Consider the following 57,671-nt stretch of genomic DNA (forward strand, 5'->3'; position numbering starts at 1 on the left):
CCGGGGACCGGCCATGAGCGCGCGTCGGGTCACCACCGCCATGTCCGGGCCGGGCACGACGGTGAGCAGTCCCAGGACGCCGATCGCGGTCACGACATGGGTCAGCACGCTGCCGGCCTCCCCCCGGCCGAACCAGACGCGCCGGAGTGCGGGTTGGCAGCCGTGCCCTCCGTGCTTAGCAGCACGACGACCGAGGACGGCCCCAACCCCAGCGCCGTACGGCGTTCCTCGGCCCCCACGCCGGTGAGCGCCGCGCGCAGACCGGCGAGCGACGCGGCCCCGCAGGGGCCCGCGGAGACACCGGCAGCGGCCAGATCACCGGCCGCCCGGGCGCTGTCGCCGTCCGAGACCGCGACCGCGGCGTCCAGCCCGTCGCGCAGACGGGGCCAGGCGATGCTGGACGGGGTACCGCAGTTCAGCCCGGCCATGGTGGTCTCCCCCGTCGGGACGCTGACGGGCGCGCCGAGGGTGAGGCTTTCCAGGACGCACGGCGCGGTCTCCGGCTCCACCGACAGCAGCGCCGGGGCACGTCCGGAGGGGCGGCTTCGGTAGTGGGTGACCACGGCCTGTGCCAGGGACCCCACGCCCACCGGTATGGAGACGAGATCGGGGCCTTCGGCGACCCCTTCGGCCGACAACTGCTCGTCGATCTCGGCGCAGAGGGTGGAGTAACCCTCGACGATCCAGCGCGGGATCTGCTCGTAACCCGGCCAGGCGGTGTCCTGGACCAGGACCGCGTCCGGCGCGCCGGCCGCCTCGGCCGCCAGGCGCACGGCCTCGTCGTAGGGTCCCGGGACCTCGGTGACCTTCGCCTGTTCTGCGACGATGGCCGCCACGGCCTGCGGATGCACGCCCTGCGGAACGAAGACGTGGGCCTCCTGGCCGAGGCGGCGGGCCATGCGGGCCACCGCTCGTCCGTGGTTGCCGTCGGTGGCGGTGACGAGGGTGACCGGGGCCGGTTCTTCGCCGTTCACCGTCCGCTCGGCAAGGGTGCGGTGGACCGCCCAGGACGCACCCAGGGCCTTGAACGCGGGCAGTCCCAGACGGCACGACTCGTCCTTGACGAAGACCCGGCCGACTCCCCACGCGTGCGCCAGCGACGGGAGTTCGGTCAGTGGGGTGGGCGCGTAGTCGGGCAGCGAGAAGTGGAAGGCCCGCACCTCGGCCGGCGCGGGTTCACACCGCCAGGCACGGGCATCGGAGCGCGCGAACCACGGCAGGGAACGGGAGGAGCAAGGATTGTCAGGCACAGGATCAGGGTGCGGTGCGCCCCTACGATCGGTCCAGCGAATGTTTTCGACCTATACTCATCAAAAAAACCAACTGATCGACCAATCGACTGATCCATCAATCGACCGATCGACCTTCGGTCCGGGAAGGCGAGGGAAGGCGGGCGCCCCATGTTCGATCTGCACCGACTGCGCCTGCTCCGGGAACTCAAGCACCGCGGCACCCTGGCGGCCGTCGCCGCCGCCCTCTCCTACGCCCCCTCCTCCGTCTCCCAGCAGCTCTCCCAATTGGAGACCGAGGTCGGCGTCCCGCTGCTGGAACCGGTCGGGCGGCGGGTACGGCTGACCGAGCAGGCCGAGATCCTCGTCGCCCACACCGAAGCGGTCCTCGAACGTCTGGAGCGCGCGGAGGCGGACATCGCCGCCTCGCTGTCCGACCTGACCGGCACCCTGCGCATCGCCTCGTTCCAGACGGCCGCCCTGGCCCTCGTCCCGACCGCGCTCGGCCTGCTGCGTGACCAGCACCCGCACCTGCGCGTCCACGTCACCCACATGGAGCCGGAGAAGGCCCTACCCGCCCTGCAGGCCCGCGACTTCGACCTCGTCCTGGCCGAGGAATACCCCGGCAACCCCAACCCTCGGCCCGCCGAACTGGAGCAGGAAGACCTGCTCGACGACCCCCTGCACCTGGCCCTTCCGAAGCCGGCCGACACAGCGGAAGCCGACGGCCCGACGGCGGCGCTGCGTTCACTCGCCGACCGCCCCTGGGTGATGGAACCCGAGGGCACCGCCGCCCGGCACTGGGCCGTGACCCTGTGCCGCGACGCCGGCTTCGAACCGGACGTACGGTTCGAGACCACCGACCTGCTGCTCCACCTCCGCCTCGTGGAGCAGAATCACGCCGCGGCCTTCCTGCCCGGCCTCGTCTGGACCGGACAGAGCCCGACCGTCACCCTGCGGCCCCTCCCCCGGGGCCGGCGCACGCGCCGCATCTTCACCGTCGTACGCCGCGGACGCGGCCGGCACCCTGCCGTGCGGGCGTGCCGGGAGGCCCTCCTCCGAGCGGTCAGCCTGCGCTCCGACCACGCGTGACGGAACGCACTGACTGGACCACCTCTGTCATGCCGCGCATTCTCCCCGGCACCAAGCCAAGCGCCGCCGTCGGACGTCTACGTGGGCCGGCGCTGGGTGCGGGACGAAGCACAGTCGGCTGCATCAGCCGCTCCGTGAACTCTCGGGCGTCCTCCAGGTCCTGTTCCTCAGCACTGATGTCCAGGCCGTGGTCCTCCATCGCTCTTCCCACTGTTCGGTGAGGCGCGCGACCTCGCACCCCATACCGGGACAGGCCTTGTCCCACTCGGCCAAGAACGCGGCATACGCTTCGTGCCGCTGTCCGCGGAGCCACTGCATGGGGCAGGCACTGGACGTGCTCAGGGCCGCGTTCGTGGATCATCTCGCTCCGATCGCTCAGCCGCGGCCGGCGGTGCGTTGGCCCGAGGCGGTGCGCAGGATGGAGGAGGCGCGGGAGAGGATGATCAGCGTGATGAGGGCAGAGGTGCGCTCTGCCCCGACCGTTCGCTGACCCGACCGTTCGCTGACCCCGCCCTCCGTCCGTCCTAGGCGGACTCGCGGAGCCGGAGTTCCGCGCGGGTCACGAGGTCGTCGGGGCCGAGTGGGCTGTCGCCTGTCAGCAGACGGGCCGCTTGTTCGACGGCGAGCGCTCCGAGCCGGCGGGTGTCGAGAGCCACGCTGGACAGTGGGGGCTCGACCAGCGTGCCGAGGGTCACCCCGTCGAAGCCGATCACGGCCAGGTCGCGCGGAACCTGGCGCCCCGTCCGGCGCGCGGCGCGGAGCGCCCCGATGGCGATGACGTCGTTAAAGGCGAAGACAGCGGTGACGTCCGGGTGCTGGCTGAGCAGGTTCTCCAGCGCCCTCTCGCCGCCCTCCACGCTCTGGTCCGCGCGGCACACGGGTCCGTCGCCGATTCCGCAGGCGGTCAGCGCGTCGGCGAACCAGGCGTGCCGGACGCTCGGTTCTGCCCGAGCGGCGTGGTCGAGCATGCCGATACGCCGGTGCCCTGCCTGGACGAGGTGTGAGATGGCCGCCCGCACTCCGTCCCTTCCGTCGATCCGGATGGAGCTGAAGCGTTCGGCGTCCTCGCCCCGGTCGATGAGTACGACCGGCAGCCCCCGGGTCCACTGCTCGATCTCGCTCTCGGGCCGACTGAAGTAGCCGACGACCGCGTCCACTTGGGAGGCGATCACCTGGAGCGTGCCGAGCTCCTCCTGTGCGCTGTCCGCGGTGTCGTAGACCAGGACGTGCCATCCGCGGGCACGCGCCGCCTCCAGTGCCGCCGCGGCGACCTCGGTGAAGAACGGGTTGAGCAGGTCGGGGATCACGAGACCGACGCTGATCGTGTCCTGGCGCACCAGCCCCCTGGCGAACCGGCTCGGCCGGTATCCCAGCGTCCGCGCGGCTTCGAGCACGCGCTGCTTGGTGGACTCGTCGATCTCCCCCTTGTCGTTCAGCGCGCGTGACACGGTCTGCCGGGACACCCCGGCAGACCGGGCGACATCGTGGATCGTCACCCTGCGGGACTCGGTGCCGGACGGCACTGTCACTCACCTCATCATCGTGATCCGAGAGTCTTGACACTCAACCGCACCCGAGCGCACACTTCCGAACGTTTTACAGCGCCCGTGAACGTTCCCGTGAACGCTCACGGACGGAAAATAACAGGAGCTTGCCCATTCCCGCCACGGTGCTCGGCGAACGAACCGACACCGTCGCGTTCGTCCATGTCACCCGCGGCATCCCGCTGAGTGAGTCAACGTCGACCCGGCCCGCGCCAGTCGCTGGTCGTTCTCGGGAACGGAAAACATGAGCAGCACATTCATGCGCACCCGCCTCGCCACCGTCGCCGCGGCAGCCGGTGTCGCCGTACTCGCCGGATGCTCCTCGCCCGCTCCGTCGGGCGAGGAAACGGCAGCATCCTGCACGCCCTCCAAGGGCAAGGTCACCCTCCAGTACTGGAACACCGTTCCGGGCATGGACAAGGTCGTGGACCTGTGGAACCAGCGGCATCCGGACGTCCAGGTCGAGACGAAGAACATCTCCAACGACCAGTACGGCGCCATAGGAAACGCGCTGAAGGCGGGGAAGGCACCGGACCTGGCGCAGGTCGGCTACGACGAACTCCCCAATCTGCGCACCCAGAACGCCTTCGTGGACGCCTCGGCCTGCAAGGCGGCCACGGCGGCCAAGTCGAAGTTCGTTCCGTGGACCTGGTCCCAGACCAGCTTCGGCGGCACCGGTGTGTTCGCCATCCCGCAGGACACCGGCCCGATGGCCCTCTTCGTGCGCCGCGACCTCTTCGAGAAGTACCACGTCGCCGTCCCCACGACCTGGGACGAGTACGCGTCGGCGGCGCAGAAGCTGCACAAGGCGGACCCCGACCTCACCATCACGTTCTTCGATCCGAACAACGCCGAGTGGTTCAACGGGCTCCTCTGGCAGAACGACGCGAAGATGTACGGCTACTCCGACGACAAGTGGCAGGTCACCGTCGACTCCGACCGGAGCAGGCAGGTCGCGGCGTACTGGCAGAAGCTGATCTCCGGCAAGCTCGTGCGCACCGACCTCGCCAACGGTTCGACGCAGATGTACGCCGCGTACCAGAAGGACCGGATCGCCAGCTACGTCGGTGCCGCCTGGGGCTACAGCATGTTCCGCGACAACCTGCCCAAGCAGGCCGGCAAGTGGTCGGTCGTCCCGATGCCGACCTGGGGCACGAACGGCTCGTCCGGCGACTGGGGCGGGTCGACCGTCGCGTTCATGAAGGGCAGCAAGCACCTGTACGAGTCGGTGGAGTTCAACACCTGGCTGAACACCGATCCGGACGCGCTCGCGTTGGAGAACAAGCTGGGCGGCCTCTACCCGGCTGCCGGCGCCGGACTCCAGCTCCCCGCGCTGAAGAAGGGCGTTCCGTACTACGGGAACGAGAAGATCTTCGACGTCTTCGCCGACTCGTCCAAGAAGATCGACACCAGTTTCGCCTGGGGCCCCACACAGAAGACGGTGAACCTGGCGTTGCAGGACGCGATGGCCAAGGCGGCGGCCGGCGACGGCACGCTCACCGACGCGCTCGCGACCGCCCAGGAGGCCGCGCTGAAGTCGATGAAGGACCAGGCGATCCCGGTCACGGCGGGCAAGTGACCGCAGCATGACCGACACCGCGACCCGCACGACATCCGTGGTGGCGCCGCCCCGCGTCCGCCGCCGTCTCCACGGCGGCGGACCCCCGGCGGGCACCGTCGCCGCGTTCCTGACCCCCTTCTTCCTGCCGTTCCTGCTGTTCTACCTGGTGCCCGTCGGCTACGCGCTGTGGCAGAGCTTCCGGGTGGTGCGCCGCACCGGCGGGCAGTACGGGACCTCGTACACGGCCTTCGGTGGTTTCGAGCAGTACGCGCAGGTGCTGCGGAACACCGAGTTCTGGTCCAGCGTCGGCCGCATCGGGCTGTTCGGCGTCGTGCAGGTGCCGGTCATGCTGTTCGTCGCCCTGATCATCGCGCTGCTGCTGGACACTCCGCTGCTGAAGCTCAAGGCGTTCTTCCGCATCACCGCGTTCATGCCGTACGCCGTGCCCGGCGTCATCGCCGCGATCATGTGGTCGTACCTGTACTCGCCACAACTCAGCCCCGTCGTGGACCTGTTGAACGGCATCGGTCTCCAACCCGACTTCCTCGGCCCCGGAGCCGTACTGTGGTCGACCGCCAACGTCTCCACCTGGCTGTGGACCGGCTACAACATGCTGATCATGTTCTCGGCGCTGCAGTCGATCCCGCAGGAGCTCTACGAGGCCGCGAAGATCGACGGCGCGAGCAACTGGACGATCGCGTGGCGGGTCAAGGTCCCGATCATCGCTCCGTCGATCGTTCTGACCTCGGTGTTCTCGATCATCGGCACGCTGCAGCTGTACGCCGAGCCGGCCGTGCTGCGGCAGATCTCCTCGAACATCTCCAGCACGTTCACTCCCAACATGCTCGCGTACACGGTGGCCTCGGGGAACAACTACCAGCAGGCCGCGGCCATTTCCGTGGTCATCGCCGTCATCACCTTCGTGTTGAGCTTCGGGTTCATGCGACTGACCGCGAAGAGGGCCGGACTGTGAGCAACCCCTCCGTGATCCGTGAGAGCCGTGTCAGCCGTACGGCCGCCATGGCCCTGATGTTCCTCCTGGCCGTCTACTTCCTGCTGCCCGTCTACTTCCTCGTCGTCGCGGCGACGAAGCCGCAGGGTGACCTCGCCTCCACCAACGGGCTGGTGTTCTCGCACCTCAACCTGTTCGAGAACCTCCGTGTCCTGTTCACCCGCAGCGACGGCGTCTTCGGCCGCTGGGCTCTCAACACCGTCGTCTACGCGGTGCTGGGCGCGGCCGTGGGCACCCTGATCTCCGCGCTGTGCGGCTACGCCCTGGCCAAGTTCCGGTTCCGCGGCCGGGAGGTGCTGTTCTCCGTCGTCCTCGGCGGCGTCCTGGTACCCACCACCGCGCTCGCCCTGCCGCTGTTCCTGCTGTTCTCGGCGACCGGGCTCGTCAACACCTATCTCGCGGTCTTCCTGCCCAGCATCGTCAGCCCGTTCGGCGTGTACCTCGCGCGCGTCTTCGCGAACGCTTCCGTCCCGCAGGAGCTGATCGAGTCGGCGCGGCTGGACGGCGCGGGTGAGTTCCGCACGTTCTTCTCCGTGGCGTTCCGGCTGATGACGCCGGCCCTGGTGACCATCTTCCTGTTCCAGTTCGTGGCCATCTGGAACAACTTCTTCCTGCCGATGGTGATGCTGCAGAAGGAGTCCCTGTTCCCGATCACGCTCGGCCTGTACGAGTGGAACGGCCAGACCGCCCGCGCCCCGCTGCTGCAGCAGTCCGTGATCACCGGCTCGCTGGTGTCGATCGTGCCCGTGATCGTCGTGTTCGCCCTCCTCCAGCGGTTCTGGCGCACAGGGCTCGCCGCCGGGTCCCTCAAGTGACAACCGCCCGCAACGCACAGAAGGTGTCTGTCTCCATGCCCAAAGCCGCCGTGTTCGTGCCCCACTTCCACTGGGACCGCGAGTGGTACGAGCCCTTCCAGGTGTTCCGGCACCGGCTCGTCACCGCCCTCGACACCGTGCTGGAGACGGCAGAGGCGGACCCGGACTTCCGGTTCACCGTCGACGGCCAGATGGCCGCGATCGAGGACTACCTGGAGATGCGCCCGGAGAACCGTGATCGTCTCGCGGCCCTGGTCGCCGAGGGCCGGCTCGCCGTGGGGCCGTGGCTGATCCTGCTCGACGAGTTCCTCTGCTCCGGCGAGACCATCGTCCGCAACCTGCAGCTCGGGTGGGAGGTCGCGGAGGGCCTGGGGGGCGCGATGCCCATCGGCTACCTGCCGGACATGTTCGGCCACATCGCGCAGATGCCGCAGCTCCTGGCTCGTGCCGGCATCGAGCACGCGGCACTGTGGCGCGGGGTCCCCGGAACCGTCGACGGGCACGCGTTCCGCTGGCGCGCTCCCGACGGCTCCGAAGTGCGCACCGAGTTCCTCTTCGACGGCTACGACAACGGCCTCGACCTGCTGCTGGTGCCGGACCGGATCGGCGGCGCGCTCGGGGAGTACGCGGAGACGACGGCCCCGCGGTGGGGCGACGACCCGGTGCTGGCGATGGCCGGCACGGACCACGCCGCGCCCGACCCGCGGCTCGCGTCCTGGCTGCGGCGCGCGTCCGGCCCGGACCGCGCCATCACCATCGCCACACTCGACGAGTACGTCCGCGCACACGTCCGCGACGAGGTGACCACGGTCGTCACCGGTGAACTGCGCAGTCATGTGCGCGGCAACATCCTGCCGGGCGTGCTGTCCGTCCGGCTCGGGCTCAAGCAGCGGATGGCCGTGGCGGAGCGCACCGTCGACCATGCCGAGCGGATGAACGCGCTGTGGTCGGGGCGGGACGACTCACCGTTCCTCTCGCTCGCCTGGCACAAGATCGTCGAGTCGACCGCGCACGACTCGGTGGTCGGCTCCGGTACGGACGAGACCTGCGCCCAGGTCGAAGCACGGCTCGCCGAAGCGGCGCAGATCGCGCGCGCCGTGCGGGACTCGGCCCTCGCCGAGCCCGCCGCCCTGGTGCCGAGCGACGGCCACCTGGTCGCCAATCCGCTGCCGTTCCCCCGCGAGGCGTTGGTCGAGGTGGAGGTCGCGGCCCCGCCCGAGGGAGCCACCCTGGTCTCCACCACCGCGGACGGCCGCGAACACCCCGTGCAACTGATCTCCGAGGCGCCGACCGTGCTCAGCGACGAGCGCGTGGACGCCTCGCAACTCGAACGCGTGCTGCGCCGGATCCATCGCCGGGAACTCTTCGGCCGGCTGATCGACCGCTACGAACTCACCCCGGGCTCGCTCGTCTTCCACCTCGCCGAGGTGCCGGCCAGTGGACCGTTCGATCTGCTCGTCCTGCGCCGCGACGTCGCCGCCGCCGCTGCCGCGCATCCGGGTGAGTGGCGCGTGCTGACACTGGAGGAGGCCCGCGCCACCGCGCTGGTGCCCGTGCACGTCCCCGCCTGCGGGCTGACGAGCTTCCGGGTCACGCCGAGCGACCGGTCCGCCGCCCCGGCGACGACACCCGCTCCGGCGACGGCGACGGCCGGCACACTGTCGAACGGGCTGGTCGAGGCCGAAGTCACCGAAGACGGCACCCTCAAGGTGACCGGCGCCGACGGGACCGTGCTGAACGGGGTCGGCCGGCTCGTCGACGGCGGTGACCGCGGCGACAGCTACAACTACGCTCCTCCGGCCCGGGACGTGCTCGTGTCGGAGCCGACGGAGATCGGCGTCGAGCTCCTCGAAAGCGGTCCGCTGCGTGCCAGACTGCGTGTCATCCGCGTCTACGAGTGGCCCACGGCGCTCTCCTCCGACCGTGATCTGCGCGGCGGCCGGACCGTGCCGACGCCGGTCGAGACGCTGGTGGAAGTACGCGCCGGTGAGCCGTTCGTCCGTGTCTCCACCTCGTTCCTGAACCAGTCCGCCGACCACCGGCTGCGCTTCCACGTGCCGTTGCCCGAGCCCGTGGACAAGTCGGCCTCCGCCGGGCAGTTCGCCGTCACCGAGCGCGGGCTCAGTGCCGAAGGCGGCTGGGGCGAGTACCCGATCCCGACCTTCCCCGCGAGTGCCTTCGTGTCGGCCGGCGCCGCCCACGTCCTGCTCGCCCACTCCAGTGAGTACGAACTCGTCGACGGCGGCTCCGAACTCGCCCTCACCCTGCTGCGTGCCGTCGGCTCGATCAGCGTCAACATCCATCCTCTCCGTGACGAGCCCGCGGCGAGCGAGATCCCCGCACCAGGTGCGCAGGACCTGGGCATGCGCATCGAGAACCGGTTCGCGGTGCTGCCCTCGGCGGCCGGCTGGGCGGGTTCGGGCGCGGTCGATCGCGCCGAGGAGTTCCGCAACGACGTCCTCGTCACCCGCGGGACCGCCCCCGCCGGGGGTCACCTGCCCCCGGACGCGACCGGTCTACGGGTCGACGGCACGAACGTCCTCGTCTCGACCGTTCGCCGGGTCACCGACGCCGGCGGCGGAGCCGGTACCGAGATCCGCCTCACGGCGATGAGCGACACCGGGTCACACGTCCGCGTCACCGGCCCGTTCACGGAAGCCACCACGGTCGACCTGCTGGGCAGGCCGCTGTCCGGGACGCCGGTGCGGGACGGGCTCGGACTCGACCTCGACCCGTGGGAGATCCGCACCGTCAGGGTGCGCTGACCGGCGGTCGACGCACGCGCTCGACCGCCTCCTCGCCCACTCGCACACTCGTACCCGAGAGAGAGTTGTGACCTCTTGTCCTCCAGACTTGCCGCCCATGTCTCGGACCTCGCACCCGGACGTGGGGCACTGCGTCCCGCCCGGTCGTGGCTGCACTCCGACGCCCCGTCCCGCTCGCTGAACGGGCCCTGGCGGTTCCGTCTGTCGCCCACGGCGTCGGAGGCCGAGGACTTCGCGGCCGAGGACTTCGACGACCACGGCTGGGACAGCATCCCGGTCCCCTCCCACTGGGTGCTCCAGGGCGACGGGGCCTACGGCCGGCCCCTCTACACGAACATCCGGTTCCCCTTCCCCCTCGACCCGCCCCACGTACCGGACGAGAACCCCACCGGCGACTACCGGCGGCACTTCGACCTACCCGCCGACTGGTCGGACGCCGAACGCGTCCTGCTGCGGTTCGACGGGGTCGAGTCGCTCTTCAGGGTGTGGGTGAACGGCGTGGAGATCGGCAGCGCCAGCGGCAGCCGGCTCGCCCACGAGTTCGACGTCACCTCGGCGGTGCGCCCGGGCGACAACGTCGTCGCCGTGCGGGTGCACCAGTGGTCGGCGGCCAGTTACCTGGAGGACCAGGACCAGTGGTGGCTGCCGGGCATCTTCCGGGACGTCACCGTGATCGCGCGGCCGGCCGGAGGCATCGAGGACGTGTGGTTGCGCACCGGGTACGACGACGGGTGCGGACGCGTCGACCCCGAGGTCACGGCCGAGGCGGCGGCCTTCCCGGTCACCTTGCGCATCCCCGAACTCGGCGTCGAGCAGGTCTGGGCGACGCCAGCCGACGTGGCCCCCCTCGACGTCGCGGGAGTGGAGCCCTGGTCGGCGGAACAGCCCCGCCTCTACGACGTCACCGTGTCGACGGCCGCCGAGAGCATCGCCCTGCGCGTGGGGTTCCGCACGGTCGCCATCAGCGGTGACCGGTTCCTGGTCAACGGCCGCCGTGTCGTGTTCCACGGGATGAACCGCCACGAGGCGCATCCCGAGCGCGGGCGCGTCTTCGACGAGGAGCACGCGCGCGAGGACCTGGCCCGGATGAAGCGGTTCAACGTGAACGCCATCCGCACCAGTCACTACCCGCCGCATCCGCGGCTGCTCGACCTCGCCGACGAGCTCGGATTCTGGGTCGTTCTCGAATGCGACCTGGAGACGCACGGCTTCGAGGACGCCGACTGGGCCGGCAATCCCGGCGACGACCCGGCGTGGCGCGAGGCGCTCCTCGACCGCATCCAGCGCACCGTCGAACGGGACAAGAACCATCCCAGCATCGTGATCTGGTCGCTCGGCAACGAAGCGGGGACGGGAAGCAACCTCGCCGCCATGTCGGCGTGGGTCCACGCCCGCGACACCGGACGCCCCGTGCACTACGAAGGTGACCACACCGGCGAGTACACCGACGTCTACTCGCGCATGTACGCATCGGTGCCGGAGATCGAGCGGATCGGCGCCGACGGGGCCCGCTCGCCGCTGGCGCACTGCGCTCCGGCGCAGAGCGCGCGCCAGCGCGCCAAGCCGTTCCTGCTGTGCGAGTACGCGCACGCGATGGGCAACGGGCCGGGCGGACTCGATCAGTACGAGGCGCTGGTGCACGCGTACCCGCGCGTGCACGGCGGTTTCGTCTGGGAGTGGCGTGACCACGGCATTCTGACCAGCGCCCCGGACGGGACGCCGTACTACGCCTACGGCGGCGACTTCGGAGAGGTGGTGCACGACGGCAACTTCGTGATGGACGGCATGCTGCTGAGCGACGACGTGCCGACGCCCGGCCTCCATGAGTTCAAGGCGGTCGTCCAGCCGATCCGCTTCGACTTCGGCGGCGACGGCGACGGCGTCACGATCACGAACCTGCGGCACTCCGCCGACACCTCCGATCTCCGCTTCCGCTGGCGGGTCGAACACGACGGGCTGCCCGTGCAGGGCGGTGACCTGCGGGTTCCCGTCGTCAGGGCGGGCGATTCGGAGTGGGTGCCGCTGCCACCGATCCGGGTGTCGCCGGACGCCGAGACCTGGCTCACGGTCGAAGCGGTGCTGGCGGCCGGAACGGCCTGGGCGCCCGAGGGGCACGTGATCGCTACGGCCCAGCGGGACGCATCGGCACCTCGTGCCGTTCCGGCCGCCCGGCCCCGGACCGACTGGCAGCCGGGAGACGGCACGCTGACGCTGGGCATCGCCGAGTTCGTCGGCGGATCCCTCGTACGGCTCGCCGGCCGCGCCGTGACGGGCCCGCGGCTGGAACTGTTCCGGGCTCCGACCGACAACGACGAAAGCGCGTCCGAGCAGGTCGAGGACAGCGACGCCATCGCGGGGGTGTCCAACGCCGACCTGTGGCGCCGCGACGGTCTCGACCGGCTGGTGACGCGACGCGTGTGCGTGGAGCAGGCCGCGCGGTCCCTGCGCACGGTCGACAAGGTCGCCGCGGCGGGCTCCGCCTCGTCGGTGACGGTGGAGTCCGTGTGGTCCCTCGGGGACGACGGGCTGGAACTGCTCGTGGAGATCGAGCCGTCGAGGGGCTGGCGGACGGTGTGGCCACGGATCGGGATCCGGTTCGATCTTCCCGACGGCACGGCTCCGGTCGACGGCGCCGAGTGGTTCGGTCTCGGCCCCCACGAGTCGTACCCGGACAGTCTGCGCGCGGCGCGCACAGGTCGCTTCGCCGCCGGCGTCCGCGACCTCTCGGTCGACTACGCGCGCCCCCAGGAGACCGGGCACCGCTCGGGACTGCGCCGGCTGACGCTGCTGAGCGGCGGCACCGAGGTGCTGCACGTCGAGGCGGTCCCGGACCGGTTCGGCCGTCGTCCGGGCTTCACCCTCAGCCGCCACACCCCCCGGCAGACCGCCCGAGCCAGGCACCCGTTCGAGCTTCCCGGGTCGACGACGAGCCATCTGATCATCGATGCGGCCCAGCACGGACTCGGCTCGCGGTCCTGTGGACCGGATGTGCGGCCCGAGTTCGCGCTTCGCCCTGAGGCCCGCACGATCAGGCTGCGCATCGCGGCGAGCGGCTGAACGGCGTCACCCCTGCGGCTCGGGCAGGCCGAGCAGGAGCAGCGTCACGTCGTCGTCGTGCGTGGCCGTGTCCGGGATGAGGGTGCCGACCAGATGGGCCGCGGTCGCGTCCAGGGTCCCCGGGTCCGCGGGCGCGCTCTTCAACGCGCCGTCGAGGGTGTGGGCGAGGACATCGATCTGCACCTCGATGTCGGTGCCGGGCCTCTCGACCAGCCCGTCGGTGTAGAGCGCGACGGTGCTGCCCGGGGGCAGCGGCTGGGTCGTCTCCTCGAACGGCACCGCGGTGCCTGACAGCTCGTTCACGCCCAGCGGCACACCGACCGGTGCCGGCAGCAGGTGGGCGGGCCCGTCGGGAGGCCGGGCGATGACCGGCATGTGTCCGGCCGAGCACAGGGTGACCTCGTGGGCTTCCTGGTCGATCACCAGGTAGACGCAGGTGACGAGCTGGTCCGCCAGGTCGCTGACGAACGCGTCCAGGCCGGTCATGAGCCGGCTGGGCGTTGTGCCCGTGCGGGCCAGCGCGTGCGAGGCGGCGCGCAGCTGGCCCATGACGGCCGCCGCCTCCAGGCCCCGGCCCATCACGTCGCCGATCACGATGCCGGTGCGGTGCGCGTCCAGGGGGATGATGTCGAACCAGTCGCCGCCCACCCCGGGGTCCTGGACGGACGCCAGGTAGCGATGGGCGCTGGCCAGGTACGGCAGCCGGGGCGGCTCGCCCATGAGACTGTGTTGCAGGGTGTAGGCGATGCGCCGCTGCTGCTCGTAGCGTCCGGCGCGTTCCGCCTCGGTCTGCCGGCGCTCGGTGATGTCCCGTACGGCCATGAACATCACGGCCTCCTCCTCGGCCTGGAGGGTGCTGACGCTGACCTCGACGGGGAACTCGTCCCCGTCGCGGTGCAACCCGTACAGGTCCCGGTCCAGGACGATCGGCTGCGGATCGCGCCGTCGCAGGTAGGCGTCCAGCAGCGCGCTGTGTCGCCGGCGCCGCGCGTCGGGCACGAGGTCGGCGACCTTGGTGCCGACGAGGTCGTCCGGCCTGTGGCCGAAGAGCCGCTTCACCTGTGCGTTGGCCATCACGATGGTGCCGTCGCCGTCGGTGATCAGGGTGGCGTCGGGTGCGGATTCCAGCAGCGCGCGGAAGCGCTGGTGGGACCGCTGGACCTCACGCTGGGCCGCGACGCGTTCGGTGACGTCGATGACCACACCGCAGACGGCGTAGGGCCTGTCGGCCGGATCGGTGAGCGGGAACATCGTGGTGAGGACGTCCCGGGGGCCTATCGGCAGGAGCAGCCGCTCTTCCCGCTGTACGGCGGTGCCGCGCGCCGGCGTGTCGAAGTCGTAGGAGCCGACATGACGGACCAGGTCGATCGGCAGCACGTCTTCGGCGCGCCGGCCCACGACCTGTTCGTACGGCAGGCAGGTGTTCTCCTCGAACCTCGAGTTCACCGCCAGGAAACGGCCGTCCAGGTCCGTGATGAACACGGCGGCGGGCGTGTGGTCCATGAACGCCTGGAGCAGTTCGTTCTGCCGCACCTGCCATTCCGCCCGGGCGTGTGCGAGCTCGACTCGGCGGCCCACGGGCAAGGTGACGAAGACGACCACGGTGAAGACGGTCACGTGCCCCCACACCAGCAGCGCCGTGCCCAGCCGCTCCCCGTACAGCCCCGCGTCCTGACCGGCCAGGACGGCCCAGCCCAGCAGCAGCGGAACGACCAGGTTGGTGGCGACGAGTCGGCGCCCCAGAGGGCTCATCATGCCCGCGTTCATCAGCAGTCCCGCAGGGCCTTCGTCCGGCCGGGCCAGGAACGCGGCGATGCCCAGCAGCACCAGGGCCAGCGCGGTGGGCAGGGCCATGTAGGCGCCGAAGCTTTCCATCTCGGGCGCGTCGTAGGCCAACCCGTACAGGCGCAGCAGGCCCAGGCCGAGGACGGAGAGGCCCGTGATCTGGCTCGCCCAGGCGGGCACTCGGCGGATGCTCAGGCCCAGGGATGCCGCGCCTCCGATCGTCAGCGCCGCGGCGACGCTCGGCGCCATCCGTCCGGGAGCCCCGGTCACCAGTCGCACGCTGTGGCCTCTGAAGAGAAGCTGATCGATGCCGAGGCCGGTCCCGGTGACGTATTCCAGCAGGGTGAGCCCGCCGATCAGGGCGGCCAGGCCCGCGGCCGCGCGAGCCACGGCGGTCGTCCGCCGGGTCATGGGCCCACGGGCCGCCAGGAAGAGCGAGAGGCCCACCGCGAGGAGGGCCACGGCGGTGTTCGGCTTCATGACCGGGGAGCCACCGGGCAGGGCGGTCTTCAGCACATCGATGCCGAAGATCCAGCCGGACAGGCCGACCGCACCGAGCAGGGCGCACAGCAGGGACGCGCCCTGGGCCACCGCGCGGGCGACGGCAAGGACGGACTCGTGGAACGGCAGGCCTTCGACCTGCTGCCTTCGGCTGGCCAAATCATCACCTTTATGGACAGATGACTTAAGTGGCACGAAGCTACTTCAAATTTCACCAATGCGTACAGTCTTGTCATGGAGGGGCCGGGGTGCTATGAGCGAGGCGGGGCGCGCCCACGGTGTCTCGGCTGAACCCCGTCGACGTCCGCGGCGGCTCCGTGAGCGCCGGGGCGGGGGCCAGACACAAGGGCCGCGCGCACGCTGCGCGTTACGGCGACTCGATGACGTACGACGGCCACCCGGCCCGCGCCGCGGCCGAAGGTCCGGAGACTCACCGCCGCTCACCCAGGGCCCGTCGGCACCCTCGGGCTCCAGCCGGCACGGGGCGCCGTCGCCCGCCACGTGGGACACGACCGCCAGGACCTCTCGGGCGCTTGACTCCCGCCTCCGTGTGCCGCACATTTGAGTCCGCATAGCGGAAACCAATTCTCGCATTATGGCAAGAAAGCGCCAAGAATACGGTAAGGACGGTGGGTCCATGATCCACTTCCGCGTAGTCGGACCCCACTGGCGGAGCCCGTCGTGCACGGGTGGTGAGCGTCCGAGCGCCTCAGTCGCATCGCCGGGGAATCCCAGGCGCCCATGAGGTGCGCATTCTCACAGGACCCTCCATGAAGATTCCTTCCCACGGTGTCTCGGCACCGGGTGCGGAGGGCCGCGAGGGCCGTCTGCCGCGGGGACTCCGACACCGATGGGGAAGTCGCCTGCGGCTCGGTCTCACAGGTACCGGCAGATCCCTCGTCGACGGCGCCCGAGCGCAGGTGGCCCTTCCCCTCCTGCTCATCGCGGCGATCACTCTCGCGGCGTCCTTCGCCCCCCTGGCCGTTCACCTCTCGCCACTCCTCGTGGCCGCCCCCACCTTCACCGCGGCAGTCGCGAAGACCCGGTACACAGTCGCCATGGCCCTCGCCGCCAGTGCGGCGGTGGTTCTCGTCGACTGGCACGACGGGCTGGCGCGTTCGCCTCTGCTGCCCGTTCACATCGGCGCCCTGCTGGCCGTCTCCGCCTCGGTGATCGTCGCCCGCGCCCTGCACGATCGTGACCTCAGAGAACTCACGCAGGTGCGGGCCGTGTCCGAAGCGGCCCAGCGGGTCCTTTTGCGGCCCCTCCCCCGCAGACTGGGCTCCTTGCGCATCGCGTCGACGTACCGCGCGGCCACCGCGCACGCCCTGGTGGGCGGGGACCTGTACGCCGCAGCCCGCACCGGCCGCGCTACCCGCATCCTCATAGGCGACGTCCGCGGCAAGGGCCTGCCGGCCCTGGAGGACGCCTCCGCCCTGCTCGGCGCGTTCCGCGAGGCGACCCACCAACACGACACGCTCCCGGAGTTGGCGGCCGCTCTGGAGCGCAGCGTCCGCAGACACCTGGACGAGATGGCCGAGTGGGCGCCCGATGTCGCCGAGCGCTTCATCACGGCTCTGCTGGTCGAACTTCCCGACGCGGAGGAGACCGTCAGGATCGTCAGTTGCGGACACCCCCCGCCTCTGGTGAACCGACGAGGCCCCGTGACCTCCCTGTGTGTGACTCGACCCGCTCCGCCGCTCGGCCTGGCCGGAAGCACGGCGGAGGAATTTCCCCTCGCCACCTTCGCGTTCTCCCCAGGAGACACTTTGTTGCTCTACACCGACGGGCTCATCGAGGCCCGCGACGCGACCGGGAGTTTCTATCCCGTTCTCGAACGCGCCGCCGCCTGGGCGTGGCAGTGTCCGCACGGCCTCCTGCAGGAGATCAGCAAGGACCTGAAGAGTTATGCGGGCCGGCACCTGGACGACGACCTCGCCATGGTGGCCGTGCACTTCCCCGCCCGCTCCTGCCGCGTCACGGCGACCCTCGCAGGACCCGCACCGGAGGCGACCGCATGACCAGCGGCATGACCAGCGACGACGACCCCCCGCCCACTGTGTCCCCCCTGCACATGGCCGACCCTGAAGGGACCAAGACAAGGATGGCCACTGTACGACGCCTGCTGTGGCAGCCGGGCTCGCTGCTCGCCGTCTATCTGTGCGCGGTCTGCGCGGTTCAACTGGGCGCGTCCGCGGGGGGGCTGGTCCGCTGGTCCGCCTACTCGGTGCTGGCACCCCTGGTGGCCGCCGCGTTGCTTCCCGTCCGGGGGACCCTCACGTTCGGGCTGGCGACCCTGGTGGCCAGTGTGGCCGTCTACGGCTTCGCGATCCAGGGGGTCTCGGAAGGCGGCCGAACCGTCGTGATCGCCGCGGCCGTGCTGTCCCTCGTTCTCAGCCTCGTCGTCTGCCAGGCGCGCCTGCGTCCCCAGCGCCGGGCTACGGCCCCCGCGGAGCGGCCTGTGGAGCCCGCCGACGGCGCGCCCCGTGCCACGCCCCCGTCCTCGTCGACCGATCTGCCGCTGGATCTCCTGCCGCAGCCCGCGGCGGTGGAACTCGCCGGTCGCTGCACGGCTGCCGACGGCACAGCAGGCGCCCAGGCCTACTGGCTCGACGCCATACCGCTGCCGGGCGCCCGTGTCGCGCTCGTCGCCGGCTCCGTCGAGGACGGGGCCGCCACGCCCGCGATCGCCGCGGAACTGCGCGCCGCGGTACGCACGCTGGCACACATCGACCTGCAACCGGAGGAACTCCTCACCCGCCTGGAGCATGTGCTCACCCGGCTGCGTCCCGCCGAGGACGCGGACGGGAACCACGCGGGCACGTCCGAGGTCACCGTGAGTTGCCTGTACGCGGTCTACGACCCCGTCTCCGGCTGCTGCACCCTCGCCGGAGCCGGGTGTCCCGCGCCGACCGTCGTCAGCCCCGACGGCGTGGTCTCCACGGTCGAGCTTCCGATCAGCCCGCCGCTCGGACACGCACGGCCGCCCGTGGAGGCCACGGAGGTGATCCTCCGCGAAGGCAGTGTGCTGCTGCTGCGCGGACACACCCCTGGGACACCCGGGCCGGCGGCCGAGACCGACGGAACCGCCCTGCCCCTGGCGGATCTCGGGCCCCGGCCCAGCGTGAACGCCGTCTGCCAGGCCGCCCTCGACACACTGCTGTCCGACGGGCGTCACGCCCACGCCGGCGTGCTCGCCGCCCGCACCCACAGGCTCGGCAGCGACCATGTCGCTTCCTGGGAGCTCACGGCCGGCCTCGCCGCCGCCTCCGAAGCCCGTAAGCACGTCGCGGGGACGCTGGCCGCATGGGGGCTCGAGGAGGCCGTCGACACCACGGAACTCATCGTCAGCGAACTCGTCACCAATGCCGTCCGCCACGCCGGTCCTCCCGTGCGGTTGCGCCTGATCCGCCAAGGCACGGGACTGATCTGCGAAGTCTCCGACAACAGCTGCACCTCCCCGCATCTGCGGTGGGCCCGCACCTTCGACGAGGGCGGACGAGGACTCTTCATCGTCGCCCAGCTCACCCGGGGCTGGGGCACCCGCCACCACGCCGGCGGCAAGACCGTATGGGCGGAACAACACCTTGAAACGCCGGGGACGCCGGACGAAGCCCGTGCCGGCGGTCACGGCACCCCGGCGCACGCCCCCTCATGAGGTGGCCGTCCGGTTCTGCCCGGCCGTCCCCCAGCGGGTCGCCTCCCGCGCCGGAACCCGCCTGGCCGCCTGGCCACCGGACGACCCGACCCCGTCGGCACAGTGCCTCTCGCGGCACCCGCACGCGGAGCTCCGGAATGGAACCTCTCCAGGAACTGCTCACTCTGATCCTCGAACACGTGGGGGACGGTGGCCGCACGGCAACGGTCGCGGAGGGCGTGACCGTCGCGGTCGTGGGCGAGACGACGCCCCCGGTCGTCGCCGCGCGGGCCGCTCCCACCCTGGCGATCGTGGCCCAGGGCACCATCCGCACGGTCAGCAGCGGGGAATCGCACGAATACGGCGCCGGCAAGTACCTGGTGGCCCCGCTCAACCTGACGTCGACCAGCCAGGTCATCCGGGCGGATCCCGACGAGCCCCTCGCCGTCTTCATCATGGACCTCAGCCCGCAGGCCATCGCCTCGCTCCTGCTGGAGACGACCGACACGGCCACGGCTCCGGTCCGCCGGAAGCTCTTGATCAGTGACGCGACGCCGAAGCTGCTCGATCCGGTCGTGCGACTGCTGCGAGCCGCTCGCTGCCCGGAGGACCTGCGGGTCCTCGGCCCGTCGTATCAGCGGGAGATCCTGTGGCGGTTGCTCACCGGGGACCAGGGCGCGCTCACACGGCGGATCGGCCAGGCCGACAGCGTGCTCCCGCACATCGCCCGGGCCATCGGCTGGATCCGCGAGCACTACGACGAGCGGCTCAGCGTCGCCGATCTCGCCCGGTTGTGCGGCATGAGCACGTCCTCCTTCCACCGGCACTTCCGGACGGCGACGTCCCTGACGCCGCTTCAGTTTCAGAAGACCCTGCGCCTGCAGACCGCCCGCACCCTTCTGTGGGCCCGTTCGGGGAGCGTCACGGATATCGCTCACCGCGTGGGGTACGAAAGCCCGTCGCAATTCAATCGGGAGTACCGGAAATTGTTCGGCACCTCTCCGGGGCGCGATTCGCGCGACAACGGCCGTACGCCGAGCGGGCCGGAGAACGGAGAGATTTCCGGGACACATCCATAAAGTTGACAGTATCGTGCACGCGGGCAGCAGGATCGATCTCTCTGATTCATGGGACGGTCTGGTGGAATGGGGCCCCGAAGGGGGAAGTTGGTCCTGGACACCGGAGAACCCGACAGCAGCACGTCACGCTCCTGTACTGGTCTCGGCGGATCTCCTTTCCTCCGTCCCGACACCCAGGAGATGTTCTTGGCGTGCCGGTGAGATCTCCCCATCGATCCGAGGAATGGCAGTGCCTCCGACCGTCAACGAACCCATGGCCGATGTACGAGACATGTATATGGCCCATGCCGCATTGCGCCGTGAGTTCCGGCTGCTTCCGCAGCTGATCCGGGACGTCGTCCCGGGCGATACCGCGCGTGCGGCCGTCGTAGGCGCACACGCGGATCTCGTGTGCCGCGTTCTGCACACGCATCACGAGGGTGAGGATGTACTGCTCTGGCCGAAGCTCCTGGATCGGGGCGGTGAAGAGGCCCTGTCCATCGTGCCCGTGATGGAGACGCAGCATCAGTCCATCGACCGTGCCCTTGACAGGGCGACCGGACTCCTGCGCGACTGGCGCACCACCGAGCGGGGCGGCGAGGAACTGGCCGACGCCTTCGAGGTTCTGCTGTCCGCGCTCGTGGCGCACATGGCCACGGAGGAGAAGGTCGTGCTTCCCCTCGCCGAGCGGCATGTCACCGCCGCGGAGTGGAGAGAGCTGGGCGAGCACGGCATGAGCGCCATCGCGAAGAGGGATCTTCCACTGACCTTCGGCATGGCCATGTACGAGGGCGACCCCGAGGTCATCAAGGCGGTTCTCTCCCATGCGCCGCTGCCCGTCCGCCTGCTCGTACCCGTCCTCGGGCGTCGCCGCTACGCCGCCCACGCGAGGCACGTTCATGGCACGTCCAGGCCGGCACGCCTCGGCACCCTCGTCTGAGCCTGCCCCGGACGACTTCGGACGCGCGCGTCCGTCGCCCGGGACGGACGTTTCAGGTGGGGCCCGCACCCGTCGGACGGGTGCGGGCCGTCGCACGGTGGCCGCAGCCGACGCGCTCGGACCACGGTCCGCGCCACAGGGCGGCGGCGAGGTGGCTCGCACGCCGCCGGCCGTTCGCGCCCTCCTTCGGTGCCTCGCCCCGGAGGCTGCCGTATCCGTCGATCGCCCCGACGGTCCTGGCCCGGCTCAGGTCGCGGCCACGGGGCGCGCCGACACGGCTCGCCGTAGCCGGGGTGTGCCTGACGGCCGCCATCGCCCGCCTGGCCGGCGCACGTGGTCAACGGTCACGTCAGCCGAATCCGATTGCCCGTTCACCGGGTACTGCCCATCCTGCTGGGATGCGCTTCTCCATCAACATCCCGAACTTCGGCGACTTCGCCGACCCCCGCAACGTCGCGACCGTGGCGGCCGCCGCCGAACAAGCCGGCTGGGACGGGCTGTTCGTCTGGGACCACGTCCTGCACCGACAGCACCAGGGGCGTCCCTTCGGAGATCCCTGGATGCTGCTGACCGCGGCCGCGCTGGCGACCTCCCGCATCCGACTGGGCACCCTGCTGACGCCGGTCCCCCGTTACCGCCCGCAACAACTGGCCCGCCAGGTGGCCACCTTGGACCATCTCAGCGGTGGCCGGGTGACCTTCGCCGCCGGGCTGGGCGGTCCGATCGAGGACGAGTACCGCAGCTTCGGCGACTTCGCCGAGCCGCGCGTCCTCGCCGAACGCCTGGACGAGGGACTGGAATTGCTGAGTCGTTTCTGGTCCGGCGAGCCGGTGAACCACCACGGCCGGCACTACGAGGTCCGGGACGTGACGCTGCTGCCCGCCGGCGTGCAGCGGCCCCGACCGCCGGTGTGGATCGGCGGGTTCTGACCGCGTCGTGCGCCCATGCGGCGAGCGGCGCGATGGGACGGCGCTGTGCCCCTCTTCGAGACGGCACGGCACGGGCATGTGCCCGACGCGGCGGAGGTACGGGAACTGGTCGCCCACGTACGCGAGCACCGCGCGTCCGGGGCCGGGGGCCCCTTCGAGTTCGTGCTGGGCGGCGCCACGCCCCCGGACCCGGCGAAGGCCAAGGACCTGATCGGGCCACTGCACGACGCCGGCGCCACCTGGTGGGACGAGCGGCAGATCCAGACCGGCCCCGACCTGGACCGCCTGCCGCCGGTGCTGCGCCGCATCGAGGCGGGGCCGCCGGTGATCTGATCGGCCCTTCGCCCCCCGGCAGACCCGCACGGAGCGGGGGACCGCACGAGGTCAGGAAGCGCTCGGGCGGTCCGGGTCCTCGCCGTCGGCCTCGAACACCTTCGTCCATGTGGCCCCGCACCGGCAGCGGGAGTGCTCGATCAGTTCTCCTTGTTCCGACACGCTCATTCCCTGACTGAGCCGCACGTGCACATGATCGCCCATGAGGAACTGCTTTCCTTCACGTCCGTAATCGCATCATCCTGGTGGTTTGTCGCTCGGGATGGCAATGCCGCAGCTCACACACTCGCCGGTGTCCGGGAAACGCGCACCGACCCTTGAGGTCAGCCCGCCCGCGGGGCGTCGAACCCCTCGCGTACGGCGCGCGCCTGCCGGGCAAGGGCGAGCAGCCGGCCGTCGGTGGACCAGAGGGCGCTGTTCTCGATGGCCCAGCCGCTGCCGGCGTGCTCGGTGCGGATGCGGACCAGGGCCCACTCCGAGGCGGGACGGGCGTCCACGGCGTCGGTGAAGTGCACGGTCAGTTCGGCGGTCGGCACCGGCCGCGGCACGGTCCACAGGGCGAAGAGCGCCGGCGGAAGGGCATCGGCGAGGACCACCAGAGTCCGGGCGTCCAGCGGCCTGCGGTCGGCGAAGCGTATCCACGCCAGGAGCTCTGCGCGCTCTCCGCCACCGAGGGGGCGGGCGTCGGTGGCCGGCCGGATCTCCAGGTGGGAGGCGAAGAGCGCCAGGTCGGGCGGGAGGGCGAGCGGCGGACAGTCCTCGGGGTCCGGTACGGCGGGTGCGGGCAGGTCGGTGTAGGCGGGGCCGCTGCCGCCCCGCCCGAACACCGCGGAACCTGTCAGGACGGGGTCGCCGCCCTGCAGCGCGGTGACCGCGGACATCGATGTGCGGCGGCCCTCGCGCAGCACCCGGGCCTCGAAGCGCAGCGACCGCTGGTCCACCGGGGCCAGGAAGTGCGCGCCCACGGTGCGGACGGGAACCGGGTGCCCGGTCCGTCCGGCGAGGCGGTCGTGCATGGCGGCGAGCGCCAGGGCGGCCACGTATCCGCCGTGGGCGCCGGCCCAGGACGTCCAGGAACCGTCGATGCGCACGCTGCCGTCGGTCTGGGGCCACGCTTGCGGGGCAGGGCCCGCGGCGGCTCCGGTTTCCGAGGGGGTGCTGAGGTGGTGTGGAGCTGAATCGGGCATGCCGACCCCTTGGGTAGGTGAGTAAGTTTGGTTTTTGGACCCACCGTAGAGAAGCGCACCGCGAAAAGGTTACCGAGCCGGTGGAAAGCGGGGGCGACCGGCGGGCGCGTTTCCGGCATTGCGGGAAAAGCGGCGCCGCACCCAGGGCGGTTCGCGGCGGGACGCGGGAGGCGGGGCGGCCCGTTCCGGCTTTCACCTGCGCGGGGAGCCGGCTGTTCAGGTCGCCATGAGGCGTCTATAGCCCGGCGGGGTGCTCCGCGGCGCGCAGCCGCTCCGCCACCTGCGTCGCCGCTCCCCGCACCGCGACGACGAGGGCCGACTCGTGCCGGGTGAACCGGCGCATCGGGGCACTGACACTGAGGGAGGCGACCACCTCCGCGCGGGGGCCGTAAATGCCCGCGGCCACACACCCGACGTCCGGGATGGATTCGCCGTAGTCGAAGGAGATACCGGTATTCCGGATTTCCTCCAATTGCCGCATCAGGTCATCGACGTCGACCAGAGCGCGCGTGGTGGGGGTGCGCAGCGGCTGCGCGCGCAGGAGCCGCTCGGCCTGCGCCGGCGGTCGTGCGGCGAGCAGGAGCCGGCCCGAGGGGAAGGCGTGGGCCTCGTAGCGGGTGCCCACCCGCGGTCCGAGCACCGACAGGGGGTCGTCGCCCACGACCTTGTCGATGAACAGCACGCAGCCGCGCAGGAACACGCCCACGCAGACGGTCTCGCCGAGCCGGCGGGACGCGGCCTCCATGACGGGGTGCGCGGCACTGATCAGGGCCGACGACGAACGCTGCACCTCCCCCAGTTCGAAGGCGCGCCAGCCGAGTTCGTACCGACCCCGGCAGCGGACCTGCAGCAGCCCGGCCTCCGTGAGACCGGTGAGCAGGGAATGCGCGGTGGACCTGGGCATGCCCAGCGAGGCAGCGACATCGCTGACTCCCCACTCCGGAGCGGCCTGTGTGAACAGGTCCAGCACCCGGCCGGCCTTCGCGAGAGTCGACATCACCCCGCTCCTTCGGTCCGCTCCCCAGCGCCCGGGACCGGTGCTCCGGGGCACGGGTCCGTGCCGTGACCGCCGCTGTCGCCCCTCGCCGGTGTCGCCGCTGCCGCCGCTGAAAGGGAGTCCGCCTAATCCCGTATGTTCGCATATGAGGTGGTTCTTTGCTCAGGCGGTACGGAAATGCCGATCGAGCCGTGCATCGGGAGGCCGTGTGGCCGACAGTGCAGGCACCACCTCACGAAAGGACGGCGTGATGATTTCGCCCTCACTCGTGGCGCCGGACCTGTTCACGGAACTGAACGGCACACGCTTCGCCCATCGCCGCTTCGGCCGCCCGGACGGCGTTCCCCTGGTCCTGCTGAGCCGGTTCCGCGGCACGATGGACGACTGGGACCCGCTGTTCGTCGACGCCCTCGCGGAGGAACGGCCCGTCATCCTGTTCGACAACGCCGGAATCGGCAGGTCCGGAGGCCGCACACCCGGCACGATCACCGAGATGGCGGACACGGCGGCCGCGTTCATCGCCGCGGTCGCCGACCCGCCGGTCGACCTCCTGGGCTTCTCGCTGGGCGGGTACGTCGCCCAGCGGCTCACTCTGGCGCGCCCCGAACTGGTCAGGCGGTTGGTCCTGGCCGGGACGGGACCGGGCGCCGGCGAGGGCATCCAGCCCTCCCAGCCCCAGGTGGCGCCCTTGAGGTCGGCGGCGGAGATGGACCCGGCGGCACTGCGGGCGCTGTTCTTCACTCGGTCCGCGGCAGGTGCGCGCGCCGCCGAGGACGTGTGGGACCGTACGCACCAGCGGCCTCAGCGTGAGCCGGAGGTCCCGGCCGAGTCCTATGAACGGCAGATCGACGCCATCGCGCACTGGTCGTCGGCCGACGGCGACGGCGCGTACGACTCGCTGGGACGCCTGACCCTTCCGGTGCTGGTCGCCAACGGCAACGACGACGTCATGATCCCCACCGTCAACTCGTTCGTCATGTCCCAGTTGCTCCCCGACGCCGAGCTGGTGGTCCACCCGGACTCCGGGCACGGTTTCCTCTTCCAGTACGCGGAGCTCTTCGCCGCGCGCGTCAACGAGTTCCTCGACCGTCCGCGGGCTGCGGACACCCCGTGAGGTGAAGGCGGGGGCGTGCCCCTGGCGACGCCGTCGGCGGCTCGCGGTGCACGGCACCCCGCATGACCGAGCGCTCCGGCCCGGACCCGCAGGGCGGCCGGGTCGGCGAGACGCCGGGCGACGAAACGCCTCACCCGCGCGAGAGCGGGCGGTCCGGGTGGCGAGGGCCGCGTCCCCGGTCTCGTCGTGGGGTGCTTCCGCGATCCCCACGTGCGTGATGCCGCCGTAGTCCTGACGCACGCTCCGGGTGAGCGCGGCGACGGGCCGCCGGATCGGCGCCGGGGCGTCAGGCGCCTCGACGCGCCTGCGGACCTCCTCCGCGACCGGGCGGAGGACCACGCGTCGACGCGTGTGCGCGGCAGTCCCTGAGCCCGGGGTGCCACTACGGCGATGTCGTCCACCCACGTCGCGAAGCGACCCTGCCATGCCCGCGTACGCCACGCCCCTGCCCGGCCCTGCCCTGGCGGGCTTGCTCGACCCGGTCGCCTCCCCCCGGCTTCATGGCTCCCCCTTTCCATCGAGATGCAGGAGACAACCATGCGAAACCCCACTCCCGTGCGCGCCGCCGCCAGGGAACTGCTGGCTCAACTGGCCCCGGAGCAGGTTCTCACCGACGGCCCCGGCTACGAGCAGGGCACCCGGCTGTGGAACGGAGCCGTACGGCACCGGCCCGCGCTGATCGTGCGTCCCAGGACCCCGGCCCAGGTGCAGGCGGCGGTTCTCGCCGCGCGCGGCAACGGGCTGCCCCTGTCGGTACGCGGCGGCGGACACGACTGGGCCGGGCGCTCGCTCTCCCCCGACGGCCTGGTCGTCGACCTGTCCTCGATGCGGCAGGTCGTCGTCGACCCCCGTGCGCGCACCGCCACCGTGCGGGGCGGCGCCACCGCCGGGGACGTGGTCACGGCCGCCGACCCGCACGGACTGTGCCCCGCCACCGACACGGTCGCCGGCGTCGGCATGACCGGGCTGACGCTCGCCGGGGGCTACGGCCCCCTCAACGGGCGCGCCGGGCTGGCCCTGGACAACCTCCTGGCGGCCGACGTCGTTCTCGCCGACGGGCGCCTCGTCACCGTCGATCCCGACCGCGAACCGGAGCTGTACTGGGCCCTGCGCGGCGGAGGAGGCAACTTCGGCGCGGTCACCTCCCTGCGGATCCGGCTGCACCCGGTGCCCCACCTCGTGGCCGGGCTGATCACCTATCCGCTGTCCCGAGCGCCACGCGTCTGGGAGCGCCTGGACGCCTTCCTCGCCGCCGCACCGGACGAGCTCACCGTCCAGAGCGGACTCGTCTCCGGCCCCGACGGCGGCCCCGCCCTCTTCCTCGCACCGGTCTGGAGCGGCGACCCGGACCGCGCCGAGGCGGCCGTCAGCCCGCTCCAGCGGCTCGGACCGCCCCTGTCGGCACAGATATCACCGATGCCCCTGGCGCAGATGCTGCGCCTGAACGAGCAGTGGGCTCCCGCCGGACGCCACTACGCCATCGCCACACGGACCCTCACCCGTCTCACCTCCGGCGCCACCGCCGAACTGGCCGAGGCCGCGGCCACCAGGACGTCACCCCTGACCGGGATCGCCGTCCACCACTTCCACGGGGCGGCCACCCGCGTGCCGCTGGCATCGACCGCCTTCGGACTGCGGCGTGACCACTTCGTCGTGGAGATCGTGGCGGTCTGGCAGCCCGGCGACGAGCGGGCCTCCCGCCACCGTGCCTGGGCGGACGCCACCTCCGGCGCCCTCGCACGCCACGCACTCCCCGGGGGCTATGCCAACCTCCTCGGCCCCGACGCCCACGACCAGACCGCCCACGCCTACGGCCCCCACACCGGGCGGCTCCTGGCGGCCAAGAAGCGCTACGACCCCGACCGCGTCTTCGCCGCCACGCCTTTGCCCACCGCCAGGCACGGCGCGTCCGCCCACCGCGGCACCGGATCGGCCCGTGGCCCGGAACCGGGCTGAGGCGGGCTCAGGGGCCCGGCGGCAATTCCCTTACCGCGACCGCCGGGCACTCCGGCCCCGAACGGTGCCCACGGGCCCCCACTCACGAACCTCACGAACCTCACGAACCAACCGGAAGGAACCGGGCATGACCGCACGGATACCGGCCGGCCTGGACGGCATCCTGCGCACCGCGTCCACGGCAGGCAGAGCGACCCTGGAATCCCTGGTGAGCCGCCCCCGGGTGGGGCTGGCGGTGTGGGACACCGACCTGCGCTGCGTCTGGGTCAACGGCACACTGGGACGCCAGGACGGCATACCCGCCCCGCGACGGCAGGGGCGACGGCCCTCCCGGGCGCTGCGCGGCGACGCCGACGCGCTGGAAACGGTGATGGAGCGGGTCCTGGCCGACGGCGCTCCGGTGATCGGCCGGGAGTACCGCGTACCGGCTGCGGCCGGGCGACCGGAGCGCGTCCTCTCGGTGTCCTTCTTCCGGCTCGACGACGCCGACGGCCGGCCGCTGGGCGTGTGCTCCCTGGTCCAGGACCCGGCCGGCCGACGGTGGACGGGGCGGTGCCTGGCCCTGCTCAGCGATGCCGCCACCAGGATCGGCACCACGCTGGACGTCATGCGGACGGGGCAGGAACTGGCGGACTTCGCCGTGCCGTTCCTGGCGGACTACGTGACGGTCGAGCTGACGGAGGCTGTGCGGCTCGGCGCGGAACCCCTGGACCGGCTCGGTCCGACGGGCGGGCGGGTACCCGTCTTCCGGCGCGCCGGACTGGCCTCCGTCCGCCCCGGGGCGCCCGAGTCGCTCTGGAACCGGGGCGAGGCCGTCTACGTGGCCGCGGCGTCACCGTTCACCCAGGTCCTGTCCTCCGGCTGCTCCCTGCTCGAACCCGACCTGGCCGGGTCCACGCGGGCACGGCTGGACCTGGACCCGGCGCGGGCCGAGAAGATCCGCGCCTACGGGATGCACTCCCTCATGGTCGTGCCGATGCACGCCCGCGGGATCCTGCTGGGGGTCGCGGTCTTCGTCCGCGGTGGCAACCCCGCACCGTTCGACGAAGAGGACCTGCTCCTGGCCGAGGAACTCGTCCGCCGGGCAGCGCTCAGCCTCGACAACGCCAGGCGGTACACACGTGAACGCGCCGCCGCCCTGGCGCTCCAGCGCACCCTGCTTCCCCACCGTGTGACGGGCGGGGCCGCCCTCGACGTGGTCACCCGGTACCTGCCCGCGGACGCCGAAGATGGCGTCGGCGGCGACTGGTTCGACGTCATCCCGCTGCCCGGCGCCCGGGTGGCCCTCGTCGTGGGAGACGTGGTCGGACACGGCCTCGACGCCGCGGCCACCATGGGCCGCCTGCGGATGGCGGTACGGACCCTGGCCGAAGTCGACCTGCCCCCCGACGAACTGCTCAACCACCTCAACGAGGTGGTCGGCCGCCTGGCACAGGAGGACCCCGCCGAGGAGCAGTCCGCGTCCTCGGTGGGCGCCACCTGCCTCTACGCCGTGTACGACCCGGTCACCCGCGCCTGCGCCATGGCCCGCGCCGGTCATCCACCGCCGGCGATCCTCCAGCCCGACGGCAAGGTGGTCCTCCCCGACGTCCCGGCCGGCACGCCGCTGGGTCTGGCCACGCTGCCGTACGAGAGCACGGAGCTGGAGCTGCCCGAGGGGAGCGTGATCGCCCTGTTCAGCGACGGCCTCATCGAGGACCGCCGGCACGACATCGACGAAGGCATCGACCGCCTCAGCGCCCATCTCGCCCGGCCCGGCGCCACCCTGGAGGAACTGTCCCGCGTCCTGATCGACACCCTGCCGGCCACGAGGCCCTCCGACGACGTCACGCTCCTCCTCGCCCGCACCCGCTCACTCCGCTCCCACGACACCGCCTCGTGGGAACTGCCCGCCGACGCGTCCGCCGCCGGAACAGCGCGTTCCCTGGCAGTCCGGCAGCTGGCCCGGTGGGGGCTGGAGAAGCTGACGGAGACCACCGAACTCCTCGTCAGCGAACTGGTCACCAACGCCGTCCTCCACGCCGGAGGTCCCATCCGCCTGAACATGATCCGCCATCAGGCACTGGTCTGCGAGGTCACCGACGGCAGCACCGGCGCACCACGCCTGCGCCACGCCCACCCCTACGACGAGAACGGCCGCGGCCTGTTCCTCGTAGCGCGACTGGCCGGCCGGTGGGGCAGCCGCCACACGCCCGACGGCAAGCTCGTCTGGGCCGAACAGGCCGTCCCCGCGGCGTCCGGCATCGGGCACCTACCGCACCCGACAGGTGAGTGACATGAAAGCGAACACAGCCCCCTCCCTCCACGCGCTGCTGGCCACTGCCGGGACTACTGGCTCGGCTGGGGCGCACAGGACCGGCAGGACGACGGTCTGACCTACTACCGCAGCGGACTGCCCCACCCCTCGCTCAACGCGGTGCTGCGCCTGCGCGCCGCCGACCGGATCGACCAGTGCGTCGAGCGCGCCGCCCACGCCCTGGCCGGAGTGCCGTGGCTGTGGTGGGTCGGCCCGGACACTGACCCCGAGGTCCGTGACAGGCTCGTCGCCCGCGGCGCGACCCGGGTCGGCTCGATGCCGATCATGGTCGTCGGCACCGACCGGCTCCCCGACATCGGCGGCCCCCCGGGCCTGGAGATCGAAACCGTCGACACCATGGACGCCCTGACCGAGTGGGTGCGCGTGTACAGCGCCTCCTTCGGCTTCGCCGCCCACCTGCTGGACGGCATCGTGCGGTGCGAGGCCACCAGGCCCGACGCCTCGGCTCTCGTCCGCTTCACCGGGCGCCTCCACGGACAGCCCGTGGGCACCGCCCTCATGTTCGCCGCGCACGATGTCGCGGGCGTCTACGTGGTCACCACCGCCGAAGCCCACCGCCGCCGAGGCATCGGAGCAGCCCTCACCTGCGCGGCCCTGCGAGCCGGCCGTGAACGCGGTCTGCGGACCGGCACGCTCCAGGCCAGCGGCCTGGGCGTCGGAGTCTACCGGCGCATGGGGTTCCGGACGGTCGACGCATACGAACTGTTCCAGCTCCCGTCGCCGTGACCCCGCCGGGGCTTCGGCCGGCTCGTCGACGGGGCCGAGGCGCGCGTCGCAGTTCTCCGGCTAGGCCGCCACGGAACTCGCGCAAGGGGTCCCACACCGTACCGGTCTGCTCGCGTCGTACCGGAAGCGTCGTATGACACATGCTCCCGCGTTCTCGTGCGGGAGTGAACCGTGACGTCCTCACCGACGGGCGGCTGGAGCACCCCCGGCTGAGCGCGTGGTGAGGTCCTCCTCCGTGATGGCGCGGACCACCCGGCACGGGGTTCCGACCGCGACGGTCATCGGGGGGATGTCCCGGCTCACGACGCTGCCGGCGCCGATGACCGAGCCGTATCCGATGCGGACACCCGGCAGGACCACCGCGTTGCTGCCGATCCAGACCTTGTCCTCGATCACGATCGGTTCCGAGAACCGGCCGAAGTCGGCGCGTCGCGACGGGTGCACCGGGTGTCCCGTCGTGGTCAGGGTGACGCTTGGAGCGATCATGACACCGTCGCCTATGCGGATGTCCACGTCGTCGACGAACGTGAGGTTCACGTTCCCGAAGAAGTCGTCGCCCAGGTGGACGTTGCTGCCGAACCCGGCGTGGAACGGCGGCAGCAACACCGTGCGTTCACCCACCGAGCCGAAGATCGCGACGAGCAGCGAACGGCGCTTCTCCGTTTGACCCGGTGGTGTGTGGTTGTACTCGAAGATCTCCTCGGCGCGGCGCCGAGGGGCCTGGAAGGCCGCCTCCGACTCGGTGTAGACCAGCCCCTTGGCGATCCGGGCCAGCACTTCTTCCTCGTGAGCCTGCGTCACCGCGGAACGCTCCCCTCGTCCAGCCCTCGGGCACGGGCCCGACGCCGCCATGGTCGACCGTGCGCATCCAGAGCCTACGGCGCGATGCCGACACCCGGAACACGGCTCCAGGCCCTCTCCTGCCGTGCCGTCATGGCCGGCCAGTGGAGGCCGCCCGGTCGGGCGGCGACGCGAGAGGCGTAGGAGGAGGGGTGGAACCCCGCGTCGTAGAAGCATCCGGTGGCATAGACCCGGTCGAATGCCGCGCATGTGGCCGCGATCTCCCGGGGAGTCGGTTTCTCTCCCGTGCGCACCCAGGTGTCCAGGGCGGCGAGGGAGTTGGCGTACTCCGAGTCGCTCAGCTGGCTGTGCTCGTGTTCCTCGGTGAACGTCTGCACCAGGTACCTGTCCCGGTGGGCGCCCCGGAGTGTGGCGCGGTAGGCCGCCTCGTGCTCGACGAACGCGGTGGGATCGTCGATCGCGTGCAGGGTGAGCACGGGAAGGGCGACCTTGCCGGTGAGATCGCTGTCGTAGGACAGGTCGCGCGCGGCGGCCGGGTCGGCGGCGAAGCGTTCCACCCCGGCGTTCAGGGCCTCGTCGTCGTGCGAACCCGAGTACCACACGCCCTGGTTGCCGAACGGGTTCCGGTCGCCGAGGCGGTTGTGGACGATGTCCCGGAAGGTGAAGACGGCGAAGCGAAGGTGGGATTCGAGTGTGCGTTCCGGGATCTTGGTGACGGCGAGGATGTCGTCCAGATTTCGCTGCTGCTGAGGTGTGCGCTCCTGTGGGGCGGAGGCGTAGCCCGTGCACTCCTGGAGGCGGGCGCGCAGCCCCGTCGTCGTCAGGGTCGAACCCGGGCGCAGGCCCTGCCACAGCGGGTACGAGGGCTCGGACGGGCGGGGCAGGTTCTTGCAGTAGTACTGGTAGACCACCCGTAGGTCGACGCGGTAGTCGTAGCCGCGGGAGCCTCCGGCGAGAACGCCGTCCGTGAGCAGGGCCCCGTCGTACGGCCCGTGGGGGCCGCCGTACACCTCCACCGCTTTGGCGGCCACGTCGCCGCCCCACGACTGGCCGTGCAGATACGTCCGCCGGGGCTCGCCGAACGCCGACACGAACAGTCGGCGGACGTTCTCGGTGTCGGCGGCGGCCATGCGGGTGCCGTAACCGCCGCGCCGGTAGGACGAGCCGGCCCAGGCGTAGCCCTGGTCGACCATGACCGACCAGCGGTCGAGGTCCGCGACACTGCGTTCGGGGTCGGAACCCTCGCCCAGATCGGGGCCGCCGTGTGCGTGCACGACGAGTGACCCGTTCCATTTCTTCGGCACGGCCATGGCGTAGTACGCGCCGTTCGCGTCCTGGCCGGTGTAGCACGTGGCCCTGCCCGCCAGGCCGGCCGGGCAGTCCGCGGGCGTCGGTTGTGCGGTGTTCGCCCGCGCGGACGGGACGTTCACGAGGGCCCCGAGCGTCACGGCGGCGAGCCCGGCCACCAGCGCGAGGCGCGGGCGCCGACGGCGGCGGGTCCGTCCGATGAGAAGAGCGGGTGTCCTTGGTCTGTCCACGGTGCGGCTCCCACGTCGTTCGGCAAGTCCGCCGGATGTTATGGATCAGCGTGATGCGGGGCCATGGTCACGAGTGTTGCGTTCATAGTGTTCGCGCCCCCGGGGGTGGGTTCGCCGGGACCGAAGGAGTCCTCGCCCGAATAGTGGGACGAGCGGCGCCCCTCAGCGTCGATCTGCCGTGATCCCGTACGTTTCCGCAGGTCAGCGCACCGCCGACAGGCCCTCCGAACCTGTGTGAGGCGGACCACATCCCCAGGTCTTCCGTCGCGAACCACTGGAAGCGTAGGTTCCGGTTTACCCCGCGACGGCGCCTTCACAGGTGCTGGTCCGCCACTCCCGGGGCGGCGGACCAGCGGGGGCCAAATCTGCGCACAGCCGAGACCGCGTGTCACGCCGTCCCGGGCCTGACCAGCGTGTTGTCGCTGGTCAGGCCCGCGAGGTAGTCCGCGATGTTGGTCACCGTGGTCTCAGCGATCTGGCCTACGGCGTCCCTGGTGAAGTACGCCTGGTGCGAGGTGACCAGCACGTTGCTGAAGGTCATCAGCCTCGCGAGCCGTTCGTCGGTCATCACTTCCAGCGACTTGTCCAGGAAGAACACGCCGGCCTCCTCCTCGTACACATCGAGCCCCACGCCGCTCAGCCGCCCCGCGCGCAGTGCCTCCAGGAGGGCATCGGTGTCCACGAGGCCGCCCCGGCTGGAGTTGATCAGGATGGCGTCGTCCTTCATCAGCGCCAGCGCCTTGGTGTCGACGAGGTGGTGCGTGTCGGGCAGCAGCGGTACGTGCAGGCTGACCAGGTCCGCCTCGGCGAACAGCCGCTCCCGTGGGACGTACTCCACGCGCAGGGCGAGGCAGTCGGGACTCTCGGCGATGTCCCAGGCGAGCAGCCGCATGCCGAAGCCGTGGGCGATCCGTGCGAAGGCGGTGCCGATCTTCCCGGTGCCCACCACCCCGGCCGTGCGGCCACGCAGGTCCCGGCCCATCAGCCCGTCGAGCCGGAAGTCGAACTCCCGGGTGCGCTGCACGGCGCGGACGATCCGGCGGTTGACAGCGAGCGCGAGGGTCCAGGCGAACTCGGCCACCGAGTACGGCGAGTAGTACGAGACGCGGGCCACCGACAGGCCGTTCTCCTCGGCGGCGCGGAGGTCGATGTTGTTGTGGCCGGTGGACCGCTGGGCGATCATCCGGGTGCCGCCACCGGCCAGGGCACGCAGCACCTCGGCGTCCAGGGTGTCGTTGACGCTGCTGATCACCACCTCGTGGCCGAGTGCGGTCGGCACGGTGTCCCGGTCCAGGAAGAGACCCAGACAGCGCAGCTCGTGACGGCCCGCGAACGCCTTGTCGAACGTCTCCCGCAGCAGGGGCTCCTCGTCGGAGAGGACGCCGTACGCGACGATCTCCACCTGGTCTTCTCCCGTCGCCTCGGGTGATCTCGTGTCCACCGTGGGCCGTGACGGCCACGGGGGACGAGGCCGCCGGGGCCGTACAGCCGGGCCACCGGCCTCAGGGTGACCGCGGTGGCCGGGGGCAGCCGGCGGTGTTCAGCCCGGGTCGCCGGGAGTGAACGTGACGGGAAGTCCGGCCGGGCCACGGAGGCCGCCGGGGCGCCAGGTCAGCTCCGTCGGCGGCACGGCCAGGGCCAGGTCCGGCAGACGGCGCAGAACCGTTCCGATGGCGATCTGGCCCTCCAGGCGGGCCAGCGGCGCGCCCAGGCAGTAGTGGATGCCGTGCCCGAAGGCCAGGTGGCCGTTGTCCCGTCGGGTGATGTCCAGCCGGTCGGGCTCGGGGAACCGTGCCGGGTCACGGTCGGCGATCGCGGACGCGATGAGCACGGTCGCGCCGCGCGGGACCCTCACGCCGGCGATCTCGACGTCTTCGCGTGCGAATCGGGCGATGCCCGGGCTGACCGGGCCGTCGAAGCGCAGGAACTCCTCGATCGCGTCCGGCAGCAGTTCCGGGTTTTCCCGCAGGAGGGTGAGCTGGTCGGGGTGGGTGAGCAGCGCGGCGATGCCGCCGGCGATCAGGTTGACCGTCGTGATGTACCCGGCCACCAGCAGCAGGAAGGTCATGGCGATCAGCTCGTCGTGACTCAGCCGCTGCTCCTGGTCGTGGGCGTTGATCAGCGCGCTGAGAAGGTCGTCCCCCGGCCGGGCACGCTTGGCTTCGAGGTGCTTCGTCACGTAGGCGCGCATCTGCTGCCACGCCTCGTCGACGACGACCGGGTCGGGCATCTTCTCCCCTCGTACGAGCATGGCGTCGGTCCACCGCTGGAAGTCGTACCGGTCGTCCACCGGCACGCCCAGCAGCTCGCTGATGACGGTGACCGGCAGGGGCAGCGCGAAGTCCGCCACGAGTTCGGCCCGGCCGGCCGGGAGGACCGCGTCGAGGAGCCGGTCGGTGATCTCCTGGATACGGGGCCGCAGCTCGGCGATCCGGCGCGCCGTGAACGCCTTCGACACCAGGCGGCGCAGCCGGGTGTGGTCGGGCGGGTCGGAGCGCAGCATGGTGCTCAACATCGATTCCCGCTCGAACTCGGGGAGCTGTTCGACGAGGCGGGGATCGGAGGCGTCACGGACATCGCTGCTCAGCCTGGGGTCGGACAGGGCGGCGAGTCCGTCCTCGTAGCGGGTGACCAGCCAGGCGTCCAGGCCGCCGGCGATGATCGCGCAGCGGACGGGGCCCTCCTCGCGGAGTCGTCGGTACAGGGGGTAGGGATCCGCCACGAAGGCCGGGTCGCCGTAGGGGAGAAGGACTGGCTGCTGGCTCATCGTGCCTCCCGGAACAGGCAGCGACCATATGTTCGTGTTTGTCGCTGTCTAGGGTGTATACCCAGATTCCTCGGCCGGGCGGCATGGCCTGCCTCTCGCGGCGGGCCCCACCGCCTCCCCGTGGCCGTGGCGGTCCCGGCGCTGCTGCTGTGCGGAGCCGGCGTGGCGCAGTGGGTGACGCTGGTCGGGGTGGTGGTCGTACTGGCCGTCGTCGCGGTCGCGACGTCTGGTCGGCGGGGTGTGGCATCGGGCCGGGGCGGCCATGCTGGTGGCGGTGGCCGGTTTCGCGCTGACGCTGTTCGCCGGACCCGCGGTGTACGAGGGGTACATGCGGACCGTGGGCGATCCGGTGGACGCGGTCGTCGTGGACGTCGCCGGCCTGCACCGCGAGCACGGCGCCGGCATGGTGTGCACGCTCCGCGAACTGGGCGGCGAGCGGCGCACCTTCGAGGTCTCCCAGATGCAGAACTGCTTCGGGCAGGCCGGGAAGGGCGACCGGATCACGGTGCGGGAGGACCCGCTGGGGCTGCTCGATCCCTGGCTTCCGTACGGGCCCGAGGACCGGGACACCACCGGGATCACCGTCGCCACGACGATCGGGCCGACGCTGCTGGTCGGTGCTTCCGTCTTCCACGGGGGACAGCGGCGGCGCGCCGGTCAGCGGGCGGCTCCGCCTGGCGCGTACCCCGTGCCCGGCGGAGTTCGCTCCCGCACCTGGCCGGCTGCCTCCCACTCCGGGTCCGGCAGGGCGAGGAGCCGTTCGATGCGGTCCTGGGCCGGCAGCGGGCCGTGGTCCCCTGTCACCCGCAGCGCCGACACCGCCGTGATGTGTCCCAGTCTGAGCGCCCGCGTCGTCGTGAGGCCCCTCAGGAGACCCGCGAGGAAACCCGCGGCGAAGGCGTCGCCGGCGCCCACGGGTTCGACCACGGCCGTCCGTAGCGCCGGCACGGTGTACACGCCGTGGTCGGTGAGGGCGGTGGCGGCGTGGGCGCCGTCCTTGACCACGAGGATGCGGGGATGCGGGAGCAGGTGCCGTACGTCGGTCACCGTCAGGTCCTCGCCCCACAGGCCCTGCGCCTCGTCGAGGCCGACGAAGACGATGTCCGCCCGGTCGGCCAGTCGGCGCAGCACGGGGGCCGCGGTGCCGTCGGGCCACAGGGCGGGTCGGTGGTTGACGTCGAAGCTGAGCGCGTGGGAGCGCGCGTCCACGGGAGTGGCCAGTGCCTTGGTGACCAGTTCCCGGCAGGAGGGCGACAGGGCGGGGGTGATGCCGGTGAAGTGCAGCAGGGCCGCCGAGCGGACGGGCTCCTCGTCCAGCAGTTCCGGACCGAGTGTGGAAGCCGCCGAACCCGCTCGGTAGTAGTGCACGCGCGTGCCGGTGGCGGTGCCCGGGCTCTTCACCAGCAGACCCGTGGGGTGCCGGGCGTCGGTGCGCACGTGCGAGACGTCGACTCCGGCGGCGGACACCGTGGCGCGCACGCGTCTGCCCAGCGGATCGTCCCCCAGGGCCGAGAGCCAGGCGACCGGGATGCCGTGGTCGGCCAGGTACATGGCCACGTTCGACTCCGCGCCCGCCACCGACAGCCTCAACTGCCCGGCTTGCTCCAGTGGTTCGGGCGGATCGGGCACCAAGGCCGCCATCGTCTCGCCGACGCACACCACGCGCCCGGCGGCGGGGCGCCACGGCTGACCCGTCAGGTCTCGCGCCTTGGCCCCGGTCACGCGGGTCCCCTCCCCGACGCTTCGCCCCGGACCACCGCCGGCGCCGTCGGGACGACGGAGGCAGTCGGTCGATAGGGCGCGGCCGGGCTGCCCGGCACCTCGACCCGGACGCTGAACACGGCGCCGTCGTACGGCCCGGGCGGGTTCAGGCCCAGCCGCGCGGTGGTGATGTGCAGGACGTCGCCCTCGAGGCACACGCCGGCCGGCCGGCTCGCGGGCAGCCGCAGGATGCGGTCCGGCGTGCCGTCGGGAAGGTGACGGCGTACCGTTCCGCTGCCCCAGACGGCGATCCACACGGCGCCCTCCGCGTCGACCGCCATGCCGTCGGGGCTGCCGTCGTCCACGGTGACGAAGACCTCGGGTGTGCCGAGCCGGCCGGTCGGGGGGTCGACGGGATAGCGGCGGACGACGCCTCGGGCGCTGTCGGCGAGGTACATCGAGCGCCCGTCCGGGGTGAACACGGGGCCGTTGGGCACGGTGATGCCCTCCAGGACGCGTTCCACCGTGCCGTCGTGGCCGACGCGGTAGAGCGCGCCGGCGTCCTCGTCGGCGTCGTAGCTCATGCTGCCCGCCCAGAAGCGGCCCGAGGGGTCGGCCACGGCGTCGTTCATGCGCATGCGCGGTGCGCCGCCGTCCTCCGGGCGGCCCAGCCAGCTCATGGCGCCGTCGGGGTGGAGCAGGCAGATGCCGGTTCCCGCGGCCGCGATCCAGGTGCCCGGGTGATCTGCGACGGGGGCGACGGCCCCCAGCGGAACAGGGAGGTGCGCGACGGTCCGCAGCGGGGCCGTGGGATCGGCGGGGGCCGTGAGGAGGCGACCGGCGAGGAGGTCCACCAGGACGATCCCGGTGCCGGTCCAGCGGATGCCCTCGCCGAGTTCGAGGCGGTCCGGGCGGGTGGGGCGGGGCTCCGCGGTCACGGCGCCACCTCTCGTGCGACGGTGCGGAAGGCGCGGGCCCGGGTCCTCAGCGCGTCGACGCTGCCGCCGTCGGCGGCGTCGCCGACGAGCGGGGAACCGACGCCGACCGCCGTCGCCCCCGCGGCGAGGCAGGCGCGGGCGACGGCCTCGTCGACCCCGCCCACGGGGACGAACGCGGCGTCGGGGAACGGGCCGCGCAGGGCCTTCAGGTACGCGGCTCCCCCGGCCTGGGCGATCGGGAAGATCTTCAGCGCCGCCGCGCCCATGCTCCGGGCGGCGATCACGTCGGTCGGGGTGAACACACCGGCGAGCACCGGCAGGCCCAGGTCGTGTGCGGCGGGTACGGCTTCGCCCAGGCCGGGCGTGACCACGAACGCCGCTCCCGCGCGGTGGGCGGCACGCGCGTCGGCGGCGGTCAGGACAGTGCCCGCGCCCAAGGGGCGGTCGGGGCCGAGGAGTTCCCGGGCCCGCGCGATGACGGTGAGGGCGTCCGTGCCGGTGAGCGACACCTCGATGAGGTCGATGCCCTCCTCGGAAAGTGTCAGTACGGTGCGCAGCGCGGCCTCGGCGTCGCGTCCGCGGACGATGGCCAGCAGACGGTGGGCCGCGAGTGCGGCGGGCAGATCCACGAACGGGTCTCCTTGCTGGGGGATCAGGGGCAGCGGCAGGCGGTGGAGAGCGTCAGTCGCCAGTGCACCTCTCCCGTGGCGGGAACCTCGGCGGCGTCCCCGGGGCCGGCGTCGGCGAGGTCGAAGACGCGGCCGAGCATCGGCTCCACGCCCGTGCTGCGGTAGGGGTTCGCCTCGGGGAAGCCACCGAGGTTGCGCCACAGAGCGATCGACACGGGTTGCCCGGCTCCGGAGTGCCGGCCCTCCGGTCGAGCGACCGCCTGCTCATCGGCCACCGGGTGTCCGGCCACGCTGTCCGCGGTCACCCGCACGCTCAGGGACAGCCGGCCGTGGCCGTCGTGCACGCAGCACAGGTGTGTGTCCACTACGGCTCCCACCGCGGTGCCGTCGTCGGGGCCGAGCCGGTCGAGGGCCAGTCCGCGCGGGGCGGGCCAGGAACCGGCGACCCAGGGCGCGCCGTCGGGCCACGGCTCCTTCAGCAGGGGGGCGGCTTCGGGGAACAGGCGGGTGGTCGCGCCGCCGGTCATGTGGAGGGTGGCGTGCTCCGAGAGGTCGAGCAGGGCGTGCGCCGCCCAGACGAAGCGGAAGCCGGGTTCGGCGGTCAGCGTGTAGTCGGCTTCCGCCCCGTCGGGTGTGGCGCGGAGGGTGCGGGTCAGGGTGAAGGCGGCGCAGTGGACCCGTTCGGTGTCGCCGTCCCGGGTCCACGGGCGGGACCATGCGTCGCCGTGGTCGGGGCGGCCCCGGACGGTGGGCACGCATTCCTCGAGTCCGCCCGCGTCGACGAACGCGTCGCCGGGGGCGGCGTCGTCCCGTTCCGGTGCGTGCCGGTGCCAGAGCCATTCGCGGCCGTCCGCGCGCAGCGAGGTCCAACGGCCGCCGTGGGCCGGGTCGGTGACGACGTCGAGCATGCGGGTCACCATTCCGCGAACGAGCCGTCGGGGTGCCGCCACACGGGGTTGCGCCAGGCGTGCCCGCTCCGGTCGGCCGCGCGTACGGCCGCCTCGTCCAGGGTGATGCCGAGGCCGGGGGCGTCGTTGCGGCGGGCGTGACCGTCGACGAACCGGAACGGTTCGGGGTCGGCGAGGTAGGACAGGAGGTCGGCGTCCTTGTTGTAGTGGATGCCGCGGCTCTGCTCCTGGATGAGGAAGTTCGGGGTGGCGAAGGCGATCTGGAGGCTGGCCGCGAGGGCGATGGGGCCGAGGGGGCAGTGCGGGGCGAGCTGGGCGCCGAAGGTGTCGGCGAGTGCGGCGATCCGGTGCACCTCGGAGATGCCGCCCGCGTGGGACAGGTCGGGCTGGGCGACGGCGATCCCGGCGGTCAGGACGGGCAGGAACTCGCCGCGGGAGTAGAGGCGTTCGCCGGTGGCCAGCGGCACCGGGCCGGCGGTGACCAGGCCGGGCAGCAGGTGGTTGTGCTCGGGGAGGACCGGCTCCTCCACGAACAACGGGTGCAGCGGCGCCACTTCGGCGAGGGCGCGGCGGGCGCTGGCGGCGGTGAAGCGGCCGTGGAAGTCGACGGCGACGTCCCGGTCGGGGCCGAGCACCTCCCGGGCCGCCGCCACCCGGGCGACGACGGCCGCCGTCTCGGCCGGGGTGGTGATCGGTGAGGTGGCCCCGGCGGCGTTCATCTTCACCGCGGTGAAGCCGGCCTCCACCTGGGCCGCTATCTGGTCGGTCAGCTCGGCGGGCTCGTCACCGCCGACCCAGGCGTAGACCCGGACGCGTTCGCGCACGGGGCCGCCGAGCAGGGCGTGCACGGGGGCGCCGTAGGTCTTGCCGGCGATGTCCCACAGGGCCTGGTCGAGGCCGGCGACCGCGCTGGAGAGCACGGGGCCGCCGCGGTAGAAGCTGCCCTTGGTGAGCACCTGCCAGTGGTCCTGGATGCGCAGCGGGTCCTTTCCGAGAAGCTGTTCGGCGAGGACGTCGACGGCGGCGCGCACCACCTCGGCGCGTCCCTCCACGACGGGTTCTCCCCAGCCGACCACGCCGTCGTCGGTCTCGATCCGGCAGAACAGCCAGCGCGGCGGTACCAGGAACGTCTCAATGCGGGCGATCTTCACTTGCCGCCGGTGCCTTTCGTGTCGTCGGGGCCGTCGATCCGGTCCAGGTCGCGCCCGGCCTGTTCGAGGAGGGCGTGCATGGCGGCCTCGGCGGCCCGCGGGTCCTGGTCGCGTACGGCGTCCAGGACGGCGCGGTGGGCGGGAACCGGGTCCTCGCTGTGCGGCGAGCTGTGGACCAGGCGGTCGCGGTGGGCGAGGCCGGACTCGATCACCATCTCCATGCGTTCCAGCAGCTCGTTGTGGGTGGCGGCGAGCAGGGCGCGGTGGAAGGCGAGGTCGGCCTCGACGGCGTGGACGGGGTCGGTGTCGTGCTCCCCCATCGCCGCGAGGGCGGCGTCCAGGGCCGCGAGGTCGTCGTCGGTACGGCGTTCGGCGGCGAGGCGGACGGCGGCCGGCTCGATGATGGCCCGCACCTCGGCGAGGTTGCGCAGCAGCGCCCGGTCGGCCTCGTCGGCGCCGCCGCCCTCGAACTGCCAGCGCAGGACGTCGGCGTCGAGGAGGTTCCAGTCGGCGCGCGCCCGGACGAAGGTGCCCCGTTTCTGGCGGGCGTCGACCATGCCCTTGGCGGCCAGTACCTTCAGGGACTCGCGCAGGGCGGTGAGGCTGACGTCCAGTTCGCTCTGCAACGCCACCAGGTCGAGCGTGGCCCCCTCGGGGATCTCGCCGCCCAGGATGCGGCGGGCCAGCGCCTCCACCGTCTGGCCGTGCACGCCGCGGCGGGCGTAGGGCGTCATGTCGTACAGCCTTTCTCTTCGGATGCGCACACCTCTGGGACGAGTGGGGATGCGCACGTGTCGGACGAGTATGGACCGGGTGCGCACGGGCCGCGTGTGCGCGCGGCGGTCGTCACGCGGAGGCCTTCGTGACGCTCCAGCCTCCGTCGACGACGAGGTGCGCGCCGGTGATGAAGGAGGCCTCGTCGGCGCCGAGGAAGGCGATGGCCGCGGCGACCTCCTCGGGTGTGCCGAAGCGGCGGGCCGCGGTCGCGGCGACGCTCAGCTCGCGTTCCTCGGGCGGCACCCTGTCCCAGGCCGCGGTCAGCACCGGTCCCGGCAGGACGGCGTTGACGCGCACCTCGGGGCCGTACTCGACGGCGAGCTGGCCGCACAGGGAGAGCAGGGCGCCCTTGGAGGCGGCGTACGCGGGATGGCCGGGGATGCCGGCGTGGGCGTGCACGGAGGACGTGAGCACGACCGCTCCCCGGCGGGAGCGGAGGTCGGGCAGGACCGCCCGGAAACCGAGGAAGGCGGCGGTGACGTTGACGGAGAGCTGCCGCTGCCAGGAGGCGAGGGACATCTCGTGGGCCGGGGTCACGTCGACGGTGTAGGCGTTGCTGACCAGCACGTCGACGGGCCCGTAGGCGTGTGCGGCGGAGACGATCCGCTGCCAGTCCTGCTCGGCCGAGACGTCGGCGGCCACGAAGTCGGCCCGGCCGCCGTCCTTGGTGATGCGTGCGGCCACGGCCTCGCCGGCTTCCTCGGCGATGTCGGCCAGGATCACGGCGGCGCCCTCCTGGGCGAGGCGTTCGGCGGTGGCGGCCCCGATGCCGGAGGCGGCTCCGGTGATCACGGCCGTGCGGCCGGTGAAGCGGGCGCCGTGCCGTCGTGCGGGATCCATGAGGCGGGGCTCCTTCTCGTCTGGGTGGTCTTGGGCCTGCTGGTGCGGGCTACTGCCGTGTCAGTACCACCAGGTCGGCGTCGTGGTCCGCCGTCCACGCGCAGGGCAGCCCGTAGTGCAGCAGATGGGCGCCGCTGTACGTGGTCGCGGTGGCGGCGTCCCGGTAGGCCGCCGTGGGGTCCAGGCCGCGCAGCCGCAGCCGGGAGGGGCGGCCCGGCACGAGCGGGGCGCCGTCGAGCCGGCCGGTGCTGAAGGCGGCGACGACGGTACGCCGCCCGTCGGGGGCGTCGTACTGCACTCCGCAGGTGGCGTCCCCGGGAGAGCCGAGCAGGCGGGCGTCGCCGTGGTGGATGACGTCCCGGACCTCCTTGTACCGGGTGATCCACCCGGCTGCCTCGGCGCGCTGTCCGGGCGTCCAGGCCCGCAGGTCGGCGCCGATGCCGAGGACGCCGCACATGGCGGTGACGAACCGGAAGGCGAGGCTGCGCGGGCGGGGGTCGAAGACGCCGGGGGCGTCGGTGACCCAGGAGCTCATCACGTGCGGGGCGTGGGCGTGCAGGAAGCCGTACTGGATGCGGAGCCGGTCCAGGGGTGCGGTGTTGTCGCTGGGCCAGACGACGTCGGTGCGCGCGAGGGTGGCGTGGTCGATCCGGCCGCCGCCGCCCGCGCAGCCCTCGATGGTGACGTGGGGGTGCGCGCTGCGCAGGTGGTCCAGGACGCGGAGATAGCCGTGGACGTGCTCGGCGTCGAGGTCCAGCCGGTCCGCGGGGCCGGCGCCCGGACGGCCGCGCTCGGTCGGCGGGCGGTTCATGTCCCACTTCAGGTAGCCGATGGCGTGGCCGGTCAGCAGCCGGTCCAGGGTGGCGAGGACGAAGTCCTGCACGTCGGTGCGGCCTAGGTCGAGCAGGAGCTGGTTGCGCACGCGGCGGGCCGGGCGGCCCTCGATGCGGTAGACCCATTCCGGGTGTTCGGCGTGCAGGCGGCTGCCGGGGCTGACGGCCTCGGGTTCGATCCACAGGCCGAAGTCCAGCCCGAGGGCGCGGACGTCGTCGATGAACCGGTCGAAGCCGTGCGGGAAGGCCGCCGGGTCGGGGTACCAGTCGCCCAGTCCCCCGGTGTCGTCGGCGCGGCCGGTGAACCAGCCGTCGTCCACGACGAACAGCTCGGCGCCGAGGTCCGCCGCCGCTTTGGCCAGCTCCAGCTGGCTCTCGGCGTCGACGTCGAAGCCGGTGGCCTCCCAGGAGTTGTACAGGACCTTGCGGGGGCGGTGCAGGCGTTCGCCGGCGAGGCGGCGCTCGTAGCGGTGCCAGACGCGGGAGAGTCCGTCGAGTCCGTCCGGGCTGAAGGCGCACGCGAGGCGGGGGGTGGTCAGGGTGTCGCCGGGTGCCAGCCGCACCGCGCCCTCGTGCGGTACGCGCCCGGCGCGGACGCGTACGGCGCCGCCGGGCTCGGCCTGCGCGGTGATGTGCCAGTTGCCGGGCCATTCCAGGGCGATGCCGTAGGCGGGGGCGGGGGCGTCGTGGGGTGCCGTCGCGTCCTGGACGGCGAGCCAGGGGGCGTACGCGTGACCGGGCACGCCCTGGGTGCTGCCCATCGTGAACGTGCCCCGGGACAGGTCGAGCCGGGTGTGCTGGAACTCCTGGGACCACTGGCCGGTCAGGTACGTCAGCCGGGCGGCGGCGGTGACCGGGATGTTCACGGCGGCGGAGTCCAGCCGCTCCAGCCGCAGTTCCTCCTCGCCCGTGCAGGTCAGTTCGGTCCAGCGGTGCAGGACGTCGGTGCCCGGCACGGTGGCGTAGCACAGGGTGGTGCGCAGGCCGAGGAGGTCGTCGGCGAAGGTGAGCCGGAGCGTGCCGGGCTCCTCGCGGGCGTCCTCGAAGCTCCACCACACGCCGCGGTCGGAGCCGGGCCGGGCGGCGACGAGGTCGGCGCCGGTGAACGGGCGCAGTCCGTGCGGCACGTACTCCGCGGGGGCGGCGTCCGCCGGGGTGATGAAGTGGGTGCGGTGGGACCAGTCCAGTGCCGACGGCCCGTCCTCGACGCCGTGCGGTCCCCAGGCGTGGAGTTCCGCCCAGGGGCCGTCCGGGGAGAGCCGGACGGTGTAGCTGGTGTGCTCGGTGCGCAGCGTCCAGCGCTGATGCGGGGTCACTTCACTGCTCCGAGGTTGAGGCCGGCCACGAAGTGGCGCTGGAAGCGGAGGAAGACGGCCACGGTGGGTGCGGCGGCGATGACGGATCCGGCGGCGATCACGTTCCACATGGACACGTACTGGCCCTGGAGGCCGATGAGCGCCGCGGTGATCGGCATCTTGCTGTCGCTGCGCAGGACGGTGATCGCCCACAGCAGGTCGTTGAAGATCCAGGTGAAGGACAGCGCGCTGAGCGCGGCGAGCGCGGGCCGGGTGAGCGGGAGGATGACGCGCCAGAAGATCTGCCAGGGGCCGGCGCCGTCGACGACGGCGGCCTGCTGGATCTCGGCGGGGATCGCGCGCATGAAGCCGTGCAGGACGAACACGTAGAAGCCGACGCCGAAGCCGATCTGTACGCCGATCAGGGCGGGCAGGGTGTCGTAGATGCCCATCATCTCGCTGAGCTTGGACACCGGGATGAGGAGGATCTGCGGGGGCAGCAGGTTGCCGCCGAGCATGAGCAGCAGCAGGAAGCGGCGCAAGGGCATCTCGTAGCGGCTGAGGGCGAACGCCGCCATGGCGGCCAGGGCGAGGGTCGCCAGGACGCAGGGGACGGTGACGATCAGGCTGTTGATCAGGGCGCGTTGCTGGCCGCCGTCGACCCAGGCCTGCCGGAAGTTGTCCAGTGTGAAGGAGCGGGGCCAGCTGCCCAGGCCGTGCGCGGCGATGTCGTTGAAGGACCGCAGGCTGGTGACCACGACCAGCAGGATGGGCAGCAGCCACAGGAGGGCCAGGGCTCCGGCGCCGAGGTGGAAGCCGGCGGTGGCGGCCCGCCGGCGGCGCAGCGCACGGGCCGACGCGTGCGTGTCCGCGGCGGACATCAGTCGGCCTCCCGGAAGGCCCGGACCAGGTAGGAGGCGATGACCCCGAAGGCCAGCAGGAAGATGACGACGGCCAGTGCGGAGCCGTATCCGAGGCGCAGGGACTGGAAGGCGGTGGAGTACATGTAGGTGCTCAGCAGTTCGGAGGAGTGGTAGGGGCCGCCGCGGGTCAGGGACCAGACCACGTCGAAGGAGCGCAGCGAGTCGATGACGATGACGGACAGCACGACGGCGTTGACGCTGCGCAGCTGAGGAAGCGTCACATGACGGAAGCGCTGCCAGCGGCCGGCGCCGTCGACCTTGGCCGCCTCGTAGAGGGCCGGGTCGATGCCCTTCAGACCGGCGAGGTAGAGGACCATCACGTAGCCGATCTGCCGCCACAGGGCGGGCACGATCACCGCGTACAGGGCGGTGTCCTGGTCGGCGAGCCAGGCGTGCCGCAGGCTGTCCAGGCCGACGGCCTCCAGGAGGCGGTTGAGCACGCCGTCGGGCTGGTAGATGGCCTGCCAGACCAGGGCGGTGGCCACCAGGGAGAAGACGACGGGCAGGAACAGGGCCGCGCGGTAGAAGCCGATGCCCCGGCGTTCCTGCTGGAGCAGCAGGGCGGCGGCCAGGCCCAGTACGGCGGACAGGCCGCCGAAGAGGAGCAGCCACAGGACGGTGTGGCCGGCGGCGCTGCGGAAGACGTCGTCGCCCGCCATCTCGCGGAAGTTGCCCAGGCCGACGAACTTCGGCGCGGAGACGCCGTCCCAACTCGTCAGGGCGAGGTAGAAGCCTTGCAGCGCGGGCCAGAAGACCCAGACGGCCTCGACGAGCAGGGGGACGAGGACGAAGGCGAGGACCAGCGGGGGTGTGCGGCGGGGGCCCCGGGCCCGGCTGCCTCGGAGCGGCGCCGGGACCGGGGACTTGCGGTGCGGGGCGGTCAGGACGGCCATGTCAGGCGTTCCAGATCTTCTCGGCGTCGCGCTGCCAGTCCCTGAGGATGCCGCCGATCTCCTTCGGCCTGGCGATGAACTTCGTGAGCGCGGTGTCGGCGGTGGGCTGGAGGGCGTCGCTGGAGTCGCGGTTGAAGAACTGGGTCAGCTCGGCCGCCTGCTCGATGTGCTCGCGGCCCTTCTTCACCAGCGCCGTGCCCGCGTCCTTCGCCTCGGGGTTGCAGGGCAGGACGGTTCCGGACGAGCCCTTGATGTAGATCTCCTGCGCCTCGGCGGTGGCGAGGTACTTCATCAGGTCGAAGACCTGGTCGCGGCGTCCGCTGCGGGCGCTGGCGAAGTAGCCGTCGGTCGGGGCCTCTTCGGCGAGGGGGACCTTGGGGTCGATGACGGGGAAGCGGAAGAAGTCGATGTCGTCGAGGGCGTTCTTGGGGGCGGCGTCGGCGAAGAAGGTGCCGATGAGCATCATGCCGGTGCGGCCGTTGAGCAGGGAGGTGCTGGCGTCCTGGAAGGCCACGGCGGTGCCGTCGGGGTCGAAGTACGGCAGCACCTCCTGCCAGCGGTCGAAGACCTTGCGCACCTCGGGGTCGTCGAAGCGGTGCTTGCCCGCGAGGAGTTGGCGGTGGTAGGCGGCGCCGTTGATGCGGATGTCCAGGTAGTCGAACCAGGCCGAGGCGACCCAGGGGGTGTTGCCGCCCGCGCCGAGTCCGATCGGTGCCACGCCCTTGGACTTGAGCTTGTCGCACAGGTCGAGGAACTCGTCCCAGGAGTTCGGCGCGCTCACGCCCCACTTGGCGAAGTTCGACTTCCGGTAGAACATGCCCCACCAGTAGTAGGTGGTGGGCACGAAGACCTTCTTGCCGGAGCTCGCGGTGCACAGGCTGTTCAACGCCTTCGAGTACCGCTTGAGGTCGGGCGACGCGTTCCAGACGTCGTCGAGGTCCAGGAGCAGGTTCTTCTTGGCGTAGGTGTCCGCCACGGAGCCGGGGTACCAGGTGTACACGTCCGGCGGGTTGGCCGAGGTCAGGTAGGTCGGCAGCTGGGTGCGGAAGGTCTCCGCGGCCACGGTGTTCAGGTTGGCGCGGCCCTCGCCCTTCTTGGCGTAGGCGGCGACGAGGTCCTCCATCGCGGCCTTGGCCTGCGGTGCGGACAGGTTGGACTGGAGGGTCACCGGGCCCTTGGAGGAGGTCTTCGCGGAGGAGGTGGAGGTGACGCAGCCGCTGAGCAGCGCGGTCGCTCCGGCGGCTCCGAGTCCGGCGAGGAAGTGCCGGCGGCCGGGCAGGTGGTTCGTCATGGAGGCTCCCTGTGGATCCGCGCGGCGGGGCCGGCCCCTGTCGACGGCCGGGCCCCGTTCGCGGCGGATCCAGAGTCGCGTGGCGATCCCGCCACGTCAATATTAATTACTAATTTATTTGAACTGGGTTCGGTGGACGTAGCCGTCCACACCGCGGAACACCGCGTCGACCGACCCGTCCGGGCCGGCGACCGCGCCGAGCGAGCCCTCGAAGGCCGCGCTGGGGAACTCCTGGCGCTTGGTCCAGCCCTGCCACGCGCCGCCGTCGTACCGCTGCTGCCACAGGGTGTAGTCACCCGCCCGCGCGTACAGCACCACGGCGTCCCCCACGGCGACGAGCGTCGGGCTGCCGCTCACCGTGCCGCCGAGCGAACTCCACGCCGACCACTGTCCCGACCGGTCCCGCGAGCTGGTCCAGATGTCGTCCGCGGCGGTGCGTACGGCGACGTGCACACGCCCGTCCGCGTCGACGACCGCGGACGGCCTGCCGTACACCGGCCGGCCACCGGGCGCGCCGAGTGACGACCAGCCGGACGAGGGGCCGCGCTGCACGACGCTCCCGTCGCCGCCGCGCGCGACGAGGGTCCAGTGCGCGGGATCGGTGAAGGCCACGGTCGGCGCGTCGGTCAGGCGTCCGCCCAGGTCCTGCCAGTCGCCCCAGCGTCCGCCGGAGAAGACCCTGCGGTAGGCGCGGTTGTCGGTTCCGCGCACGAAGACGTCGATACGGCCGCCGGCGGAGGCGTAGGCGGCGGGCTGGCCGAGGATCCGTCCGCCGGCCGGGCCCGCGAGGTCCCTGGTCCGCGCCGGACGCGTGCCGTCCGCCGTGTGCTGGACGAGTGTTCCGCCCGGTCCGCGGAAGAAGGTGGTCAGCGTGTCGCCGTCGCGCACCACGGCCGGGCTCGCCGAGGCCTTCCGCCCGAGGCTGGTGCCGGGCAGCGCGTCCTGCCCGGTGAGCCTGAGGAACGCGGTGCCGTGGGCGGGGACCTCGACGGTGTACGACCCGGTGTGCGCGCCACGGTCGGCGCGTGCCCGCAGGTCGCGTACCTTGACGGATCCGCCGAGGGCGACGTCGGTGAAGCGCACCGTGCGCTCGGCCGGCTGGTCGGAGCGGTTGAGCAGGACGACCGCGCGCTCGCCGCGTCCGGCCAGGACCTTGCTGTAGACGTCGCCGACGGAGTCCGTGGCGACCCGGACGCCCTGGATGCCGAGCGGGTCCTGGTCGACGGCGATGATCTCCGGGTTGCGCAGCGTCTCGATCATCGACGGCGTCAGGGTGCGCGGATCGGAACCGAGGACGAGCGGGGAGGCCATCTCGGCCCACATCACGAACTGGGTGGCGGACTCCTCCTGCGTCAGCTCCAGGGAGCCGTCGGTCATGCGGCGCATGGGGATCAGGTAGTCCGGGTCGTTGTAGTGACCGGGTCCCTGGGCCTCCGGGTGCCAGGCGTTGGCGTCCATGTTGCGCAGGATGTTGGGCCACTGCCCCGGACTCGGGGTGCCCCAGGCGATGTCGGTGCCGGTGCGCCAGGAGTCCGCGATCGTCGGGGCGTAGGCGTAGGTGTTGTGCGCGTCCTGCTCGGGCGTGTGCGGCAGGCCCCAGTCGTCGGTGAGCGGATTGCACAGGTTCAGCAGCATCTTCCGGCCCGACTTGGCGACGGCGTCGCTGAACTCCTTGAACGCGGGTCCCGGGTCGAGCTTCTCGCCGATGCCGCACAGGAAGTCGACCTTGATCGCGTCGATCTTCCAGCCGGCGAACTGCCGCGCGTCCTCGGCGTAGTGGCCCCGGCTGCCGAGCCCGCAGCTCTTGCCGCCGTCGTAGGTACCGGCGTCGGTGTAGATGCCGGCCCGCAGGCCACGCTGGTGGAGGTAGGTGACGAGGGCCGGGATGCCCGACGGGAAGCGGTCCGGGTTGGCCGCCAAGCGGCCCTGCGCGTCGCGGGGGTTGTCGGCCTGCCAGCCGCCGTCGAGCCAGACGATGTCGTAGCCGCTGTCGCGCAGACCGCTGCTGACCAGCTTGTCGGCGACCGCGCGCACCTCCTTCTCGGTGGGGGCGCCGAGGCCGTAGTACGTGTTCCAGCCCATGTAGGGCGTGGGGGCGAGACCGCTGTCGTAGTAGTCGGGCGCCCCCTGGTCCACCGCGGGGTCAGCCGTGGCCGGGGGGATCGCTGCCGTGGTGAGGACGACGGTGATCGCGGCGGCGAGGGCCAGCTTGGCGGACCGGTGGCGCGGGGGGCTGTGCGTGGGCGACTGGGAAGTCACGTGCCTCTCCCGGGGGTTGGGAAGCGGGAAGACGTGCGCCGGGCGCGTCCCTGCGGGAGGCCGACGTCACGGCGAAGACTGTGGCCCGTGGCCGAAACCCTGTCAATATTAATTACTAATTTAGTAGCAGCGGGGGCGGATGCGGGCCCTGCCCCTCGCCCATGGAGCGGGTCCGAGGAACAGGGCCGTGCGGCGTCGCGTCAGGCCGCGCCGTGGGGAAGGCTGGTGGGAAGGCCGATGGAGCGCCGTTCCTCCACGACGTGGTACCCGGCGCTCGTGTACAGGTTCATGGCCACCTCGTTGCCGCCCCACACGGTGAACATCAGCATCGAGTCACCGGCCGCGAGCGCGACCTGTTCGCCGGCCGCCATCGCGGCCCGCCCGTACCCCTTGCCGCGGTGCCGCTCCTGGACGTGCAGCGAGTAGCCGTACGTCACCCCCGGCAGATGCCCGTGCTTCAGCCAGCCGGTGCCGATCGGCTCGCCCGCCGCTTCGAGCACCAGGACGCTGTTGTCGGGCGTCTCCAGGCCCTGGGGAAGCAGTTCCTCGAAATCCCTGTCGGCCTTGCGTCCGGCCTCCTCCGGGCCCATGGCTCCGGCCCGGAGGATGTCGGCGGCGTACGCGGCCGTCTCCGAGGCACGCCACTCGGGGTATTCGTCCGGGGTCATGGGCCGCGCGATGACGCCGTCGAGCGGTCCGGTCGTCGAGCCGATGCGCCGCGCCCTGAGCTGGCCACGGACGCCGTAACCGGCGAACAGGTCACCGGCGGGCTCGGTGAGCCGTATGCCCAGCCGGCGCGCGCCGCGCTGTGTGCACCATGCCTCGGCCCAGTCCCGGGCGGCCCGCTCATACCCGCGGCCGAGGTGGGGCGTGTCGACGCGGAGGTCGCGGATGCCGCCCGCGAGGACGCCGTTGTCGTCGGTCACGTCCACGGCGATGTGTCCCACCCGGTTCCCGGCGTCCGTGATCTCGGCGACGGTCCACTCGCCGATGCGGGCGCGGATGTCCTCCACCAAGCGCTCGGCCGCGGCCACGCTGAACCCGGCCGCCGTGTAGGGGGCGTGCAGCCGCTGCTCGAAGTCCTTCTGCCAGGCGCTGTGGTCCTCAAGGATGCTGAAGTTCGTCACTTGATCACCCTAGGGGCGCTCCGCGACCGCACTGGTTCCGAGCCGCATGGCCGACTGCGAGCAGGAGCACGCCGAGGTCACCTGAGCGTGATCGTCACCCTCGCGCAGGACTCCCCCGGCCCCGGCGGTCTGACCCACGGCTGTGTCGGCACCATCGGCAATCTGCCGTGGTCCAGGGCGAATCGGGGCAGTGAGACGCCGAAGGCCGCCGATATCGCGTCCAGGGCGCGGGCCTCGTCCGAGCGGTCGGTGGCGGGTCCGGCGGGATCCGGGAACAGCGGGTCCGGGTGGAGAGCGGCCGGGAGCGGGCCCGCCTCGTGGCGCTCGGCGCCCTGGACCGTGAAGGCGTACCGCTGCTCGCCGTCCTCCGCGCAGGCGAAGTGGAACAGATCAGGCCCACACCAGACCGTGAGGGCGCGGGTGCCGTACGACAGTCCGGTGCCGGGATCGGTCAGTCGGGCCGTGTCGAAACGCAACCCGTCGGCCGACTCGAAGGCGAAGCTCCAGCCGTCACGGGTGCCGACCCGGGCCATGGGTCCACGGCGCTCCCGCTGCCAGGACAACTCCAGCTCCCACAGGTCGCTCTCGCCCGCCACCGGCTCCAACGGGCCCGTGCCGAAGCGCTCCGCCAGCTCCTCGGGGCCTATGCCTTCGACGAGGAGGAACCGGTAGGCCTCCCGGCGCCGCGCATACCTGGGGTGCCCGGTCGCCAGCCACCCGAGACCGTCGCGCACGGCCTCCCCCTCGCCGGCAGGCCTGGCGGCCCACTGAGCGCCGGCGGCGGGTACGGGCACCGCCTGGGCCTCAGTGGCGGCGGACACGGTGCTCACCTCCGCCTCGGCGGCAGGCGCGAGTCCTGGCTCCGCCTCAGCCGTCGGCACGGGCCCTCGCTCCCCCTCACCCGTCGACACAGACCCTCGCTCCCCCTCGGCGACCGTGGCCGGGGTCGCTTCGGCGTGGCCGGCCCGGGGTGTGGTCAGCAGCCGGCGGCCCCTCTCCGGGGTGATGACGGGGCCCAGCAGCGGGTCGCCGAGCAGGCCGAACGGGGCCACATGGTCCTCCCGGTACGGCTCCCAGTGCGGGACGGCTGCCGCGAGCACCCGCCAGGCGGCGTCCGTGTCACCCCAGCGCGCCATGTCCCTGGCCTGCTTGACCGCCCGTCCGAAGGGGCCCGGCGCGGTGTACTCGTAGGTGCGCTGCCGGATCTGCTCCAGGACGACCCCGGCCCGCTCCCGGTCCGTCGCGTAGTCGTCGGTCACCGGGCCCAGCACGAAGGTGTCGTCCGTGCGGCGTTCGCGCAGGTGGTCGCGCACCTTCAGGGGCAGCACCTCGTACGCGTAGAGGGGATCGTCCATGCGCGGGTCGACCGGGACCCAGCCGTGGCCGTCGAGCAGTGCCCTGAGCTGTGCCGACAGCAGGCCGGCCCGCGGTCTGCCGAACCGCACCGCTTCGTCGAGGACGGCGAGCGCCTCGTCCAACTCCCCCTTCAGACACGCCAGTCGTGCCTGCTCCACCTTGGCGTCGAGGTCCCGCGTCACCCTGTTCCGGAAGCGGGGATCGGAGCCGCCCAGGCTGTAGAACTGCAGGTACATGTCCTCCATGAACGCGCGGAACGACTCGTACCGGTGGGGGGACTCTCCGCTCCACCCGTGGTACACGTACACCGCCCACTCGCCGTCCGCGCCCACGTCGCCGGGGTCGATCAGCACGTCCGTCATGTCCGACGCGAGCGACAGCTGAAGCGCCCTGCCCCACATGCCGGCCAGGAGGACCTCGTCATCGGCCGGGTCGTCGCCCAGGTACTCCTCGTACATCGGCTGGAGGTCGTACGGATCCCCGTACGGACCGATGTCCTCCGCCCCAGCCAGCAGGTAGACGAAACCGCCCGCGTGGCGCCAGCCGTCCGTGGTCCCGAGGAAGGAGCGCAGCGACGGCGGCAGCGGCACCTGGATCCCGAGTCCCCTGATCCGGTCCTCCAGAGCTGTAGTCCGTGCCGGATCAGCCGGGGCGAATCCCAGCCAGCGCTTCCGCACCACGTCCTCGTCCAGTTCCCGGAACTCTTCCGGCTCCCGGGCGGCCAGCGCTTCCAGCCATTCCTCGCTCCACCGCTTGAGCAGCGGCCCCCACTCGACGTTCCCCATGCACGCCAGCATGGCACCCACCACTGACAATGGATCACGTCAGCCCTGGGGGTGGGCGGAGGGACCGGGCCGGGGAGACTGGGTGTCATGACGGACAGGCACGGCGCCCCCGTGGGCGGCTCCGGCAGCGGACCGCTGCCGACGCGCGCCCTGGCACGGGAGTCCACGCGTGCCCTGCGGCTCGTGGCTGCCGGGCAGTGGCGTCCCACCCCCGCGGACGCCGAGGCGGCGGTGGCCGTCCTGGGCCGTCTCACCGCTCCCCTGCCGGTCCGGCGGGCCGCGGCGGCGCGGACGCGGGCCACGGACCGGGACCGTCGGCTCCAGCGCGTCCTGCGTACCGTCCTGCACCGCCTCGACGCGGGCGCCGTCAGCCCGTCGGCCGCCGCTCTGCTGGCCGCCGTCGCGCGGGCTCTGCTGCCCTGGCACGGCGTCCCGAATCCGCCGGCCGCGGCGGCGGCCCCGGGGTACGGGGCCGGGCCGGGAGCATCGGTCGGCGTGGCGAGCACGCCGACCGGGGCAGGTGAGGCTCTGCTCCCCGGTCTGATCGCGGTGTTCAGTGCCCTGGCCGCGCCGAGCCCGCCGGGAGTCGTCCCGCTCACGCCGCCGGCCGAGCCGTGGCAGGTCCGGTACGAGGGCCGGTTCCGGCGCCACGGCCACCCCGCGCCCGGCGTGTGGACGGCTCGGACAGTCCGCTGCCCGGGATGCGAGGGCACGACCGGACCGTGGACGGTGACCTGCGACTGGGTTCGGATCGCGCTGGGTTGTCCGTGCGGGGTCGTCACCCGTGACCACGGGGCGGCCTTCTCCGAGGTCTGGCTGTTGCTGCCGGACGTGTGACCGGTGCCGTCGAAGGCGTGGGACCGACGACTGCGGGTCCCGGCCCGCACCCGGCCGGTCCGCGCTCACACCTGTCGCCGGCAGGGTGAGCCAACCGACGAACGTGAGGGTCGTGCTCCGCGGTGGCGCCGCGCTCGCCGGCCGAGCGCCGGGCAGCGGCCGGGGGGAGGCGCTTCACGTCAGCGCGTCGGCGGCCCACTTGGCGGGCGTGGCGAGACCTCCCCGGGCGCCGGGCGGGGCCGTGCGCCTCAGCCACTCCCGGTAGGCCGGCGCCTCCCGGGCCACGGCCCAGTAGGCCTCCTCCAACTCCGGGTAGGCCTCCTCCACTTCGGCCTCGGTGCGGGCCGCCAGCATCAGGCGTACCCCTATCGGGTCGCCCTTCAGCGGGCGGATCGCGAGGTCGGGACGGGGATGGGCGGTCGGCTGGCTGACCGTGACGACCTCGCCGGTGGCGGCCAGTGAGTACGCGGTGAGGTAGTCGCCGTGCAGCATCTCGGAGTTCAGGCCGGCGGCACGCAGGACCCGGCTCAGGCCGTCCCACTCGCCGTCGACCGTGGAGTCCACCATCCAGCGGTCGCCGGCCAGGTCGGCGAGGCTCACCTCCGGCTGCGACGCGGCCGGATGGTCCGCGGCGAGCGTGACGAACTGCGGTTCGCGCTCGACGAGCACCCGCAGGCACAGGCCGGGCGGGATGCGCAGCGGGCTGCCCTCGACCTCGTGCACGAACGCCATGTCGAGCCGGCCGGCGGCGACCATGGCCAGCAGGGCGTTGGCGGACACGTTCATCTGGAGCGTCGGGCCGGATCCGGGCCCTCGTGCCCTCAGCAGGCGTAACCAGCCCGGGATGGCCCGGCTCGCGGTGGCGCCGACGCGCAACTGAAAGCCGCCGGCGGCGCGGGCGGCCGCCGCCCGGGTCTCGGTGACGATCGCCGCGAACTCCGCGACCAGTGGCCTGGCCCGGCTCAGCACGGCGAGCCCCAGTGGGGTGGGACGGCAGCCGGTCCGGGTGCGGACGAAGAGCTGAGCACCGAGGGCGCGCTCGATCCGCCGCAGTTGCGTGCTCAACGAGGGCTGCGCCAGACCCAGTTGCCGTGCGGCTTTGTGCAGACTGCCGGTGTCGGCGATGGCGCACAGGACGCGCAGGTGCCTCACCTCCAGCTCCATGGGGGGAGCGTAGGGCGGCGCACCGCACCGCACCAGATGTTCAAGTCCCAACGAACAGGGACGAGTCGGCCCGCGATAGCCCAGGGCTATCCCCGATTGCCATCATCCCGCGTCCCGTTGGCCTGCCCGAGACTCACAGGCAACCGATCGTTCCACCCCACAGGACGAGAAGGAGCCCCCCATGGCGTCGTTCCGCAGCAGCAACGGGTCGAAGCACACCAGAAGACTTCTGACCCTGGCCCTCGGTCTCGGTCTGGCCTCCGCCGCACTGGGCACCGCGAGCCCGGCGAGCGCCCGGAACACCACCGAGGCACCGGCCCACTCCGCCACCGCGGGGTACGTGGGCGCGGCCGACAGCGCCGGCAGCAAGGCGTTCTTCGACGCGGTGCTCAAGTCGGTCGCCGAGCGGCAGGCCGACCAGCCCTCGCTGAAGGTGGTGACCGTCTACTACAACGCCTCCCAGGCCCCGAGCTTCCGCTCCCAGATATCGAGCGCCGCCTCGATCTGGAACAGCTCGGTGTCGAACGTCAAGCTTCAGGCGACCTCCGGCAGCGGCGACTTCACCTACTACGAGGGCAACGACCCGCGCGGGTCCTACGCTTCCACCAACGGTCACGGCCGCGGCTACATCTTCCTGGACTACGCGCAGAACCAGCAGTACGACTCCATCCGCGTCACCGCCCACGAGACCGGCCACGTGCTGGGCCTGCCCGACCACTACAGCGGTCCGTGCAGCGAACTGATGTCGGGCGGCGGCCCCGGCCCGTCCTGCACCAACCGGTACCCGAACGCCACCGAGCGCTCCCGGGTCAACCAGCTGTGGGCCAACGGCCTGGCCAAGGCCCTGGCGAAGGTGAACCGGGCCGGCTGATCCCCCACGTCCCGGCCGTTTCACCCGGTGCGGACCGCGGCTCGACAGTGCCGCGGTCCGTACCGCCGTCGTACGGGCCGGTACCCCGCTCCGACGGTCACCCCTCCCCCGTCACCGTCCGCAGATAAGCACCGAGCCGGGCGATCGCCGACGGGTTGCGGGGGCTCTCCACCAAGTCGGCGTAGTCCAGGGCGACGATCCGCCGGTGCCTGATGGCGGAGACGTCGCGCAGCGGGGCGTAGGAGAGCAGGAACTTCTTCTTCCGCTCCGCGCTCACATCACCGTAGTCGCAGATGACGATGACGTCCGGGTCGCGCTCGACGACGCTCTCCCAGCCGACCGTGGTCCAGGAGTCCGCCACGTCGTGCAGGACGTTGACCCCGCCGGCCTCGGTGATGATCTGCTCGGGGGCGGCGTAGCGGCCGGAGGTGAAGGGTGTGTCCTGGCCGCTGTCGTAGAGGAAGACCGAGGGGCGGTCGGCGCCCTCGGGGGCCTTCGCCCGCACGTCGGCGATCTGTTTCCGGAAGCCGTCGATCAGCGCGTCGGCCCGTTTCTCGACGCCGAACAGCCTGCCCAGGTTGGTGAGGTCGGTGTAGAGGGCGTCCAAGGGCGGCATGATGCCCCGCGAGGTCTTCGTACGGCCGTTGCGGCAGGACTCGGTGAGGACGTACGAGGGGATCCCGAGCTTCCGCAGGGCGTCGGGGGTGAAGCCGCCGTCCTCGCGGAAGCCGTAGTTCCAGCCGGCGACGACGAGGTCGGCGCGGGCGTCGAGGACGTTCTCCTTCGTGAGCTGGTCCTTGGAGAGCCAGGGCACCTTGTCGTACCCGTCCTTCCACGGCACCCGGCTCAGGTCGCCCCTGTCGTCGGGCATGGCGAAGCCGGCCATGCGGTCCTCCAGGCCGAGCGCGAACATCAGCTCGGTGATGCCGACGTCGTTGGTGACGACGCGCTCGGGGACCTTGTCATAGGTCACCTCGCGGCCGCAGTTGGTGAGGGTGACCGCCGGGGATCTCTCGTCCTCGGCGGACTCGACCGTGGCGCCGCAGCCTGTGGCGGTCACGGCGAGACAGAGGGCGGTGGCGAGCAGCTTGCGCATGGGGGTCCTCAGGTGGTGGGCGGAAGCAGGTCGAACAGGAGCTGGACGGCGCCGGTCCCGGGATGCCGTACCGGGTGCGCGCGGATGCCGAACACCTCGGCGAGCAGGGCGGGGCGCAGGACGTCGTGCGGTGGGCCGGCGGCGACGATGCGGCCCTTGTCGATGACGTACAGGACGTCGCAGTGGGCGGCATCGAGGTTGAGGTCGTGCAGCGCGGCCAGCACGGTCAGGCCGCTGTCCCGGACCAGGGCGAGGACGTCCAACTGGTGGGCGATGTCCAGATGGTTGGTGGGTTCGTCGAGGATGAGCACCCGGGGCTGCTGGGCGAGTGCGCGG

Annotated in this window: 43 protein-coding genes and 1 pseudogene (2 of these 44 running past the window's edge); 17 read left to right on the forward strand and 27 right to left on the reverse strand. The window is 72.0% G+C overall.

Annotation, left to right across the window (positions count from 1 at the left end):
• Together OO52_RS26565 and OO52_RS26570 are read right to left on the reverse strand one after the other, a co-directional pair.
• Positions 1 to 108: the start of a LysE family translocator gene (locus OO52_RS26565; RefSeq protein WP_030646612.1), read on the reverse strand. It extends 513 nt beyond the left edge of the window; only the first 108 of its 621 coding nucleotides appear in the window; it begins with the start codon at positions 106 to 108; its stop codon lies off the left edge, out of view.
• Complete coding sequence (locus OO52_RS26570; RefSeq protein ID WP_030646613.1) at positions 102 to 1,250, reverse strand: diaminopropionate ammonia-lyase; 1,149 nt, start codon at positions 1,248 to 1,250, stop codon at positions 102 to 104. Before OO52_RS26570 ends, OO52_RS26565 begins: the two co-directional genes overlap by 7 nt.
• Positions 1,251 to 1,400: 150 nt before the next feature.
• On the opposite strand from OO52_RS26570, the gene OO52_RS26575 reads away from it, so the two are divergent.
• Positions 1,401 to 2,321, forward strand: a complete 921-nt coding sequence (locus tag OO52_RS26575; protein ID WP_030646615.1) for a LysR substrate-binding domain-containing protein — start codon at positions 1,401 to 1,403, stop codon at positions 2,319 to 2,321.
• Between the two features lie 524 nt (positions 2,322 to 2,845).
• Here OO52_RS26575 and OO52_RS26580 read toward each other — a convergent pair.
• Positions 2,846 to 3,844 carry a LacI family DNA-binding transcriptional regulator gene (locus OO52_RS26580; protein ID WP_030646617.1) on the reverse strand — a complete coding sequence of 333 codons (999 nt, stop codon included), beginning with the start codon at positions 3,842 to 3,844 and terminating at the stop codon, positions 2,846 to 2,848.
• Between the two features lie 265 nt (positions 3,845 to 4,109).
• On the opposite strand from OO52_RS26580, the gene OO52_RS26585 reads away from it, so the two are divergent.
• From OO52_RS26585 to OO52_RS26605, 5 genes are all read left to right on the forward strand, one after another.
• A complete protein-coding gene (locus OO52_RS26585) occupies positions 4,110 to 5,444 on the forward strand; it encodes an extracellular solute-binding protein (protein WP_234339786.1) in 1,335 nt (444 codons plus the stop codon).
• A gap of 7 nt (positions 5,445 to 5,451) precedes the next feature.
• Entirely contained in the window at positions 5,452 to 6,399 is a 948-nt protein-coding gene (locus OO52_RS26590) for a carbohydrate ABC transporter permease (RefSeq protein ID WP_030646620.1), read from the forward strand.
• Positions 6,396 to 7,253, forward strand: coding sequence for a carbohydrate ABC transporter permease (locus OO52_RS26595; RefSeq protein ID WP_030646622.1), 858 nt, complete (start codon positions 6,396 to 6,398; stop codon positions 7,251 to 7,253). Before OO52_RS26590 ends, OO52_RS26595 begins: the two co-directional genes overlap by 4 nt.
• A gap of 35 nt (positions 7,254 to 7,288) precedes the next feature.
• Positions 7,289 to 10,018, forward strand: a complete 2,730-nt coding sequence (locus OO52_RS26600) for a glycoside hydrolase family 38 C-terminal domain-containing protein (protein WP_030646623.1) — start codon at positions 7,289 to 7,291, stop codon at positions 10,016 to 10,018.
• A 75-nt stretch (positions 10,019 to 10,093) separates the two neighbouring features.
• A complete protein-coding gene (locus OO52_RS26605; protein ID WP_030646625.1) occupies positions 10,094 to 13,075 on the forward strand; it encodes a glycoside hydrolase family 2 TIM barrel-domain containing protein in 2,982 nt (993 codons plus the stop codon).
• A gap of 6 nt (positions 13,076 to 13,081) precedes the next feature.
• On the opposite strand, the gene OO52_RS46170 is transcribed toward OO52_RS26605, so the two are convergent.
• Positions 13,082 to 15,520, reverse strand: coding sequence for a SpoIIE family protein phosphatase (locus OO52_RS46170; protein WP_051818564.1), 2,439 nt, complete (start codon positions 15,518 to 15,520; stop codon positions 13,082 to 13,084).
• A gap of 761 nt (positions 15,521 to 16,281) precedes the next feature.
• On the opposite strand from OO52_RS46170, the gene OO52_RS26615 reads away from it, so the two are divergent.
• From OO52_RS26615 to OO52_RS26640, 5 genes and pseudogenes are all read left to right on the forward strand, one after another.
• The gene (locus OO52_RS26615; protein ID WP_324606073.1) at positions 16,282 to 17,382 is read left to right on the forward strand and encodes a PP2C family protein-serine/threonine phosphatase; all 1,101 of its coding nucleotides are present in this window, start codon (positions 16,282 to 16,284) and stop codon (positions 17,380 to 17,382) included.
• Between the two features lie 83 nt (positions 17,383 to 17,465).
• Positions 17,466 to 19,019 (forward strand): ATP-binding SpoIIE family protein phosphatase, encoded by a 1,554-nt coding sequence (locus tag OO52_RS26620; protein ID WP_234339787.1) that lies wholly within the window; start codon positions 17,466 to 17,468, stop codon positions 19,017 to 19,019.
• A gap of 137 nt (positions 19,020 to 19,156) precedes the next feature.
• Positions 19,157 to 20,077 (forward strand): AraC family transcriptional regulator, encoded by a 921-nt coding sequence (locus tag OO52_RS26625; protein ID WP_051818567.1) that lies wholly within the window; start codon positions 19,157 to 19,159, stop codon positions 20,075 to 20,077.
• Between the two features lie 271 nt (positions 20,078 to 20,348).
• On the forward strand, positions 20,349 to 20,996 hold the full coding sequence (locus OO52_RS26630; RefSeq protein WP_267881562.1) for a hemerythrin domain-containing protein: 648 nt from the start codon (positions 20,349 to 20,351) through the stop codon (positions 20,994 to 20,996).
• Between the two features lie 398 nt (positions 20,997 to 21,394).
• A pseudogene (locus OO52_RS26640) lies at positions 21,395 to 22,258 on the forward strand (LLM class flavin-dependent oxidoreductase).
• A 323-nt stretch (positions 22,259 to 22,581) separates the two neighbouring features.
• Here OO52_RS26640 and OO52_RS26645 read toward each other — a convergent pair.
• Complete coding sequence (locus OO52_RS26645) at positions 22,582 to 23,349, reverse strand: acyl-CoA thioesterase (protein ID WP_307820110.1); 768 nt, start codon at positions 23,347 to 23,349, stop codon at positions 22,582 to 22,584.
• A gap of 331 nt (positions 23,350 to 23,680) precedes the next feature.
• Positions 23,681 to 24,442 (reverse strand): IclR family transcriptional regulator, encoded by a 762-nt coding sequence (locus OO52_RS26650; RefSeq protein ID WP_030646639.1) that lies wholly within the window; start codon positions 24,440 to 24,442, stop codon positions 23,681 to 23,683.
• A gap of 250 nt (positions 24,443 to 24,692) precedes the next feature.
• On the opposite strand from OO52_RS26650, the gene OO52_RS26655 reads away from it, so the two are divergent.
• The 4 genes from OO52_RS26655 to OO52_RS26670 all read left to right on the forward strand — a co-directional run bounded on the left by OO52_RS26655 (position 24,693) and on the right by OO52_RS26670 (position 30,555).
• Positions 24,693 to 25,556 carry an alpha/beta fold hydrolase gene (locus OO52_RS26655; protein ID WP_030646641.1) on the forward strand — a complete coding sequence of 288 codons (864 nt, stop codon included), beginning with the start codon at positions 24,693 to 24,695 and terminating at the stop codon, positions 25,554 to 25,556.
• 537 nt (positions 25,557 to 26,093) lie between these two features.
• Positions 26,094 to 27,512: an FAD-binding oxidoreductase gene (locus OO52_RS26660; RefSeq protein ID WP_051818572.1), complete on the forward strand. Its 1,419-nt coding sequence runs from the start codon at positions 26,094 to 26,096 to the stop codon at positions 27,510 to 27,512.
• A 127-nt stretch (positions 27,513 to 27,639) separates the two neighbouring features.
• On the forward strand, positions 27,640 to 29,787 hold the full coding sequence (locus OO52_RS26665) for a SpoIIE family protein phosphatase (protein WP_051818574.1): 2,148 nt from the start codon (positions 27,640 to 27,642) through the stop codon (positions 29,785 to 29,787).
• A gap of 141 nt (positions 29,788 to 29,928) precedes the next feature.
• A complete protein-coding gene (locus OO52_RS26670) occupies positions 29,929 to 30,555 on the forward strand; it encodes a GNAT family N-acetyltransferase (RefSeq protein WP_051818577.1) in 627 nt (208 codons plus the stop codon).
• A 180-nt stretch (positions 30,556 to 30,735) separates the two neighbouring features.
• On the opposite strand, the gene OO52_RS26675 is transcribed toward OO52_RS26670, so the two are convergent.
• The 18 genes from OO52_RS26675 to OO52_RS26760 form a co-directional block, all read right to left on the reverse strand.
• Positions 30,736 to 31,356, reverse strand: coding sequence for a sugar O-acetyltransferase (locus OO52_RS26675; protein WP_030646649.1), 621 nt, complete (start codon positions 31,354 to 31,356; stop codon positions 30,736 to 30,738).
• A 74-nt stretch (positions 31,357 to 31,430) separates the two neighbouring features.
• Positions 31,431 to 32,894: a hypothetical protein gene (locus OO52_RS26680; RefSeq protein ID WP_051818579.1), complete on the reverse strand. Its 1,464-nt coding sequence runs from the start codon at positions 32,892 to 32,894 to the stop codon at positions 31,431 to 31,433.
• Positions 32,895 to 33,282: 388 nt separating this feature from the next.
• Positions 33,283 to 34,296 carry a 2-hydroxyacid dehydrogenase gene (locus OO52_RS26685; RefSeq protein ID WP_030646653.1) on the reverse strand — a complete coding sequence of 338 codons (1,014 nt, stop codon included), beginning with the start codon at positions 34,294 to 34,296 and terminating at the stop codon, positions 33,283 to 33,285.
• A gap of 138 nt (positions 34,297 to 34,434) precedes the next feature.
• Positions 34,435 to 35,661, reverse strand: coding sequence for a cytochrome P450 family protein (locus OO52_RS26690; RefSeq protein ID WP_030646655.1), 1,227 nt, complete (start codon positions 35,659 to 35,661; stop codon positions 34,435 to 34,437).
• A 657-nt stretch (positions 35,662 to 36,318) separates the two neighbouring features.
• The gene (locus OO52_RS26695) at positions 36,319 to 37,383 is read right to left on the reverse strand and encodes a sugar kinase (RefSeq protein WP_030646657.1); all 1,065 of its coding nucleotides are present in this window, start codon (positions 37,381 to 37,383) and stop codon (positions 36,319 to 36,321) included.
• Positions 37,380 to 38,300, reverse strand: a complete 921-nt coding sequence (locus OO52_RS26700) for an SMP-30/gluconolactonase/LRE family protein (protein WP_030646659.1) — start codon at positions 38,298 to 38,300, stop codon at positions 37,380 to 37,382. Before OO52_RS26700 ends, OO52_RS26695 begins: the two co-directional genes overlap by 4 nt.
• Positions 38,297 to 38,929 carry a bifunctional 4-hydroxy-2-oxoglutarate aldolase/2-dehydro-3-deoxy-phosphogluconate aldolase gene (locus tag OO52_RS26705; RefSeq protein ID WP_030646661.1) on the reverse strand — a complete coding sequence of 211 codons (633 nt, stop codon included), beginning with the start codon at positions 38,927 to 38,929 and terminating at the stop codon, positions 38,297 to 38,299. The genes OO52_RS26700 and OO52_RS26705 overlap by 4 nt, the downstream gene beginning before the upstream one ends.
• A 23-nt stretch (positions 38,930 to 38,952) precedes the next feature.
• Positions 38,953 to 39,837: a hypothetical protein gene (locus tag OO52_RS26710; protein ID WP_037629441.1), complete on the reverse strand. Its 885-nt coding sequence runs from the start codon at positions 39,835 to 39,837 to the stop codon at positions 38,953 to 38,955.
• Positions 39,838 to 39,842: 5 nt separating this feature from the next.
• Positions 39,843 to 40,988, reverse strand: a complete 1,146-nt coding sequence (gene dgoD / locus OO52_RS26715) for a galactonate dehydratase (RefSeq protein ID WP_030646664.1) — start codon at positions 40,986 to 40,988, stop codon at positions 39,843 to 39,845.
• The gene (locus OO52_RS26720) at positions 40,985 to 41,722 is read right to left on the reverse strand and encodes a FadR/GntR family transcriptional regulator (protein ID WP_030646666.1); all 738 of its coding nucleotides are present in this window, start codon (positions 41,720 to 41,722) and stop codon (positions 40,985 to 40,987) included. Before OO52_RS26720 ends, dgoD begins: the two co-directional genes overlap by 4 nt.
• Before the next feature lie 112 nt (positions 41,723 to 41,834).
• Complete coding sequence (locus OO52_RS26725) at positions 41,835 to 42,605, reverse strand: SDR family NAD(P)-dependent oxidoreductase (protein WP_030646668.1); 771 nt, start codon at positions 42,603 to 42,605, stop codon at positions 41,835 to 41,837.
• 49 nt (positions 42,606 to 42,654) lie between these two features.
• The gene (locus tag OO52_RS26730; protein WP_030646670.1) at positions 42,655 to 44,754 is read right to left on the reverse strand and encodes an alpha-galactosidase; all 2,100 of its coding nucleotides are present in this window, start codon (positions 44,752 to 44,754) and stop codon (positions 42,655 to 42,657) included.
• Positions 44,751 to 45,614: a carbohydrate ABC transporter permease gene (locus OO52_RS26735; protein WP_030646671.1), complete on the reverse strand. Its 864-nt coding sequence runs from the start codon at positions 45,612 to 45,614 to the stop codon at positions 44,751 to 44,753. The genes OO52_RS26730 and OO52_RS26735 overlap by 4 nt, the downstream gene beginning before the upstream one ends.
• Positions 45,614 to 46,549 (reverse strand): carbohydrate ABC transporter permease, encoded by a 936-nt coding sequence (locus OO52_RS26740; protein WP_030646672.1) that lies wholly within the window; start codon positions 46,547 to 46,549, stop codon positions 45,614 to 45,616. The genes OO52_RS26735 and OO52_RS26740 overlap by 1 nt, the downstream gene beginning before the upstream one ends.
• Position 46,550: 1 nt before the next feature.
• The gene (locus OO52_RS26745) at positions 46,551 to 47,840 is read right to left on the reverse strand and encodes an ABC transporter substrate-binding protein (RefSeq protein ID WP_030646673.1); all 1,290 of its coding nucleotides are present in this window, start codon (positions 47,838 to 47,840) and stop codon (positions 46,551 to 46,553) included.
• A gap of 114 nt (positions 47,841 to 47,954) precedes the next feature.
• Positions 47,955 to 50,099, reverse strand: coding sequence for a glycoside hydrolase family 27 protein (locus OO52_RS26750; protein ID WP_030646674.1), 2,145 nt, complete (start codon positions 50,097 to 50,099; stop codon positions 47,955 to 47,957).
• A 200-nt stretch (positions 50,100 to 50,299) separates the two neighbouring features.
• Positions 50,300 to 51,226, reverse strand: a complete 927-nt coding sequence (locus OO52_RS26755) for a GNAT family N-acetyltransferase (protein ID WP_030646675.1) — start codon at positions 51,224 to 51,226, stop codon at positions 50,300 to 50,302.
• A gap of 77 nt (positions 51,227 to 51,303) precedes the next feature.
• Positions 51,304 to 53,367, reverse strand: a complete 2,064-nt coding sequence (locus OO52_RS26760; protein WP_030646676.1) for an SMI1/KNR4 family protein — start codon at positions 53,365 to 53,367, stop codon at positions 51,304 to 51,306.
• Between the two features lie 87 nt (positions 53,368 to 53,454).
• Between OO52_RS26760 and OO52_RS26765 the strand changes: the two genes are divergently transcribed.
• Positions 53,455 to 54,204 (forward strand): hypothetical protein, encoded by a 750-nt coding sequence (locus OO52_RS26765; protein ID WP_030646678.1) that lies wholly within the window; start codon positions 53,455 to 53,457, stop codon positions 54,202 to 54,204.
• Between the two features lie 174 nt (positions 54,205 to 54,378).
• Here OO52_RS26765 and OO52_RS26770 read toward each other — a convergent pair whose 3' ends face one another.
• Positions 54,379 to 55,368, reverse strand: a complete 990-nt coding sequence (locus tag OO52_RS26770; protein ID WP_030646680.1) for a LysR family transcriptional regulator — start codon at positions 55,366 to 55,368, stop codon at positions 54,379 to 54,381.
• 181 nt (positions 55,369 to 55,549) lie between these two features.
• On the opposite strand from OO52_RS26770, the gene snpA reads away from it, so the two are divergent.
• A complete protein-coding gene (snpA, locus tag OO52_RS26775; RefSeq protein ID WP_030646683.1) occupies positions 55,550 to 56,239 on the forward strand; it encodes a snapalysin in 690 nt (229 codons plus the stop codon).
• A gap of 97 nt (positions 56,240 to 56,336) precedes the next feature.
• Here the strand turns inward: snpA and OO52_RS26780 are convergent, their stop codons facing one another.
• Together OO52_RS26780 and OO52_RS26785 are read right to left on the reverse strand one after the other, a co-directional pair.
• Entirely contained in the window at positions 56,337 to 57,335 is a 999-nt protein-coding gene (locus tag OO52_RS26780; protein ID WP_030646685.1) for an ABC transporter substrate-binding protein, read from the reverse strand.
• A gap of 8 nt (positions 57,336 to 57,343) precedes the next feature.
• Positions 57,344 to 57,671: the 3' end of an ABC transporter ATP-binding protein gene (locus tag OO52_RS26785; RefSeq protein WP_030646687.1), read on the reverse strand. Its footprint extends 440 nt past the window's final position; the window shows 328 of its 768 coding nt (coding positions 441-768); its start codon lies beyond the right edge, outside the window; its stop codon occupies positions 57,344 to 57,346.

It is taken from the genome of Streptomyces flaveolus (genome assembly GCF_000716535.1).
Classification (GTDB): Bacteria; Actinomycetota; Actinomycetes; order Streptomycetales; family Streptomycetaceae; genus Streptomyces; species Streptomyces flaveolus_A.

Coding starts and splice junctions, on each gene's coding strand:
- OO52_RS26600 (WP_030646623.1), top strand. CDS start 7,289: ATGCCCAAAGCCGCCGTGTTCGTGCCCCACTTCCACTGGGACCGCGAG.
- OO52_RS26745 (WP_030646673.1), bottom strand. CDS start 47,840: ATGACGAACCACCTGCCCGGCCGCCGGCACTTCCTCGCCGGACTCGGA.
- OO52_RS26710 (WP_037629441.1), bottom strand. CDS start 39,837: ATGCTCGACGTCGTCACCGACCCGGCCCACGGCGGCCGTTGGACCTCG.
- OO52_RS26780 (WP_030646685.1), bottom strand. CDS start 57,335: ATGCGCAAGCTGCTCGCCACCGCCCTCTGTCTCGCCGTGACCGCCACA.
- OO52_RS26660 (WP_051818572.1), top strand. CDS start 26,094: ATGCGAAACCCCACTCCCGTGCGCGCCGCCGCCAGGGAACTGCTGGCT.
- OO52_RS26725 (WP_030646668.1), bottom strand. CDS start 42,605: ATGGATCCCGCACGACGGCACGGCGCCCGCTTCACCGGCCGCACGGCC.
- snpA (WP_030646683.1), top strand. CDS start 55,550: ATGGCGTCGTTCCGCAGCAGCAACGGGTCGAAGCACACCAGAAGACTT.
- OO52_RS26740 (WP_030646672.1), bottom strand. CDS start 46,549: ATGGCCGTCCTGACCGCCCCGCACCGCAAGTCCCCGGTCCCGGCGCCG.
- OO52_RS26625 (WP_051818567.1), top strand. CDS start 19,157: ATGGAACCTCTCCAGGAACTGCTCACTCTGATCCTCGAACACGTGGGG.
- OO52_RS26720 (WP_030646666.1), bottom strand. CDS start 41,722: ATGACGCCCTACGCCCGCCGCGGCGTGCACGGCCAGACGGTGGAGGCG.
- OO52_RS26760 (WP_030646676.1), bottom strand. CDS start 53,367: ATGGGGAACGTCGAGTGGGGGCCGCTGCTCAAGCGGTGGAGCGAGGAA.
- OO52_RS26650 (WP_030646639.1), bottom strand. CDS start 24,442: ATGTCGACTCTCGCGAAGGCCGGCCGGGTGCTGGACCTGTTCACACAG.
- OO52_RS26765 (WP_030646678.1), top strand. CDS start 53,455: ATGACGGACAGGCACGGCGCCCCCGTGGGCGGCTCCGGCAGCGGACCG.
- OO52_RS26665 (WP_051818574.1), top strand. CDS start 27,640: ATGACCGCACGGATACCGGCCGGCCTGGACGGCATCCTGCGCACCGCG.
- OO52_RS26590 (WP_030646620.1), top strand. CDS start 5,452: ATGACCGACACCGCGACCCGCACGACATCCGTGGTGGCGCCGCCCCGC.
- OO52_RS26735 (WP_030646671.1), bottom strand. CDS start 45,614: ATGTCCGCCGCGGACACGCACGCGTCGGCCCGTGCGCTGCGCCGCCGG.
- OO52_RS26575 (WP_030646615.1), top strand. CDS start 1,401: ATGTTCGATCTGCACCGACTGCGCCTGCTCCGGGAACTCAAGCACCGC.
- OO52_RS26655 (WP_030646641.1), top strand. CDS start 24,693: ATGATTTCGCCCTCACTCGTGGCGCCGGACCTGTTCACGGAACTGAAC.
- OO52_RS26770 (WP_030646680.1), bottom strand. CDS start 55,368: ATGGAGCTGGAGGTGAGGCACCTGCGCGTCCTGTGCGCCATCGCCGAC.
- OO52_RS26620 (WP_234339787.1), top strand. CDS start 17,466: ATGGCCACTGTACGACGCCTGCTGTGGCAGCCGGGCTCGCTGCTCGCC.
- OO52_RS26585 (WP_234339786.1), top strand. CDS start 4,110: ATGAGCAGCACATTCATGCGCACCCGCCTCGCCACCGTCGCCGCGGCA.
- OO52_RS26690 (WP_030646655.1), bottom strand. CDS start 35,661: ATGAGCCAGCAGCCAGTCCTTCTCCCCTACGGCGACCCGGCCTTCGTG.
- OO52_RS26630 (WP_267881562.1), top strand. CDS start 20,349: ATGTATATGGCCCATGCCGCATTGCGCCGTGAGTTCCGGCTGCTTCCG.